General features: G+C 27.7%; 37 protein-coding genes and 1 riboswitch (1 of these 38 running past the window's edge). Of the genes, 29 read left to right on the top strand and 8 right to left on the bottom strand.

Going from position 1 to position 57,671, the window contains the following annotated elements:
* The 4 genes from BUA62_RS03835 to BUA62_RS03820 all read right to left on the bottom strand — a co-directional run.
* Nucleotides 1-1,245 carry the 5' end (the start) of a hypothetical protein gene (locus tag BUA62_RS03835; RefSeq protein ID WP_072863627.1) on the bottom strand. Its footprint begins 1,323 nt before the window's first position, so the window shows 1,245 of its 2,568 coding nt (coding positions 1-1,245); it begins with the start codon at nucleotides 1,243-1,245; the stop codon falls past the left edge of the window.
* 13 nt (nucleotides 1,246-1,258) lie between these two features.
* Nucleotides 1,259-7,966 carry a PKD-like domain-containing protein gene (locus tag BUA62_RS03830; RefSeq protein WP_072863625.1) on the bottom strand — a complete coding sequence of 2,236 codons (6,708 nt, stop codon included), beginning with the start codon at nucleotides 7,964-7,966 and terminating at the stop codon, nucleotides 1,259-1,261.
* A gap of 151 nt (nucleotides 7,967-8,117) precedes the next feature.
* Nucleotides 8,118-9,374, bottom strand: a complete 1,257-nt coding sequence (locus BUA62_RS03825; RefSeq protein ID WP_072863623.1) for a hypothetical protein — start codon at nucleotides 9,372-9,374, stop codon at nucleotides 8,118-8,120.
* A 1-nt stretch (nucleotide 9,375) separates the two neighbouring features.
* Nucleotides 9,376-12,516, bottom strand: a complete 3,141-nt coding sequence (locus BUA62_RS03820; RefSeq protein WP_072863621.1) for a hypothetical protein — start codon at nucleotides 12,514-12,516, stop codon at nucleotides 9,376-9,378.
* A 186-nt stretch (nucleotides 12,517-12,702) separates the two neighbouring features.
* Between BUA62_RS03820 and BUA62_RS03815 the strand changes: the two genes are divergently transcribed.
* Both BUA62_RS03815 and BUA62_RS03810 read left to right on the top strand, forming a co-directional pair.
* Complete coding sequence (locus tag BUA62_RS03815; RefSeq protein ID WP_072863620.1) at nucleotides 12,703-15,192, top strand: ATP-binding protein; 2,490 nt, start codon at nucleotides 12,703-12,705, stop codon at nucleotides 15,190-15,192.
* 4 nt (nucleotides 15,193-15,196) lie between these two features.
* Nucleotides 15,197-15,556, top strand: a complete 360-nt coding sequence (locus tag BUA62_RS03810; RefSeq protein ID WP_072863618.1) for a response regulator — start codon at nucleotides 15,197-15,199, stop codon at nucleotides 15,554-15,556.
* A gap of 18 nt (nucleotides 15,557-15,574) precedes the next feature.
* On the opposite strand, the gene glmM is transcribed toward BUA62_RS03810, so the two are convergent.
* Nucleotides 15,575-16,900: a phosphoglucosamine mutase gene (gene glmM, locus BUA62_RS03805; RefSeq protein ID WP_234970278.1), complete on the bottom strand. Its 1,326-nt coding sequence runs from the start codon at nucleotides 16,898-16,900 to the stop codon at nucleotides 15,575-15,577.
* Between the two features lie 113 nt (nucleotides 16,901-17,013).
* Here glmM and BUA62_RS03800 point away from each other — a divergent pair, with 113 nt between their 5' ends.
* From BUA62_RS03800 to codA, 4 genes are all read left to right on the top strand, one after another.
* The gene (locus BUA62_RS03800) at nucleotides 17,014-18,003 is read left to right on the top strand and encodes a LacI family DNA-binding transcriptional regulator (RefSeq protein ID WP_159429493.1); all 990 of its coding nucleotides are present in this window, start codon (nucleotides 17,014-17,016) and stop codon (nucleotides 18,001-18,003) included.
* Between the two features lie 41 nt (nucleotides 18,004-18,044).
* Nucleotides 18,045-19,526: a carboxypeptidase M32 gene (locus tag BUA62_RS03795; RefSeq protein ID WP_200782311.1), complete on the top strand. Its 1,482-nt coding sequence runs from the start codon at nucleotides 18,045-18,047 to the stop codon at nucleotides 19,524-19,526.
* A 267-nt stretch (nucleotides 19,527-19,793) separates the two neighbouring features.
* Nucleotides 19,794-21,113: a cytosine permease gene (codB, locus tag BUA62_RS03790; protein ID WP_072863611.1), complete on the top strand. Its 1,320-nt coding sequence runs from the start codon at nucleotides 19,794-19,796 to the stop codon at nucleotides 21,111-21,113.
* Nucleotides 21,114-21,118: 5 nt separating this feature from the next.
* Nucleotides 21,119-22,381 carry a cytosine deaminase gene (codA, locus tag BUA62_RS03785; protein ID WP_072863634.1) on the top strand — a complete coding sequence of 421 codons (1,263 nt, stop codon included), beginning with the start codon at nucleotides 21,119-21,121 and terminating at the stop codon, nucleotides 22,379-22,381.
* Nucleotides 22,382-22,401: 20 nt separating this feature from the next.
* Here codA and BUA62_RS03780 read toward each other — a convergent pair whose 3' ends face one another.
* Both BUA62_RS03780 and BUA62_RS03775 read right to left on the bottom strand, forming a co-directional pair.
* The gene (locus BUA62_RS03780) at nucleotides 22,402-22,659 is read right to left on the bottom strand and encodes a CPF_0552 family protein (RefSeq protein ID WP_072863609.1); all 258 of its coding nucleotides are present in this window, start codon (nucleotides 22,657-22,659) and stop codon (nucleotides 22,402-22,404) included.
* Entirely contained in the window at nucleotides 22,652-24,295 is a 1,644-nt protein-coding gene (locus BUA62_RS03775) for a radical SAM protein (RefSeq protein WP_072863607.1), read from the bottom strand. Before BUA62_RS03775 ends, BUA62_RS03780 begins: the two co-directional genes overlap by 8 nt.
* Nucleotides 24,296-24,414: 119 nt before the next feature.
* On the opposite strand from BUA62_RS03775, the gene BUA62_RS03770 reads away from it, so the two are divergent.
* Nucleotides 24,415-26,799, top strand: a complete 2,385-nt coding sequence (locus tag BUA62_RS03770; RefSeq protein WP_072863605.1) for a hypothetical protein — start codon at nucleotides 24,415-24,417, stop codon at nucleotides 26,797-26,799.
* A 68-nt stretch (nucleotides 26,800-26,867) separates the two neighbouring features.
* Here BUA62_RS03770 and BUA62_RS03765 read toward each other — a convergent pair whose 3' ends face one another.
* Nucleotides 26,868-28,253 (bottom strand): pyruvate carboxylase subunit B, encoded by a 1,386-nt coding sequence (locus BUA62_RS03765; RefSeq protein ID WP_072863603.1) that lies wholly within the window; start codon nucleotides 28,251-28,253, stop codon nucleotides 26,868-26,870.
* Between the two features lie 134 nt (nucleotides 28,254-28,387).
* Between BUA62_RS03765 and BUA62_RS03760 the strand changes: the two genes are divergently transcribed.
* From BUA62_RS03760 to BUA62_RS03655, 22 genes are all read left to right on the top strand, one after another.
* Entirely contained in the window at nucleotides 28,388-28,957 is a 570-nt protein-coding gene (locus BUA62_RS03760; protein ID WP_072863600.1) for a hypothetical protein, read from the top strand.
* 17 nt (nucleotides 28,958-28,974) lie between these two features.
* On the top strand, nucleotides 28,975-29,604 hold the full coding sequence (locus tag BUA62_RS03755; protein ID WP_072863597.1) for a Crp/Fnr family transcriptional regulator: 630 nt from the start codon (nucleotides 28,975-28,977) through the stop codon (nucleotides 29,602-29,604).
* Nucleotides 29,605-29,684: 80 nt separating this feature from the next.
* Nucleotides 29,685-30,161, top strand: coding sequence for a permease (locus tag BUA62_RS03750; RefSeq protein ID WP_072863594.1), 477 nt, complete (start codon nucleotides 29,685-29,687; stop codon nucleotides 30,159-30,161).
* Nucleotides 30,158-30,859, top strand: coding sequence for a permease (locus BUA62_RS03745; RefSeq protein WP_072863592.1), 702 nt, complete (start codon nucleotides 30,158-30,160; stop codon nucleotides 30,857-30,859). Before BUA62_RS03750 ends, BUA62_RS03745 begins: the two co-directional genes overlap by 4 nt.
* A 132-nt stretch (nucleotides 30,860-30,991) precedes the next feature.
* Nucleotides 30,992-31,837: a 50S ribosomal protein L11 methyltransferase gene (locus BUA62_RS03740; RefSeq protein WP_072863590.1), complete on the top strand. Its 846-nt coding sequence runs from the start codon at nucleotides 30,992-30,994 to the stop codon at nucleotides 31,835-31,837.
* Complete coding sequence (locus tag BUA62_RS03735; RefSeq protein WP_084670681.1) at nucleotides 31,804-32,319, top strand: DUF501 domain-containing protein; 516 nt, start codon at nucleotides 31,804-31,806, stop codon at nucleotides 32,317-32,319. The genes BUA62_RS03740 and BUA62_RS03735 overlap by 34 nt, the downstream gene beginning before the upstream one ends.
* Nucleotides 32,276-33,079 (top strand): GGDEF domain-containing protein, encoded by an 804-nt coding sequence (locus BUA62_RS03730; protein ID WP_072863588.1) that lies wholly within the window; start codon nucleotides 32,276-32,278, stop codon nucleotides 33,077-33,079. Before BUA62_RS03735 ends, BUA62_RS03730 begins: the two co-directional genes overlap by 44 nt.
* The gene (gene uvrC / locus BUA62_RS03725) at nucleotides 33,069-34,799 is read left to right on the top strand and encodes an excinuclease ABC subunit UvrC (RefSeq protein ID WP_072863629.1); all 1,731 of its coding nucleotides are present in this window, start codon (nucleotides 33,069-33,071) and stop codon (nucleotides 34,797-34,799) included. The genes BUA62_RS03730 and uvrC overlap by 11 nt, the downstream gene beginning before the upstream one ends.
* A 9-nt stretch (nucleotides 34,800-34,808) precedes the next feature.
* Nucleotides 34,809-36,275, top strand: a complete 1,467-nt coding sequence (locus BUA62_RS11465) for an ATP-binding cassette domain-containing protein (RefSeq protein ID WP_072863585.1) — start codon at nucleotides 34,809-34,811, stop codon at nucleotides 36,273-36,275.
* 83 nt (nucleotides 36,276-36,358) lie between these two features.
* Nucleotides 36,359-37,738, top strand: coding sequence for a Do family serine endopeptidase (locus BUA62_RS03715; protein ID WP_072863582.1), 1,380 nt, complete (start codon nucleotides 36,359-36,361; stop codon nucleotides 37,736-37,738).
* A gap of 143 nt (nucleotides 37,739-37,881) precedes the next feature.
* Nucleotides 37,882-39,102, top strand: coding sequence for a M20 family metallo-hydrolase (locus BUA62_RS03710; RefSeq protein WP_072863580.1), 1,221 nt, complete (start codon nucleotides 37,882-37,884; stop codon nucleotides 39,100-39,102).
* A 10-nt stretch (nucleotides 39,103-39,112) separates the two neighbouring features.
* Nucleotides 39,113-39,388, top strand: coding sequence for a hypothetical protein (locus tag BUA62_RS03705; protein WP_072863578.1), 276 nt, complete (start codon nucleotides 39,113-39,115; stop codon nucleotides 39,386-39,388).
* Nucleotides 39,382-41,040, top strand: a complete 1,659-nt coding sequence (locus tag BUA62_RS03700; protein WP_072863576.1) for a LytS/YhcK type 5TM receptor domain-containing protein — start codon at nucleotides 39,382-39,384, stop codon at nucleotides 41,038-41,040. The genes BUA62_RS03705 and BUA62_RS03700 overlap by 7 nt, the downstream gene beginning before the upstream one ends.
* Nucleotides 41,037-41,717, top strand: coding sequence for a LytR/AlgR family response regulator transcription factor (locus BUA62_RS03695; RefSeq protein ID WP_072863574.1), 681 nt, complete (start codon nucleotides 41,037-41,039; stop codon nucleotides 41,715-41,717). Before BUA62_RS03700 ends, BUA62_RS03695 begins: the two co-directional genes overlap by 4 nt.
* 366 nt (nucleotides 41,718-42,083) lie before the next feature.
* The gene (locus BUA62_RS03690) at nucleotides 42,084-43,769 is read left to right on the top strand and encodes a carbon starvation CstA family protein (protein ID WP_072863572.1); all 1,686 of its coding nucleotides are present in this window, start codon (nucleotides 42,084-42,086) and stop codon (nucleotides 43,767-43,769) included.
* Nucleotides 43,770-43,918: 149 nt separating this feature from the next.
* Entirely contained in the window at nucleotides 43,919-48,787 is a 4,869-nt protein-coding gene (locus BUA62_RS03685; RefSeq protein ID WP_072863570.1) for a cohesin domain-containing protein, read from the top strand.
* A gap of 290 nt (nucleotides 48,788-49,077) precedes the next feature.
* Nucleotides 49,078-52,635 carry an LVIVD repeat-containing protein gene (locus BUA62_RS03680; RefSeq protein WP_072863568.1) on the top strand — a complete coding sequence of 1,186 codons (3,558 nt, stop codon included), beginning with the start codon at nucleotides 49,078-49,080 and terminating at the stop codon, nucleotides 52,633-52,635.
* A 130-nt stretch (nucleotides 52,636-52,765) separates the two neighbouring features.
* A riboswitch (cobalamin riboswitch) is annotated at nucleotides 52,766-52,935 on the top strand.
* Between the two features lie 53 nt (nucleotides 52,936-52,988).
* On the top strand, nucleotides 52,989-53,873 hold the full coding sequence (locus tag BUA62_RS03675) for an ABC transporter substrate-binding protein (protein WP_072863566.1): 885 nt from the start codon (nucleotides 52,989-52,991) through the stop codon (nucleotides 53,871-53,873).
* A 56-nt stretch (nucleotides 53,874-53,929) separates the two neighbouring features.
* The gene (locus tag BUA62_RS03670; RefSeq protein WP_234970277.1) at nucleotides 53,930-54,883 is read left to right on the top strand and encodes a FecCD family ABC transporter permease; all 954 of its coding nucleotides are present in this window, start codon (nucleotides 53,930-53,932) and stop codon (nucleotides 54,881-54,883) included.
* The gene (locus BUA62_RS03665; RefSeq protein WP_072863562.1) at nucleotides 54,880-55,644 is read left to right on the top strand and encodes an ABC transporter ATP-binding protein; all 765 of its coding nucleotides are present in this window, start codon (nucleotides 54,880-54,882) and stop codon (nucleotides 55,642-55,644) included. The genes BUA62_RS03670 and BUA62_RS03665 overlap by 4 nt, the downstream gene beginning before the upstream one ends.
* 151 nt (nucleotides 55,645-55,795) lie before the next feature.
* Nucleotides 55,796-56,908 carry a KamA family radical SAM protein gene (locus BUA62_RS03660; RefSeq protein ID WP_072863561.1) on the top strand — a complete coding sequence of 371 codons (1,113 nt, stop codon included), beginning with the start codon at nucleotides 55,796-55,798 and terminating at the stop codon, nucleotides 56,906-56,908.
* 170 nt (nucleotides 56,909-57,078) lie between these two features.
* The coding region (locus BUA62_RS03655; protein ID WP_072863559.1) for an adenosylhomocysteinase at nucleotides 57,079-57,671 on the top strand (593 nt) is incomplete at its 3' end.

Here is a 57,671-nt window from a genome sequence, read left to right as displayed (position 1 = left end):
AGCTTTTAATAGTTCAAATAAATTTATCCCCGTTTTTAAACCTGCAAAATACCTGGGATAAGATGTTTCAAAAATGCCTACATCACTATTTCCTACAGCAATTTCAGCATTAGCAAGGTATAAATCTAATTTTGCATAATGACCTCTTACATTATAGTTATTTACAGTTAAAGGATTAAAATTAATTTGATTATCAAAAAATTTATATTTTAAAAAAGCTAGATCTAAATAGAAGTTTAAATTATTTGTTACATCAATATTTCTTGGCTTTTCATAAATTGTATAATCATCCATATTCATGGGGTTTAATAATCTAATGCTATCTTTTAAATCATAATTGAGTTGGTTAGTGAAATCTTTAAACAATTGTACAAAATCAGTACTTTCTTGAGACAAGAAAATTCTAAAACCAAAATTAAATATCCAAAATCTTAAATTGGAATCTAAGTCAGCATTTTGGGAGAAGTTCATATCTAATGAATCAATAACATTTTTTTCTATCAGTTCATTTGAAGTTGATATTTTGCTTTCAAATTTGAATTCAGAAGCTAATTCGTAATTTTTATTGAATGTGAATTCAACTAACGGAGGTCCTTTTTCTTTCATAATTACTTTTATTTTTTCTGGGTTAGAAATATTTCCTTTTTTATCAGAAACTTGAATAAAGATATAATATTCACCAAATGGAACATTTGTAAGTTTGTAAGTTAATAAATTTCCATCTAAATTATAATTTTCTATAACCTTGTCATTAATTTTAAATATAATACTTTTTGGATCTATACCAGTTTCTTTTTCATCTAATAAAATAGCAATAGGAATTAACTCATTATCAAAAAATTTTTGTCCATTTAAAGGAGAAATAAATTTAATTTTTGGGCTTAACGTATCAGGTAATACTTCAAACTGATAATAATTTCCAAAACCTTCTGGGAATCTTTGTACTAAGCCTTTTTCATCAATTAATTGAACGTAAAAACTATATTTTGTTGTATGAAGCAGAGCTGCCGGAATGACAGTCTCTGCAGAACTTTGGAATACTCTTAGTTTTAATATACTAAAATTCCTTTCATCATAAACTTTGAAAAATAATTTTGCTTCACTAAATGTTTGTCCAGGTTTGAAATTTACTGCTATTTTTACATTTTGCCCTTCATACACACTTTTTTCAAAGATTACTTCTTGTGATAGTGTAATTATGGAAAATATGAATATAAATGATATTATTAAGATTTTGTTTTTCATTTTCTATCCCCCCTCACTCATGAAATGTAATTTCTCGTTTGTTTTCAAATTTAACCCCTTCATTTGTATTTATTGTATATGTTTTTTGTGTACCATCTTTAAAAGCTAATTTTATTTCAGTATTATTATAAATTACTAAAATATCTTTATTATAAATAGGGGATAGAATTTTCAACACATTTACTTGATCTTTGTATTTTGTTTCAGCATTTCCTTTTAAACTAATAACAACTGCAACAACATTTCTTTTTTCCTGGTATTCAATTACTTTTATTTTTACAGATTTTGAAATATTACCAACACTAGCAGTTATTTTATGTATTCCAGGTGTTGAAAGAATAGCTTCTATTGCATCACCAGTACCTAATTCTCCATCAATATCAGAATTCCAAATTATGTCACCGTCAATACCAACTTTATATGCTTTCAGTTCAATAGGCTGATTTTGTATTACTAAAAGTCCATCTTCAATATCGATTACAAGATTTTGTTCAATTTTAGATTCTTTTAAAACCTGAATAGAAATCTTTTTCGTTACAGAACCATTGAATTTACTCATAACAGTCAAAGTTATTTCATGTTTTCCGGCGCTTAATTTTTTATTTATTTCTAAACCATTTCCTATTTGTCCATCAATATTTGAAATCCAAATAATATTTTCCGGAGTTATTTCAGAACCATCAGCATCTAAGGCAGAAGCTTTAAATGGTATTTCTACAGCTCCTGTGAAAATATCTCCATTCGATGGGCTTTCTATTGATAATTTTATGTTTCCTAAGCTCAAAATATTTATTGTATCTTTTGATATTTTTCCTTTTGAATTTTTTGCAATTGCTGTTATTAGATGTTTTCCAGGGATTAATTTAACTTTTAATTCTTTTCCTGTTCCTAGTATTCCCTGTAAATTAGAACTCCATTCAATATTTTCTATGTCACCATCAAGTGGATCTAAAGCAAAGGCTTTTAAAGTTATTTCTTCACCGCTTTTTACTGTATCATATGTTGATAATATTTTTATTTTTAGCTTTTCTCTTATAATAATGTTTACTGAATTAGAAATATCTTCATTTTTAGTCTTTACATTAACTTTTAATACATAATTTCCATTTTCTATATTATTTGTATTAATATTTATTACAGAACCATCTCCTACTTTTTTATCGTTAAGGAACCATGTGATTTTAGCATTTTTTCCTTCCGCATTAAATAATTTTGCAACAGCATTTATATTTTCCTGTCCTTTTACATATATATGGCCATTTTCAGGCTTTACAATGAGTACTTTTGTTTTTTCAAAAATTTTAATTTCTTTTGTTTTTGTGACTATATTTCCTAGTGCGTCTTTTATTTCGAGGAGAATTAATGCATTTCCAGGTTTTAAATCAAAAGCATTTAAATTTAAATTATTACCATTTAAAATTTTATCTTGCGTATTTGGCTGTTTTATAGTCCAATTTATCTGATAAGGTGCCAGCCCGCCTGAAATATTTGCTGTGAGATTAATAATAGCGGTTTGTGAAAAGACTCCTTGATTTTCTGGTGAGGATATATTTGCGATTAAAGGAGAAATAACTTTTATAGAAATAGATTTCTCACCGGTTAATCCATTATCATCAATAGCTTTGACTGTTATTCTATAATCTCCAGCACTTAATGTACCAGCATTTAATGAAACTCCTGAACCTTTTTCTTCACCATTAATAAACCATTTTATATTTTCTGGTTTTATATTGTTTTCAGCATCAATAATTGATGATTTAAAGATTATCAATTCTTTTGTGCTTAATATACTGCCATCTAATGGTTGACTTATATCAACAATAGGTTGTGTGTTTATAATTATTCTAACAGAATCAGAAACATTTTCTACTTGTGCAGTTATAGCATGTTCTCCGGAAGTTAATGAATTTGTATTTAATTCAATTCTTTTTCCAGTGCCAATTATTGTTCCGTCTAACTTCCAGTTAATCATATTATCTTCGAATGGAAGATTAGGTCCTTTAAATGCTTCTGCTTGAAGTATAAGAGGACTACCTATATTTATTATCGAATCATTAATAGGTTGAATTATTCTTATATTAGGTTTTTCAACAATAACAATATCAGTTGATAATTGTACATATTCTCCCATTTGATCTTCAACGTATAAGTCGATGAAATGCTCACCAGTTGATAAAACTTCCGTAAACTCGAATTTTAATCCATTCCCAACCTTTTCACCATCAACCATCCAGATGATTTTATCGTTTTCTATTGGATCATCATCTTGAACGATAGCTTCTAATATAAGTGACATTCCAGCAGTTATTTCCTGACCTTTTTGTGGCGATAATATTGTTGGATTAGGCTTTTGATTTATAATAATTTTTCTTGTTTCAGAAATTTCAACTCCCAGTTTATCTTTTGCAAAAATTTTTAAGCTATGAACTCCTGGATTTAACGTACCTGCAAATATAGAATTAATATTTTCACCAATTTTTACACCATCAATATATACAGAATATGTTAGCAATCCATCTTCTGCATCTTCAACCTTAACCTCTATAGGGATGTTTGCATTTGAAACAAATTTTTCTTCGTTTTCGGGGACTTCCCAACTTATAATAGGTTTTGTGTTAGGTAATAATGATATAGAATCTTCACTTTCTATGTCATTGAAGACAGCTTTTAACGTTAATTTTGACTGTGAAGTTATATTTTTTGTATCTAAAATTAAAATACTGCCTTTGCCGATTTCAACACCGTTTAAATACCATAACAGAACGCCATCACCTTCTCCTTTAATTTTTAGTTCTTCACCTGGGTTAAAGGGTATTTCTTCAGAATCTAATATTTTTGCTTTAATAGGGTCTAATATTTTTATATTTATTTCTGAAATTATATCTTTATATTCTGCTTGTATTATGTGCTCTCCCGGTTCTAAGTTTTCAAGGAACATAACACCACCATTACCTATTTCAGTTCCATCAAGATACCAAATAATATCATTAGTATCAAGATTTTGCTTTCCCTCTAATGCTGTTAAATAAACATTACCTACAACTTTTATTTCCTCACCAAATTTGAATGTTGAATTATTTTTTGGCATTAAGATTTCAAGAACAGGTTTATCAGATATGTTTATGCTTATTTCCTTTGTATATGTTTCGTCAAGTATATCTTGAACTTCAACTTTAACAATTATGTCACCTTCACCAACGTTTGAAACTAAGGCATCTTTTCCGTTAGCAACGAGAGTATTGTTAAAATACCAATTTATTTCTCTAATTTGATTCCAATTTCCTTTTAATAAATCCATTTTTAACCTAATTGAATCATTTAAATTAAAATGACTACCATCATCTGGAGAAATAATTTTTATTTCTAATCTTTCTATTATTTTAAAGCTTATTTTAATTTCAGCATAGTTGTTCATATTATCCATTATTTTAAACATTAAAATATGATTACCAGGTTTGAGGTTAGATATGGATATTTTATTATCATTTGAAATGGATTCGCCATCAAGCATCCATCCTTTTTCTTTAATACCAATAGCTTCATCAAATTCATATAATGCTTCAGCTTCAATAGTTTCATCATCAAATAAAATAGCATCATTATTTATTCCATCTATAACTAAATCGCTTATAGGTTTATATACATAAATTTTAACAAGTTTTTCTAAGTTATCAGCGACAGCTTTAATTTCAAAATTACCATAATTTTCAGGTATAAATTCTAATTCTTTACCTTCACCTAAATAAGTGTCATTAGCATACCATTCGATAGACGTTTCATATCTGGTGTTTGCTTTTAATTTTACAATTTTACCTAATTTATATATATTTCCATCATTTGGAGAAATAATTTGTAACGTTTGTGATTCCAATATTTTAATTTTAATAGTAGTTTCTTTTGTTGGACTTTTTGCTTTTATTTCATAATCTCCTGGAGCATTGAAAACATATGTAAATGTTTTGCCATTACCAATTAAAACATCATTAGCAAACCATTGTATATCTCCTCTTAAGTTTTCCCCAGAAGCTTCAAATTCAATTTCTTGACCAATAAAGAATTTAGAACCATCCTCAGGAGAAAGGATATTAAGCGTTTCAGGTGGAAGAATTTTTATAATTATTGAATGTTCTATACCTTCGCTTACGGCCTTAATTTCATAATCTCCTGGTTCGTTAAATGAATATTCTAAAGAATTGCCTTTTCCAATTTCATCTTCATTAGCATACCACATTATATCTTCTATTAAATTTTTAGAATCAGCTATAAATTTAATAGGTTGTCCTATTTCAAATAAAGCACCATCTTGTGGAGAAGTTATAATTAAGTATTTTTCTCCGACAACATTTACAGTAATCTCATCAAAAAAACCATTAGCTTCAGCTTTAATTATATATTTACCACCTTTTGTAAAAGTATATTCAAAGGAACTTCCGCTATCGATATTTTCATCGTTCACAAACCATTGAATATCTTCTTCAATATTTTGTTTTTCGGCCTTGAATAAATATGTTTGATTAATATCTAATACAAGCAACTTTTCTTTTGGAGAAATAATTTTAACAAATCTTTCAACATATATTTCAATAGATATTTCATGAGAAGCTATTCCTGATTTGACCATTAATGTGTGAGGGCCTTCAGCTTCTACATTGAATGTGTATTTTAACTCTTCGCCTTTTCCAATTTCATTTCCATCAATATACCAAATAATATCTTCATCTGCATATTTTGACTCAGCTTTAAGTGAAATTTCTTCTCCAGCTTTTATCTTTGCATTATTTAAAGGAGAAACAATACGTATTTCAGGAAAGTTTTTTACTAAAATATTGAAAGTAACAGATAATGTTTCATATTTTGCGATAATTGTATAATTTCCAGGTTCATTAAATGTATATTCTAAAGTATCTTCATTTCCAATAGTTCTACCATTAAGTATCCATTGTATATTTTGTGATTCCAGATTTTCATATTCAACTGTTAATGTTAATGAATCACCAACATATATTTCATATTCTGTGTTTTCAGCTGATAAAACAGGGACAGTTTCAATAAATATAGTAATAGAATCAGAAAGATCACCAGAAACTACATTTATTATATGCTCTCCTGATTCTTCAAATAAATATTCAATATGTTCTCCGCTGCCTATTTCATTTTCGCCATCATACCAAATAATATCTTCATCTAAATCCTGAGAAAATGCTTCAAATTCAACATTTTCGCCAACAATAAATTTGGAATTATCAGAAGGCTTTAAAATATATAATTTTGGTTGTTTAACAAAAACATTTACTTCTGTTTGAGCAGTATTGTTAAATTTATCTTTAGCAAAAAATAGGATCTTTAAAGGAGAATCAATGTAGCGTCTTTTTGGTGTGAACTCTATTGATAATCCAGAATACTTTTTTCCTTCAATTTCCCACCATGTTTCAGTTATTTCATCATCTGGATCGTTATCTACAGCGTTTCCTTCAAATGTATATGTTTCACCATATAAAAGATAATCTCCTTCAACAGGATTTATTATTTCTACTTCTGGAGGATTATTTTGTGGTGTAGAGAATTCCATCCATTCAATTTCAGAAGGTTCAAAAAAAGGAGTATTATCTTCATAATAAGGTATAACTTTCCATTTATAGAATTTGCCCCAGTCTAAAGAATTTTCTAATTGATAAGATTGAGAGCCATATACTTTTAAATTACCGAAACCATCAATTTGTAGTAAATAATATGCAACTTCGGAATCATAATCGAAATTCCATTCAAAAATAGGATTAATTTCTTCAATTTCTCCAGTTGGATAAATCATATCCGGATAAGATAAATCAAATGTGATATTTTCATCTAATGTTTTAGCGATCACATTTCCTCCAGAATCCTTCATAATAACTCTAAAAGTGTAGGTCTTTCCACGTTTAAAAATAGGATCATTTTCTTCACCGGTGATGTTATATGTAAAAATACCATCTTCAATATTATTTCCGGTAGGATAGCCTTTTATATCTAAGTCAAGGTTATTTTTATCAGGTTCGTTATGATTAAAGATCCTTGAAAATACTATTTGACCGTTTTCTTCAATTTCCAACTCACTTGTTGTTTTTGAATACCATGGAACTCTACTTAAGCTCCATTTAATGGTTGGGTATAAAGTATCTCCTTCAGGAAGTTTTATAAATTCAATGGGGTCTGGATTTATTATAGCGAGGCTTGAACTTTTAACTCCTTTGGAGACTTCATTTCCATTATTGTCGTCTTCGAATATTTCTATTTTTAATTCATATTTTCCTTCAGCCAATTCTAAATTTAAAAAATCTGTTGTATCTTCTAAATTGGAAATATGTGTCATATTATTTTCCTTTAAAGTTACCATATCTAAGTAATCTAAAATCTCTGTATTTTTCAAAATAAAAGTTTCATTAGAATTGAGTTCAATAGGACCAAATCTAATGATTAAATAATCCCCTTCCCATTTACCACTTAAAACTGATAAAGTAATATCTGCAAAGATAGTAGCGGGGTTAGTGTCATTTCTTACAATTGCAGTAAATAAATTGCCATTTAATATAATTCCAGGTGTTATTACTGCAAAATCTGTAGAGACATTAAAATCCCAAGAATCAAAGTTTACAGTACGTATAGAAACACTTTTAACGGCGGAAAAAGATACAATAAAAATCATTAAAATCATAAATAAAGAAAAAATCTTTTTAAACCTTCCCATAAAAACACCCCCTGTAATTTTTTAAACATATATACCTTTGGACTTTTTGAAAGTTTTTTTGTTCAAGTATTATTAATAAATTAAGAACATATTTAATTATACCATAAAAAACACCTTTCAGTAAAAACTGAAAGGTGTTTTTTATATATTCTTATATTCCTATACCGATATTTAATTTGAAGGCTAAATTTTTAAAATTTAAAATGTTGCCAAATTCTTGTGAAGCACTTTCAACAGAAGCATTTATATCAATAATATGTATATTAATTCCAAAACCTGTATTTAAAGTCCAATAATCAATTTTGTTGCTTATATCTAACCAAAATGGGATAAATAATAAGTTACCATCAAAATTAATTCCCCAATCTAAGCCTTTACCAAAATAATATTGCAAATGTGGAGTTATATCAAAAAGGAAATTAAAGGTATAAAAAGCAGAAATATTCATAGGTAAATCTAAAGGAACTTCAGGAAAAACTCTTGATGATGATTCATCCAACATTTCTAATGTTGGAGTTCCTTGGTCAGTTTCAATGTTCATATTGTCAACTAATATATTACCAGTGGCACTTAAAGTATATGTATATTTCATTTCTGCATTTTTTATAACGATATCATTTATAGATATTCCCCATCTATTAGATTTATTTATATAACCAAAACTCATCTTTAATCCTGCGTTTTCTCCGAGGGAATTTAAGATATCTTCATCAATTTCTGAATCATGGTTATCATAGTCATCATAATCATTTAAAATCAATGTATTTAAAGATTTTAATGAACTGTAAACATCACCATTTAAATTATAATTTATCTTTAAAGTCGCATTTTCAATATTAGAAGTTTGATTAAAATCAACATTGCTCCTTATAATAGCAATAGGCAAAAAATTGGAAAATGATAAACCAAAAATAGAATTTTTGCTAACAAAGGATAAATAATTTGTATCAGTAAATATAATGTTTGAGTTTAAAAAACCCTCTCCATTTAAATCAACAATTACTCCATTTTCAACATTACCATATGATAATAATTTCATTAAATCATTTGGCAAAGCAACTTTAGTATTTGTTTTCAAATCAACGATTTTTGCATAAGATAAAAACCATAAATGAATCTTCCCAAAAGCTGAAACATCCGCATTTAAATTTATTGGTAATGGTTCTTCACCCAAATTATCATAAATATCATTAAAATCAATAATAATTTCATCCTTGAACAAATCCCCAAAATTAATAAATGGCTGAATAAAATTAACGTCACCAGATACCCCAATATCTATAAGGTTTCTCGTACCATAATCAACTAATGCTGGATTAAAAGAATAATTCCATGGTTTATTAATATTGGGATTTGAGAAGGATAATACACTGAAAATAATAATTGTAAAAATAAGTAATTTTTTCATATTACTCACCACCTTTTAATAAATCAGCATTTACATCTGTTTGAACTTCTACCCAGGCATTTATATCTAAAGTTCCACTATTCATAAATTGCTGTGATTTGTTTGCGGGAATATAACCTATAAAATCAATATAATAAGGATTATTATTTAAAATTTTATCAATATCTGTTTTTGTAAATTCAATGGATATGCTATTTTCTCCTGATTTTAATTGTATGATTTTTTCATATAATTCTTGATTGTTTTCATTTTTACCAATTAGTTTTAATCCTGGTGTTAATCCTGTTGTATTATTATAATTGAGATGCAAAATCAATTTTCCATTGTCTCCTATTAAAGGGTCTATAGGTATTTCAGAGTTATTTTCTCCCGGTTTTCTTCCTAAAATGTCTTTTTCTCCGTTTATTGTTACTAAATTAATATCTTTTGTGGATGTAAATGCAAGAGGTATTGTAAGCTCTATATTGAAATCAAATACAAAATTGCTTAAATCATCTAAAGATAATGATATATCATTTGATTTTATTGACATATAAACATTTGATCCTTTAAGAACGGTTTTTAAGAAATCTGTAATATCTTTGTTTATGGAGGTATTATTAAATATTATATCTGTTGTTGTGGATTCTACAGTATTATTAACAGTATAGGTTGCAATTAAAGTAATATAATTGTTTACATTCACTAAACTATCAGGTATAGTACCTGTAACTTTTGCATTAAAACCTTCGATATCAATATCATTTAAGGTTAATGTTGTATCTTCAGAAATAGGTATTTCAAAGTTCAAAGGATCAGATTCAGGTATAATATCCTTACTTATAGGTTTTATAGATGCATCAAGTTCATAATCAAGATTAATAGTTGCTGATAATGTATAAGTACTACCCAAAGTTAAATAGTTAGCTTGATCAGATATGTTTATAGTGACAATATTATTAGTATCATCGTAATTTGCAGGTGATGCTTCAAAATCAAAGTTTAACGGTGAATCTAAATCGATTGTTTTATTTGTTAATGAAATTGTATGAGAATTGTTATCTTTCATTGTAAAAGTATCAGCAATACTAAATTCTGGAATTTTTACAGAGACGTTTATACCAACAGGCAATTCATTATTCCATTCAACATTAATATTTGAAGTACCTACAAAGGTTATAGAATTTAATAAGTCTTTTGCTTCAGAAGGGAATTCAATTGTTTGAGTATTGTTAATATTTAAATTTTCATCTGTTTGAATTTTAGCATAGCGTATTTTTGGATTTTTTAATTCAATATTTGCTGTTAATGTTGTTCCTAATGCTATGCCACCACTTGATGATATTCCTATTTTGTCAATAGATATTGTTGCAGAAGGTTCTCCTAATTCTAAGTTTGCTAAATCAATTAAAGCAGTGCCTTCTGATGAAACATTCATAGAAGTATTAGTTGTATCATAGGTTAGAGTTCCACTAATGCTTGTGAATTTTGCATTATCAAGAGTAATTTCAATATCCCCATCACCAAATATTACTTTTTTAATATTTGAAGGAAGATTTATATCTTGTGTAATATTTGATGTAATAGTTGCTTCTGATAATGTTAAATTTGACAGATTAACATTTGCAGTTAATGACGTTGTACTTAAACCATTATTGCCGAAGTCAAGCGATATTGAATTTATAGAAACAGTAGCATCTGTTGTATTACCACCTGTTAAAACTATTCCGTTCATATTAAGTTCAGCAGAACTATTATTTAAGTCAAAGGTTTTAGTAATATTTGTAATTCCATCAAAATAGGTTAAATTAGCAACAATAGAACTTACAATAGTATCGCTTATGTTTAATACAAATTTTCCTGAGTTTAATTTTACAGCTTCTATATTATCAGGAATATTAATACTTTGAGTGTTATTAATTTCGACACCTTTTATGTTTTTTACATTAATTTCTGGAATTATTGTAATAGTTGGAGATTTTGTAAAGTCTATTGTTGTTTGATTATCACTTGTAAAAGTAGAATCAATTGTGAATTCAAAAATTCCATTTGCATCATATGGTAATTCTATGTTTGTGAATGAAAGCTCCTTTGAACTATTAAATGAATCAGAAATTAAAACAATATTTTTTGTATTATTGTTATATAAGTATAGTATAGTTGCGTCAAATTCTTTATTAACATTTTCCCATTCGATAGGGAATTCAATGTTAATATTAAATGTCCCATCAATCGTTACTGAAGAAAAAGATGTTGTCCCCATGTTAGCATTAATAGTTTGAGAAATATTTTTTGTAATTGAATAAGAAATTCCTTCTGCAGCTTTGATTTTTGTTCCTGAAGCAAAGTCTAAACTACCAATATCAAGATTACCTCCGGCACCAGTTCCACCGGTTATAGTTGCTCTTAAAGTTATAGTTGCTCCATCTGAAATATTATTATTGATTAATTCAAAATTCAATGTTCCAGCATTTCCAGAGCTTAATGAAATTGGGCTAGCATAAATTTTTGTATTATCATTGTTTTCTATAATTCCGTCAACTTCAACAGTTGCAGAATTATCGTTATTAGTGACATTTAACGTTAAACTCCCAGAAGAAAAAGATAATTTTGTGAACGTTCCATTTGAGTCTAAAGTAGTTGATGTGGATGCAGAAGTACCAACTCCCCCAACAACAGGAATGAACAGAGAACTTATATCTGGTAGATTTATACCTGCATCAGTTACGTTAATTTCGCTAATTCCAATATCAGGAGACACAGGGTTCGTACTTAAATCAGGAACAGTAAATGGAATAGAATCAATACCAGGTATAGTTGGAACGTTGATTTCAACAGGAGAAATATCCCCTATTTCCGGTACAGAAATTTTCTGTGTTATTGATGTACTAAAGGCATCAATTTTTTCAAATGATTGACTCATATCAACATTTAATCCTGTAGCATATTTTATAGTTTTTACTCCAGCATTATTAGGACCAACTGTAGCACCTGATAATATTTTTGTTATATCCTCATCTTTGATAAAGTCATTTAATGTAATGCTTGTAGCTGCTACAGGAACTCCTATTTTCGGTTTTGCTTTAACCTTTATACTTTTAACACATGAAGATAATGATAAAAGCAGAATAACTACCAAACCAATAATAATAATTTTCTTCATAATCCCACCTCAACTTTTTATAATAATTTTTTTCAATATATTTTCATTAAAATATTTAGACGAATATAATAGCATTTTTGTTCTAAAGTTAATAACAATTAAACTTTTATATTCATTACAATTATACCATAAAAAGTAAAAAAAATTACATCTATATGTTATAATTATATTTGAGGTGATGCTACTATGAGAAATAAAATGCTTATATTATTTTTTATAATATTATATATATCAGCTTTTTCATATGTAAAATTATATAATGGATGGGAGTATAGATGGGAAGATGAAACAGCATGGCATAAATATGAAACTCCCGGTATTCCAATAGAAAATAAAAATGAAATGCTATATTTAAGATATAAATTGCCTGATGTAAAATTAGATAATCCAGCAATATATTTTACGGGAATATTTGACAATTCCAGAATGGTTGTTGGTGACAAATTAATATATGATTCTTTTGCAAGAAGTTTTTTTAGCCCTAAAAGTATATTTAAAATACCGAAAGATTTTCAAAATAAATATTTAGTAATAAAAGTATCTTCAAAACGACGAGATGTCGGATTTTTTGGAGAATTTTTGTTAGGAGATGAGTTAGAACTATTAACACATCAAATTTTTGTTGAATTGGATAAAATATTATTATCAATATTTAGTTTTTTCATATTAGTGCTGTCTCTTATTATATATATATATTTTATAATTTTCCGAAGAAATTCTGAATTAAGAAGATCATTAATTTTTTTGGGAATTTTTTCATTAGGTATAGGTCTGTTTATATCAGGGCAAACACAAACATTTAAGTATTTTTATTCGAATAATATTTTTTGGGCATATATGATGGATATAGGAAAATATCTTGCACCAATAGGGATAATGGGATTTTTTTATAATATTTTTGATTATTCAACAAAGGCGATAATAAAATGGTTGGTTTTTTTTCATATAATATATTTTATTTTTATATCTGCCATACAAATAACGAAAGGTTTTGAGTATAATTATTATGTAGCATATGTTCTTCCGTTATATTTTGGGATGCTGATCGATATTATCATTATGCTATATAACCTATATTTAGGCTTCAAATTGAAAGACATCAAAGCTCATATTTTTTCTATTTCAATTATTATAGTTTCTGTATTTGCAATATATGAAATAATGGGAGACTTAAGAATTATAAAGTGGGAAAGAGCATGGATTCAATGGTCAATTTTTATATTAATTAATTCCATGATACTCTTAATATTGAAAAACATTAAAGAATTGAATCTTGAATTATCTGTGAAAAGTAAAATATTGGAAAATTGGAATAAAGATTTAGAAAAAGAAATAAATAAAAAAACTAAGGATATAAAATTGTTGTTGGATAATGCTGGAGAAGGTTTTTTGACATTTAACAAAGATTATATTATAGGTAAGGAATACAGCAATGAGTGTATCGGAATTTTTGGTAAAAATATAGAGGGATTAAATTTTGTAGATTTGGTTTTTAATGATGACGAAAAAGATTTTATTAAGAGAGTTTTAAAGGATTTCTTCGAAGAGAGTGATGAGTTTAAAAAGGAAGTTTATTTATCCTTTTTACCTTCAGAAATAAAAATAAATTATGGATATTATAAAATAGAATTTAAATATGTAAAATATGAAAATTTGATTATGGTGAAATTAACGGATATTACAACAGAAAAAAATTTAAAACTAAAAATAGAAGAAGAAAGAGAAAATTTGATGAGAATAGTTTCAATAATAAGAAATTATGATGCTTTTATGTATAATATAAAAGAGTTTAAAAAAATGATAAAATTTATTCAAAACAAAGGAAATATTAAAAATTATTATAACGAAATTCACAATTTTAAGGGAATTTTCTCGCAATTTCATTTGAATAAACTAACAAAGAAATTACATGAAGTGGAAAATGATATATTAAAAAATAAAGAAATAAATATCGAGGAAGTAAAGGATGTATTTGATATAGAAATTAAAGATATACGCGATGAATTAGGCCATGAGATAGAAGAAAATGTGTTAAATATTCCAAAAGATAAAATATTAGAGTTGGAAACAAAATTAAAAAAATATTTCAAAGAAGATGATGAGATTATAAAAGAGATAAGAAAGTTAAGGTATAAGGATTTATCCAATTTGATTAAACCGTATATTTTCTATATTAAAGAATTGGCTGTGAGATCGGGAAAAATCATAAAAGCTCCAGAGTTAATAATTAAAGATGAAATATTAATAGAACCTGAAAAGTATTTCTATTTAATAAAATCATTGATAAATATCTATAGAAATGCAATTGATCATGGAATAGAACCTCCCGAAATAAGGATAGAGAAGAATAAAGAGGAAAAGGGTAATATAAAAACAATATTGTACAAAGAAAATAATAATATTCATATTATAATTGAAGATGATGGTGAAGGTATTAATATGGAAAAATTGAAAAGTATAGCAAATAGGAAAAATATAAAATATAATAGTGAAGTTGAACTATTAAATCTTATTTTTATGGAATTAATTTCTACGAAAAATGAAGCTACTGAAATATCAGGGCGTGGTCTTGGATTAAGTATTGTAAAAAAAGAAGTGGAAAGAGTAGGGGGAACAATTAATGTTGAAAGTAAATACAACAAAGGTACAAAATTCCATATAATTATTCCGGAGTGATGTTATGGCAAAGATATTAATAGTAGACGATGCACCCTTTATAAGGAATCAATTAAAGTTAATATTAGAACCGTTAAAATTTGATATAATAGAAGCGTCAGATGGAAAAGAGGCTATTGAGGTTTATAAAAGACATAATCCTGATATTGTAACTATGGATATATCAATGCCAATAATGGATGGAGTAAAAGCATTGTCTGAAATAATTAAATATGATCCAAAAGCTAAAATAATAATGGTTTCAGCATTAGGGCATAAAATGAGAGTATTAGAAGCAATTGAAAAAGGAGCATCCTATTATATTGTTAAACCATTTGTTTCAGAGAAGGTAATAAAAACAATAATGATGGTATTAAACAAATAGGCCTTAAGGCCTATTTGTTTAATATTTATCTATTTCTTCGACAATTTCGTATAGCTCATTCACAACTTTGTCGACTAAATCTTTGTTTTCTCCTTCAGCCATAATTCTAATTTTGTGTTCTGTTCCAGAGGCTCTAACAACAAGTCTGAAATTCGGAAGAGCAGAATATTCTTTTATCTTCTTTTTAAGTTTTTTATTTTCCATAATATCGTTTTTATTTTTTACGGAAATATTTTTTAATAATTGTGGATATTCCGGAATTTTCTGTATTAAAGTGTTTATATCTTTTTCAAAATAAATTAATGTTTCTAATGTTTCTAATGCTGTTATAATTCCATCTCCAGTGGTGGCTTTATCTAAGAATATAATGTGACCGGACTGTTCTCCGCCCAATTTTGAATTTGATTCAATCATTTTTTCCAGTACATACTTATCTCCGACGGCGGTTCTGTAAAGTTTTATATTATGTTTTTCTAAAAATTTTTCTAATCCAAGATTACTCATAATAGTAGCTATTACAAGATCATTACTTAATCGATTTTTTTCTTTCAATTTTAAGGCGTTTATAGCCATTAATTTATCTCCATCAATAAGATTTCCATTTTTATCAATGAACAAACATCTGTCCCCATCACCATCAAATAGTATGCCGAGATCATATCCATCATTTTTGATAATATTAGCTAAAACTTGTGGATGTGTTGAACCACATTTTTCATTTATATTTAAACCATCAGGTTGATTAAAATAAATATCATATTTCAAATCAAAAGCACCAAATATTTTATCAATTAAAGCACCAGTAGCTCCATTACCCACGTCTATAGCTATTTTATAAGGTACATTGTTTATATCATATGATGAAATTATATACCCTATATATTTATCCTTTAGCTGAGAAGAATACATTTTACCAATTTCGCCATATGGTACATATTCAGGTTGTTTTTCTAAAATTAAATTTTCAATATCAACTTCATCGTCATCGGAAATTTTAAAACCTTCGGCTAAAACTTTTATACCATTATAATTTGCCGGGTTATGTGATGCAGAAATCATTACACCTAAGGTTTTTTCACTTTTTGTTAGATACGCTAATGCAGGCGTAGTAATTATTCCACAAAATTCCACATCAAGTCCTGCAGATAAAGCACCTGAAGCTAAAGCTGCTTCAATCATTTCACCTGAATTTCTTGTGTCTCGTGCAATTAATAATTTTTTATATTTTCCGGCATACATTCTTCCTAAAGCATTTCCGATTTTATATACTAAATCAACAGTTAGTTCTTCATTCACTAATCCTCTAATTCCATCTGTCCCGAAAAGTCTTTTCAACCTGTCCACCTCCTAATATCTCTATATTTTAATTAAACACTATTATTATAACTTAAATTGACAAAAAATAAAAGTTATAGTATGATTATATTATATACGCAATCGTTTGCGAGGTGATGTGTGTGGTTACTATTAAAGATATTGCAAAAATAGCTGGTGTTAGTCCATCAACAGTATCCAGGAGTTTAAATGATTATCCAAATATTTCTCAAAAAACAAAAGAAAAAATAAAAAAAATAGCTGAAGAATTAGGATTTGAATTTAATGAAGCAGCAAGAAGTTTAAATAAAAAAAAGACAAATACAATAGGTGTAATAATTCCTCAATTTTTTGATGATATGAGAGGAGAAATATTCTTTGCTAATTTTCTTGGAAAATTAATAAAAGAAGCACAGGTAAGGGGTTATCATGTGAGGATTGAATACGAGATTGAAAAAAAATATATAAAAAAGATGATTCAAAGTAGAAGCGTCGATGGTTTGTTACTAATGAATCCGGAAATTTCCAAAGAAGATATAGAATTTATTCTGGAGAAGAAATTTCCATATATATTTTTGCATTACCTTTCGGAGAATTATATAGATACAAATGTAAATTATGTAAGAACAGATCAGGAAAAAGGTGGATATATTGCAACAAAATATTTAATCGAAAAAGGGTCAAGGAAAATTTTAACTTTATCAGGGTTAAGCATTAATTATGAATTTATAGAAAGAACAAATGGTTATAAAAAGGCTATAGAAGAGTATAAAATAGATAAAGAATATATATTGGATATAGATGTAACCTTTGAATCAGCTAAAAAAGCTATACATAAAAATAAAAAATTATTAAAAGAAATTGATGCGATTTTTGCTCAAACTGATTTAATGGCTTTAGGAGTTATTGAAGCTCTTAATGAATTAAACATTAAAATTCCTGAAGATATATCTATCATAGGGTTTGATAATATTCAAATAGGAACATATTTTAAACCTAGATTAACAACAATAGAACAACCAATAGGTAAATTAGCAAGAATCGGTATAAAAAAATTAATAGAATTAATGGAAAAGAACACTAATGTGAAAAAATTTATTGATCCAAAACTAATTATAAGGGAATCAGCTTAATATGATATAATTAGAATAACAACTTAAATGGAGGGAATTTTATGTCAATAAAAAAGTTAAAAGAGAAGTATTTATTAATATCAAAGTATAACACAGCTGCAACATTGTTAGAATGGGATTTTGAAACGCATATGCCCAAAAAAGCAGCAGAAAAAAGAGCTGAAGTAATTGGTGAAATCTCTTCAAAAGCTTTTGAAATATCTATTTCCGATGAAATGGGTGAGTTACTTGAAAATGCAGATAAAGAAGAATTAAATGAAGTAGAAAAAGCTATAATAAAAGTTGGAAAAAAAGAATATGAAAAGTTTAAAAAAATACCTAAAGAGTTGTTTAAGGAAATGAATATATCTTCTTCTAAAGCGCAATCTGCCTGGGAAGAAGCAAAATTGAAAAATAATTTTAATATTTTTAAGCCCTATTTAGAAAAAGTTGTAGCCTTAACAAAAAAAATGGCAGATTATTTAGGTTATGAAGAAAATCGTTATGATGCGTTACTTGACTTATATGAACCGGGATTAAAAACATCAGAATTAAGAAAAGTAATAGAACCATTAAGAAGTTTTCTTGTGGAATATTTAAATAAATTAGACAAAGGGAAAAAAACAAATAACTCTATATTAAAAGAATATTTTCCAATAGAAAAACAAAAAGAATTATCTTTAAGAGCATTAAAACTAATGAAATATGATTTTGATGCAGGAAGAATGGATATATCTATGCATCCGTTTACAACAACAATAGGTCCAAATGATGTTAGAATAACAACAAGATACAATGAAAAAGATTTAAATGATTCGTTATATAGTACCATCCATGAAGGTGGTCATGCTTTATATGAGCAGGGAATACCAGAAGGATTTTCCGGATTGCCTATCGGAGATGGAGCATCAATGGCAATTCATGAAAGTCAATCAAGATTTTGGGAAAATATCATAGGAAGAAGTTTGGAATTCTGGAAATATTTTTATAATGATCTTGTTGATATTTTTCCTGAATTTAAAAATCATACACCAGAAGAAATATTTAAAGCAGTGAATTATGTAGAAAGATCATTTATCAGGACAGAAGCGGATGAGGTTACATATAATTTGCATATAATGTTGAGATTTGAAATAGAAGAAGCATTGATAAATGATAAAATAAAAGTGGAGGATTTACCAAAAATCTGGAATGAAAAAATGAAAGAATATTTAGGAGTTGTTCCAGAAAATGATAGTGAAGGAGTATTGCAAGACGTTCATTGGGCTCACGGATCTTTTGGGTATTTTCCATCATATATGTTAGGAAATCTTTATTCAGCACAGTTTTATAATAAAATGAAAAAAGATATTCCTGATTTAAATGAACAAATATCAAATGGGAACTTTGAAATTGTATTAAATTGGTTAAGAGAAAAAATACATTCAAAAGGAAAAATGTACGAACCTGGTGAATTAGTAGAAATAGTTACAGGAGAACCTTTAAGTTCAAAATATTTTATAGAATACATTGAAAATAAATTTAATAAGGTTTATGAATTGTAAAAAATAATGCAGTCTATATATTCAGACTGCATTATTTTTTATGATAAGAATAATTTTATAATATAGGTATGATAGTCCATATAGGTATGATAGTCCATGACGAAGATATTTTGTATTTTTATGTAATATAAATGCAAAATATTAGAAACAAAAAAAGAAAAACTAGTTTTATATACTAACTTTAATATAATATGAAAATAATGATAAGAAAATATAAACTGCAAAACAAATACAATTTATAAGAAATATTAAAAAAGGGGGGGTATTATGGAAAATGAAGAAATTTTGAAAAAAGAACCAGAAGAAAATTTAACAGAAGGCACAGAAGATTTTCCATTAATTGAAGTTCCAATGAGTGAAAGAAAGGGTTTTTGGTCCATTTCTGTAGTATTATTAGGGTTTACCTTTTTTACTGCAACTATGTGGGCTGGTGGAAATTTAGGTGTGTCCTTTAAATTTTGGCCAGATTTAATTCTATTAATAACATTAGGGAATTTTTTATTAGGTGCATATGTTGCAATTTTAGGATATATTGCATATAAAACAGGATTAAGTACAGTTCTTCTTGGAAGATATAGTTTTGGAGATTTTGGTAGTAAATGGCCGGATTTTATATTAGGATTTACCCAAATAGGATGGTATGCCTGGGGGACAGCTACAATTGCCATACTCTTATCAAAATTTCTTAACTTGCCGGAGGTTTGGAATATACCTTTAATGATAGTTTTTGGGTTTGCATTTTCGTGGACAGCGTATGTAGGTTATAGGGGGTTAGAATGGTTATCAAGATTTTCAGTCCCATTAATGACAATATTAATAATTTGGAGTATGACAATAGCTACTAAAGATGCTGGTGGTTTAGCTGGAATATTGGGTATTGAGCCAACAAAAAACATGACAATTGCAGGAGCTATAACAATAATCTTTGGAACATTTGTTAGTGGAGGCACGCAATCAACTAATTGGGCTAGATTTTCAAAAACTGCAGTTTCTGCTGTTTTCGGCTCTTTAATAGCGTTTTTTATTGGAAATGGATTAATGATATTTGCTGGGGCGTATGGAGGTTTGGTCTATCAGGAGTCAGATATAGTAAATGTTTTAGTTAAACAAGGATTAATTTTTTGGGGAATAGTAATGTTATTTTTAAATATTTGGACAACTCAAGATAATACAATATATAATTTTTCTGTAGCTGGATGTAACTTTTTTAGAACAGAAAAACGAAGGTATTTCACTATTGGAGGGGCTGCAATAGGAACAATCTTAGCGATTCTTGGTATGTATAATTGGTTAATTCCATGGCTTGTACTTTTAGGGACATTTATACCTCCTATAGGTGGAGTAATAATGGCAGATTTTTTCTATAAACATAGAATGAAATATCCAAAAATTACTAATATAGAATTTCAAAAATTTAATTGGTCAGGTATTTTGGGTTATGTTGCAGGAGCCTTAATTGCAAAATATAGTCCTGGAGTTCCTCCGTTAAATGGTATAATTGGGGCATTTGCATTTTATATTATTTTTGATTTCTTATTAAAAATTTTTGGCATTGATAATGAGCACGTAGTAAAGGGTGAAGAGTGATGGATATTATAATAAGAAATGCTAAAATTATTGGAAGGACAAATTTAAATGATATTGGGATAGATAATGGTAAAATAGTGAAAATAGGCGAAATTAGCGAATTTGCAAATAATGAAATTGATGCAAAAGGGAAATTGGTCTCTCCGCCATTTGTCGATCCACATGTTCATTTAGATGCGATTCTTACAGTAGGAAATCCATCTTATAATATGTCGGGAACTTTATGGGAAGGTATTAGAATTTGGAGTGAAAGGAAAAAAAAGTTAACATATGAAGATGTAAAAAATCGTGCTAAAGAAGCTATAAAATGGGCAGTAGCCAAAGGAACATTAAAAATACGTACTCATGTTGATGTGTGCGATCCGGAGTTGGTAGCTTTAAAAGCAATGATTGATGTAAAAAAGGAAGTGAAAGACCTAATTGATCTTCAAATTGTATCTTTTCCACAGGAGGGAATAGTTAGTTTTCCAAATGGAGAAAAATTAATGGAAAAATCATTAGAACTAGGTGCAGATATAGTTGGTGGAATTCCACATTATGAATTTTCCAGAAATGATGGAATTGAAAGTATAGATATTATAATGAAATTAGCAAAAAAATATGATAAGGATATAGATGTCCATATAGATGAAATAGATGATGAACAATCAAGATTTGTTGAATATTTAGCATCAAAAACAATAAAAGAAAACTATCAAGGAAGAGTTACAGCAAGTCATATAACAGCAATGCATTCATATAATAATGCATATGCAAATAAGCTAATGGGTGTTTTTAAAAAAGCTCAGCTAAATGTTATAGCTAATCCGTTGGATAATATAGCCCTTGGAGGTAGATTTGATAATTATCCTATTAGGAGAGGTATGACTAGGGTAAAAGAATTATTAAATTATGGAATTAATGTTGGTTTGGGGCATGACTCAGTAATGGATCCATGGTACCCTTTGGGTAAGTATAGTATGCTTCAAGTTGCTTTTATGGGATTGAATATAGGGCATATGACAGGTTATGAAGAGATTAAACAAATATATAATGCAATAACATATAATTCTGCTAAGTTAATGAATATAAAAGATTATGGAATAGAAGAGGGAAATGCAGCAGATCTGATAATATTAAATTCTCCAAGTGAAATAGAGGCAATTAGATTGGAAAGTGAAGTATTATATGTTATTAAAAATGGCAAAATTGTATCAAAAACGTATCCATCGAAATCGTATGTCTATAATGAAGAAATAAGTTTTAGGGTATCTGGTATTTACGAATAAAGGGGCTTTTAGCCCCTTTTTTAAAACTCGAAATCCATTTTTTTCACATTAATACCTTCAATTTTTGATAATTTTTCTTCTAAATCTTTCCATAAGTTTTGGTCTCCTGCCAATTCTAAAAGAATTAAACCTCTGTCGCTGCAGTCATCATCAAAAGCATCGTGTAAACCGAGTCTCGTTTTAATAATGCAACCAAATCCTGTTAGTAACTTTTGAACTTCACCAGCTTCTTTTTTTCTGTCATGAATGTAAATTCCTAATACTCTAATCTTACCCATAAAAACACCCCCTTGAAATAGTTGATAATAAATCCAAAGTTTTACCGTTTAAATTTAATTTATTTAAATCATCAATAGGCCGTTTTAATATAATGTTTTCCGCTGTTTTCTTTCCTATACCATTAATAGAGGTTAGTTCTTCCAAAGTTGCCTTATTAATATCAAAAGGTAACTTTAATGCAGTAATAGAACGGGAGCCGTGATCGATAACGACACCATTTATTTTATCAAGAATATTAAATTCACCAATTACACCAACTTTTATAGGATATGTTCCTAGTTGCCTACCAAAAGAAATTTTTCCTTGATTTTTTTCTATGATTAAATTTTCCAAAATACTTCCAATTGGAAAAACCTTTTTTAACATCTCATGATTGTATTTTTCCATGTATTCTTTAAATTTTATAAAATCTTTTTTATGTTGTTTAGGTTTTGTATTATATAATAATGTTCCAGGAAAGGCCATAACTTGACGAACATTAATTCTTCTAACGAGTAAATTTTCATCCATTATTTTTTCTAGGTATTTTTTATTAATTTCAAATGTTTCTTTTGTTTCATCGATTAAACCAAACAATAAATTAATTCCTGGCAAAAGTTTTGGTATACCATTTTTGTCTCTTTTATTTCCAATTTCATTAACTATTCTTATTGCCTCTATAGCTTCATCAGGCATTATATCAATTCTATTTTTTTCTATAACATTTTTATCAAAGGATTCGATTCCAAAAGATAATATATCACCAGCAGTATTATATTTAACAATTATTTCCAATATTTTTTTGATTTTATCCTGGTGTTTGATAATATATGCAGGATTTGCATTATCAGTATGAATAATATTAGCTATTTTAGACATTTCCTGATATAATTCGTTAAATAATGGAATGTTTGGCTCTCCATTGTTTAATAGCGAACCGTATGCGAGGAAATCAGCAGCTCTTCCAAACCTGAAGTTTTTGACGCCAATATCTGATATAGCCTTTGCTTCTTCGAGTAAATCTTTAATAGGACGTTCTCTATATTTTCCGTTTATTAAGGGTTCTGTGCAGAAAGAGCAAAATCCATTAGTTCTTTCACAACCGCGAGAAACATCCATCTCAACAATAATATCTGGAAATCTCGGATGTTTTTTTAAAATCTCAGCTCCAAGCGGAGTAATTTTTGATATTAACTCATAGTTAGAACGATCTTTTAAATTAAAATTGTCAGAAATAGGATATGTGAATAAAAACCTTTCTACATCACCTTCAACCATGTAATCTATATATTCTGATTCTATTTTAATAGCAGATCTTCCACCAGTTAATGTATATCCTTTTACTATAGGCCCTCCCAAAACTCGTAAAGGTTCCTTATTTAATGAAAATAATTTATTTATTTCAGTTAAAGAAATAGGAGTTCCTCCAAGATAATGTCCTGGAACTGTAACCCCAGCAATTATTATTAAGTACTCATAATGATTAAATGATTGCCACATTTGATTTTCTCTGATCTGGTCAATAGTGAAATAATCCACATCTATTCCATGATAGTATAAAGCACCTGCAGCATATCTGATATATGGAGAAACATAAGGTGGAACACCTAAAATAGCTGGTTCGTCAACATACCCATCAATAATAACAGCTTTCATAGAAAAACTCCTTTTTTTATATTCAATAATATTATATCATAAACTCTTTTGATGTTTTAATAGTAATTTTATGAAAATTTGATATAATAAACTATAAATTATTTTAGGTGGTGGTAATATTGAAGAGACCGATTTTTGTAGTATTTCTATCTTTAATATATATAATACTTTTTTCTGAACAAGCTATATATAATATATCAGAAAAAGCATATGTTGAAAATACAAAACATTTTAAATTTATTTTTGAAAAAGATCTTTATGCAGATTATAAAAAATTGAAAGGTATATCAGAAAAATTATATGAAGATTATAGGGATTTTTATGAAACAGATCCAGGGAGCATAACGGTATTTATTTTTGATGATGTTGACTTTGTAAATGCATTTGCAGTACCTCCATTAAATATAATAAGATTATATATTAATGCACCATTTGCAAAATACGGATTGACAATGAATGTTGAAAATTGGATAGAATTTGTATTTTCTCATGAATTAAATCATATATTTTATGGAAATATGCTTAGTAAATATGTTTCATGGATACCAAATAAAGAAATAAAAAAAGCTGCAATGTTAAATTGGCAACCTAGTTATTTACACGAAGGTTTGTCTATTTATATGGAAAGCAAATATTTTAAAGGACGATTTCAAAGTGACTTATTTAATATGTATTTACGTGCTGAAATATTAGGAAAAGATTATCCAAGGTACAAATTAGGAAGTTCTCCTCAAAGTGAAGTTTGGTCTCCCGCAGGGTTTAACTATATGTATGGAGCTATTTTCACAAAAGAAATAGCAGAAAAATATGGTGAGGAAACATTGAAAAAAATTATTATAGAAATAAATTCACATTTATTTTTTATTACTATTAGTACAGCATTTGAAAAGATTACAGGAGAAAAATGGGAAGACTTTTTGTTGTATATAAGAGTAAAATATAAAAATCAATATATAGATTTATTAAATAAAGAGTATATAGATAGTTATGATAGATTAGATGATTCATATCATTTTACTTCAAATATAAAAACAGATGGAAAAAACATTTATTATTATAAACAATCACCAAATAACAGAAGTGGTATATATAGAAATAATAAATTAATAATTCCTGATATAAGAAGTTTTGATATATCACAAGACGGAAAAATAATATATTTAGTTTCAAATCAAAATGAAAAAAATATAAATTCATTATACTTAAAATGCCATTGCCCTATTTCGGACACATTAATTGATAAAAGAGTTATAACCTTTAGTTTTGCCGATAAGGATAATATTGTATATACGAAAATAAATAAAGGATTAACAGCAATATTTATGAAAAACATTATTACAGGAAAAAAGGAAAAAATATTAGATTATGGTAAATATACAATAAATGATTTTTATTATTCAAAAGGAAAAATATTCTTTTCTGGAATAATGAATAATCAAAACGATATATTTTATATAGACTTAAAAACAAAAAAAATAAAACAATTGACAGAAGATAAATATATAGAAATGAATATATTCGTAAAAGATGATTTGTTATATTATTCTGCTAATTATGAAGATAATATATTTAATATTTATTCAATGAATTTAGAAAATAACGAAGTAAACAAATTAACAAATCATATATATGGAGCATTTTATCCTGTAGTATTAAATAATGATTTGTATTTTTTATTTTATGATTCAGAAGGGTATCATTTATCTAAAAAGAATGTGGAGAAAACAAAAATAAAGAATATAAAAACAGTAAATAAAACAATAAATATTAAAAATGAAATTATGATACCTGAACATTTAGAAATTTATAATGAACCATTGAAATATAGCTTTATATTTCCTTATATTGAAAATGAAAAATATGGTATAGGATATATATCCTTAAGTGAAGGATTGAATTATGGAATAGGTGGTGCAATATTAACAGATTTTAATACAATAACTCCAATAATTGGTTTTTATCTCAATAAATATACAGAAAATTTTGTAAGGCTTGACTATACAAATAGTAAGTTATATACTAATATAAATGTCTCTAAAAGGTTTGAGTTTTTTATGAAAAGAAAAAACTATTTACTCATTAATACTAATTTGGAAATAGAAAATTTAGATATAATAAACAAAAGTATAGCAATGATTTTAGTGAAAAATCCGTATAAAATAAATACTCAAAATTATTATGAATCAAGTACACTAATGGGTTATAAAAATGATAATTATTTCATTCAACAATCAACAACATTTGATCTGTTATCTTTAAAAACAGAACCGTATTTATATTATGATACTTCAGGAAATTTAATTCCAGGAGTAAAGATATCTAAAAAAATATGGTATCCATATTTTTATGTTTTAGATGGAAAATATGGTTTTGATGGTATTAGTGGAAATATTGATTATAACTATAATTTAAAAACAAAAAGCTATAAATTTTCATTATCACTAAAAATTGAACTTACAACCTTTTATTGGCTTAAAATTCCATTACCAATACCTATATATTGAAAAATAAGCTCAAGCTTTTGCTTGAGCTTATTTTAAATTAGTAAAAATATTATTTATATAAGCTATTTTTATACTGGATAAACGCTTTCATCATCGGAAAATGCTTCATTTTCTTCAACCAATTCAAAATCAACTTGAATTTCTTTCTCGTATTTTTTCTTTAAATAGTTCTTTCCAACTTCACCAAATAATATATAAGTTAACAAGTCTTCATCATTTTCAGCTAATGCACATATTTCTTCTCTTGCTTTATTAACTTCAGGTTCTAACAAATCAGCGGGTCTGCATGTAATTGGTTTTTCATTTCCTAATGCTTTTTTTAATAAGTCTTCATCAACTGGAGCAGGAGGATGGCCATACATACCCTTTAAATAATTTTTAACTTCATTTGTAATAGCTTTATAGCGTTCTTTATACATTACATTTAAAACAGCTTGAACCCCGACAATTTGGCTAGTAGGTGTAACCAAAGGTGGATATCCTAAATCTTTTCGCACTCTTGGAACTTCCTTTAAGACATCATCCAGCAAATGAATCATTTTTTGAGATTTTAATTGTGAAACCAAATTTGAAAACATTCCTCCAGGTATCTGAGCCTTTAGTATCCTTGAATCAATAGAAACCATTCTCATATCATTTTCCTTATGATTATCTCTAATTTTCCAGAAATAATTAGCCAAATCGTATAAAGAATCAGAGTTTAACGGTTCTCCCAGTGCAAAATTAAAAGGTTCAACTGCTGGTTGAGAACTTGCATTTGCAAAAGGGCTTAATGCTGTATCTATATAATCTACTCCGGCGTCTATTGCAGCCTGATAAGCTATTGATGCCATTCCTGCGGTATTGTGGGAATGTAATTCTATAGGAATATTAAACTTTTTCTTTAATTCTGAAACTAATTGGTAAGCCATTTTTGGAGTTAATAATCCAGCCATATCTTTTATAACAATAGAATCTACACCTTTTTCTATTAAACTTTTAGCAAAATCTAAATAAAATTCAAGGTTATGAACAGGGCTTATTGTGTATGAAATAGCGCCTTGAACGTGAATATTTCTTCTTTTAGAAACTTCAATGCTTTTTTCTAAATTTCTAATATCATTTAAAGCGTCAAAAACTCTGATAATATCCATTCCATAATCTGCAACTTTATTTATAAATAATTCAACGACATCATCAGCATAATTTCTATATCCAACAATATTTTGCCCTCTTAGCAACATTTGTATTTGTGTGTTTTTTAACTTTTTTCTAATGATTTTCAATCTTTCCCAAGGATCTTCATCTAAATATCTTATGCATGAATCATAAGTAGCTCCGCCCCATACTTCCATTGAATGAAATCCTATTTCATCAAATTTATTTAACATAGGTTCAAATTCGCTCGTCTTCATTCTAGTGGCAATTATTGATTGTTGCCCATCTCTTAAAGTGGTATCTACAAATTTTGTCATTATTCCACCTCCACAAATAATTAAAACATTATTTTTTTAAAAAATGATTAAGGATATATTTTAAATATTAATTAGGAAATTAAACTTGAAAATAGAAAAATAAAATAGTAAAATGAAATTAGAAGGTGAAAATAGTGAGAATAGGAAATTATGTACCTTCAAATGATTCAAAAACTGTTTATTTAGAATCTAAATTAAGAAGAATATTATTGAAAGCTATTAATAGCAAGGATAATACTTTGCTATTGAAAATAGGTAGTATTAATAATTTAATAAAAACGGGAAATATTGAAGAAGCAGAAAGAGAATTGAAAAATGCTGAAAGAAAAATTTCAACAACAGATATAAATAAAAAAAGTACAATAAGTATTATATCAAGGCAAGAATATAAAAAAAACACTTCTAAAATGAAGAATCCAAAAACAGAAGATTTTTCATCAAAAAACGATAAAATATATTTGCAGGACAATTCTCCAGATGAAGCTGTTTCATTTCAGTATCCTACTGCAGTTCCGGAAAGTGCATCATTTCTTTTTATAAATGCACATGAAGGTGAACATGCAAGAGAAATTATAAAAGAAGCTATGTTTAAAGGGAAGATGGCTCAAGTATATGTTAGATATTTTACATCATACGATTCTGACGGAAGGTTAGTATATACTGGAGGTATTACCTGGGGAAAGGTATTAGATACTAAAGGTTAATTTTTGGAAGTGAAATAATGAATAGTTTAATAATAAAAGAAATAATGTCTCTAAAGAAACAGTTGAAAAATTATAGTAAAATTTCTATTGCTAAAAAAAATGAAATTTTGCATTCCCCACATGAAAAATTAGAACAGATGAGTATAGTAATTGAAGGAAAATTAAAAGTTGTGAAATTTACATCTGAGGGAAATGAACAGGTGTTAAAGTATGTAAATGAAAATGAAAGTTTTGGTGAAGGTTTGATATTTGCTGATGAGTGTTATCCATCGTTTATAATAGCAGAAAAAAAATCAAAAGTATTGGAAATTTCAAAAGAAGGAATTTTGTATTTATTTAAAAAAAATGAAGATTTTCTTGTTATGTATTTAAATGAAATATCTAAGAAAATGATAAATCTTTCAAATGTTATAGATATTCTCATAATTAAATCAATAAAAGAAAGAATTATCAAATATTTTATTTTATTATCCAAGCAACAAAAATCGAAAATAGTTTATTTTAAATCAAAACAAAAAATAGCTAATGATATTGGTAGTGTAAGAGAAGTTGTGTCAAAGAAAATAAAGGAATTAGAAAAAGAGGGTATATTAAAAATAATTGATAAACATCATGTTAAAATATTGAAAGAAAAACTTCTCGAATAAAACCGTGAATGAAATCACGGTTTTATTTTTTTATATACAATATAATAAGATAAAGAAAAATAATCATAGGAGGTTGATTTATGAATACGGTAGTTTTAATTGTTATAGCAGTGGTATTTTTAGTATGGTCAATTTTCAAAAGTAAGGAAAAAACAAAAGAAAGCCTTATTTTATCAAAGAATTTACTTGTAAAAACATTTATAGAAATTATAGGAGTCATGGCTTTAGTTGGATTGGTTTTAGCGATATTACCCCCTGAATTAATTAAACAATTATTAGGTAATTCAAATGAATTTTTGAGTACTATTTATGGCGCTATTATAGGAGCTCTTACCATAATTCCAGCGTTTATAGCATTTCCATTATCAAAGTCTCTTTATCAAAGTGGTGCTAATTTAACAGCAATAGCGGCATTTATTACAACATTAACAATGGTGGGTTTTGCAACAATGCCAATAGAAATAAAATATTTTGGTAAAAAATTTACATTACATAGATTGTGGATAAGTTTTGTAGCAGCAATATTAATTGCTTCCGGAATGGCGGTGATATTATGACAAAAATAAAAGATTTAATAAAAAACAATAAATTGATATTTATCAGTATAATTCTTTATTCTATAGCATTTTTTGTAAAACCAGAAATATTTTTTAGAGGTTTAGAAATGACAAAAGGGTTTCTTATAGAAATGATTGAAGTTATGCCGCCTATCCTTATTATATCCTCGTTAATAACAGTTTGGGTACCTTCAGAAGTTATTATGAAACATTTTGGTAAGGACTCAGGTATAAAAGGTAAATTTTTATCGATATTTACAGGAGCAATATCAGCAGGACCAATTTATGCAGCTTTTCCAGTTGCTCAGGCATTATTTTTAAAAGGAGCAAGTATAGCAAATCTTGTGATTATAATCAGTTCTTGGGCAGTAGTTAAAGTTGTAATGTTTATGGTAGAATCAAGCTTTCTTGGATTATCCTTTGCATTGACTAGATATGCATTAACAATACCAGCAATACTTATAATGGGATATATTATGGAAAAATTAGTTAGCAGAGAAGATATTTTGAATGAGATTGAAAATAAAGATAATAAGATTATATATAAAAATTCAAAAGAAGTATTGAATGATTTGCCAAATATGAATTGTGGAGCATGTGGATATGCTAATTGTAAATTGTTTGCTGAAGGCGTTATAAAAGGGGAAGTAACAATAGATGACTGTGTTATCAGACAAAAAACAAAAAAGATAGCATAAAACAACTCCTCCCGTTTTTTGGGAGGAGTTGTTTTTTATACACAGTGAAAAATCTTTAATGTTTTGCTTTTTTCATACAACGTTTTAGAAAACTTTAAAAGATAATGATATACTTATTATTGAGGTGATAATATGGAATTTATAGAATATATTTTTGTTTTACCAAATAGATTAGAAGATGAAATAGAAACGTTTTTTTCAATAAATGAATTTAAGACCTATTATTTTGATAAGCCAACAAAGGGACAATCGGTTGTTAAAGTATATATAAACTTAAAAAATCCAGAAAATCAAATTATTGAATATTTAGAAGGTAAATTAGAATTATTATCAAAACAAAATATTACAGAAGATGAGTGGTTAAAGCCATGGAGAGAATCGCTAAAACCCTTTGAATTTATTGAAGACATATGGATATTGCCAGATCCAGAAAAAAGATATGAAATTCCAGAAAATGTGAAAGTTATAAAGATAATACCAGGAACAGCATTTGGAACAGGATTACATCCTACAACCAAATTAGCAGCCGAAAATTTAGTTAAAGTAATAAACGAAGGGGCAGATGTTTTGGATGTCGGGACTGGAACTGGAATATTATCAATAATTTCAAAATTATATGGAGCTGATAAAATTTTATCTCTTGATTACGATATATTAGCTGTAGAAAAAGCTAATGAAACCTTTAGATTAAACAATTTAAATATAGAGGTGAAACAATCGGACTTGCTACAAAATGTAAATGAAAATGAAAGATACGATATAATAATAGCAAATATAGTAGTTCCTATATTATTGAGATTATTAGATGATGAAAAATTGGATAAAATATTAAATGAAAATGGTTATTTAATCTTATCAGGAATAAATAAAGAAAGAGAAACAGAAATAGCTAATAAAATATTTGAAAAAGAATATAATATAATTTCTAGAGAGGAAGATTCTGGGTGGATATCTCTACTCCTACAAAAAAGGATATAGAAATAGTTGAAAAACAAATTAATAGAAAGCCAAATAAAATAATCTCAATACCTAAAAGATGTTCTTTTGGCATTCCTCAAGTAATTGAAAGTTATCCAATAAAACGGGACAAACCGTTTCCGACTCTTTATTGGTTGACATGCCCTCATCTTATAAAAGAGGTAGGGAAATTGGAATCTCGGGGCAAAATAAAAGAATGGGAAAATGAATTAAAAAATAATGAAAATTTAAAAAAAGAATATAAAAATGCACATTTGGAAGAAAGGAAAAAAAGAAATAAATTGTTAAATAATGAGCCATTATGGGTAAAAAAACGATTGGAAAATATAGGTATTGGGGGAATAAGTAATTTTGAAAGTATTAAATGCTTTCACTTACAATTAGCATCATATTTAGGGGGGACAAAAAACCCTATAGGTGAAAGGGTGTGGAATATCCTTGAAAAGAAAGAATGTGAGAACTGCATCTGTTGTTTATTATAGGGATATAAGAACGCATATTGTTATATTTATTTTAATCTTTTTTGGAATATTGTCTATAATAAAAAATATACTTTTAGGTGATTATGCTTCCGCTATAAATAGCGGGATGAAATTTTTGGCTATTTTAACGATTAGATTTGGTTTATATATAACAGCTCCAATAACAGATATATCAATTTATTCTTTTAGTATAATCCAACTTTTTAATCTTAATTTATATTATATCGATAATATAATATTTGGCATAACCTTGATTTTATCCTTTAGAGACATGCTCAGAGCCCGGAAATATTTGTTTACAGATTCGTTAACGGGGTTATTGAATCGAAGATATTTTGTTGAAATTATTCCAAAGGTTATAAAATTAAAGGAATATGTTGGTAAAGAATTTGGATTAATAGTTTTAGATCTTGATAACTTTAAACCTGTTAACGATAATTTTGGTCATAAATCTGGAGATTACGTGTTGAGGAAAACAGGTGAAATTATCAATAATTCCATTAGGAAATCAGATTTGGCTATAAGATATGGTGGAGATGAATTTGTTGTCCTTGTAAATGCTAAAGATGAAAAAGTATTGGATGGAATAATAAAGAGAATAGATGAAAAAATTAGGAAAGACTTATATATATATAATGTATCTATTTCAGCAGGGAAAAGCATAAAATATAAAGATGATAACATTTCATTAGATGAAATGTTTGAAAAAGCTGATAAAAATATGTATGAAAATAAAAAAAGGAGAAAGAATGCTAGATAAAAAGGTATTAAAAGACATTCCTAATGAACCCGGAGTATATATATTTAAAGATAAAAATTCAAAGCCAATATATATTGGCAAGGCGAAAAAGTTAAAAAATAGAGTATCTTCATATTTTAGCAAATCTAATCAAGAAAAAAATGAAAAAGTAAAAAAAATTGTAGAAGAATCAGAGTTTTTAGATTATATAGTAGTAAGAAATGAAGATGAATCACTTATTTTAGAATCTAATTTGATATTTAACCATAAGCCTAAATATAATATATTATTAAAGGATACAAGAGTGTATCCTTATATTGCTATTACAAAAGAAGAATATCCACAAATAAAATTAGTTAGAACAAAAAAAGGCGAAAAAGCAGATTTTTACGGACCGTATTCAAATGTTGGGATGGTAAGAGGTATTATTGAAATAATACAATGGGTATACAAAGTCAGAACATGTGAAAGAAATTTAGATAGAAAATCAAAACCATGTTTTTTATACCATCTTGGAAAATGTTACGCTCCATGTTATGTAGATGTTGATAAAAAGGAATATAGGAAATCTGTAAACAAGGTAAAACGATTTTTAAAGGGGAATATTAAGTCAATTAGAAAATATATCGAGGAAAACATGCATCAATATGCGAAAATATTAAACTTTGAAAAAGCAGCTCAATTAAGAGATTTGTTATTTAAATTAGATAGATTATTTATACCTATTGGTGTTGAGATGGTTCAAAATAAAAATATAGATATTATTGCAAAGGATGAAGAATATCCAATAGTTGTTTTGCTCATTATAAGACAAGGATATATGATTTCAAAACTAACATTCACTATAGATGGAGATATAAATGAATTTATACATCAATATTATTTAATTCGAAACAATATAGTCCCTGAAGAAATATGGGTAAGCGATTTAAATAATGAAATAGAAAATGAAATTATATATCATCTAAAACAAAAAGGATTAAAAGATTTAAAAAAATTGAAAACTGAAAATGAAGAATTATATACAATAGCATATAGAAATTTAAAAGAAGAAGTAAAAAAACAAACGGATTTAGGAAACACGTTAAAACAAGCAAAAGAAATATTATCGCTGAAAAAGATTCCTCGGATAATTGAAGGTATAGACATCTCTCACTTGCAAGGTATGTATACAGTAGCCTCTTTAATAACATTTGAAAATGGGAAACCTAAAAAAGAAAATTATAGAAAATATAGATTAGATGAATTCAAAGAACCTAATGATTTTGAATCGATAAAAGCTGTTATTAAAAAAAGATATACAAAACATCCTTTACCAGACTTATTATTTATTGATGGAGGAAAAGGGCAAGTAAATTCTGCAGTAAACGCACTTGGAGAAATTGGATATACATTAAATGATATAGATATTGTAGGTATAGCTAAAGAGGATGAAAGAATAGTTTTTCCAGGTGAAATTGATGATTTGCATCTTCCACTTGATCATCCAGTATTAAGAATGTTAATTTTTATAAGAGATGAAACACATAGATTTGCCATAACTTTTAATAGAAAATTAAGAGCAAAAAGATTTGAAAAATCTAAACTTGATGATATTCCTGGGGTGGGAGCAAAAAGAAAAAAAATACTTATAGAACATTTTGGTTCTTTGAAAAACATTAAAGATGCAACATGGGAAGAAATCAATAAAGTAATAAAAAATGAAAAAATATCAAAAAAAATAAAGGAATTTTTTGATTAAGGTGGTTTAATGAAGAAAAATACGATTCTTGGTCTTTTATTAATTATATTTACATGGTGGATTATAGCATTTTTTACGAATAATCAACTTTTAATCCCATTTCCTCAAAATGTTTTTAAAGAAATGGGAAAGCTTTTTTTAGACTACTCATTTTATACCGACTTATTAAATACAGTATCAAAAATAATTATAGGCTTTTTTATCTCTCTATTAATAGGAATACCTATAGGGTTTATTTCAGGTTTAAGCCAACGTTTTTTTGAAATCTTTAGGCCGTTTTTAATGATTATTCAAAGTTCTCCAGTAGTATCTTATATTGCTATATCAATGTTATGGTTTGGTATAGGATTTTACACGCCAATTTTTGTCGCTTTTATGGTTATTTTTCCAGTAATAGTTTTAAATATATCTGAGGGAATAAAATCTACAGATAAAAAATTATTAGAAATGGCTAAAGTTTATAACATTAGAAAAAAAGATATTTTTTTAAAAATATACTTTCCATCAATAATCCCTTTCTTGAAATCCACATTAAATATGATATCTGGTAGTTTATGGAAGTCTATTGTAGTCGGAGAATTTTTAGCAGGTGACAAAGGTCTTGGTGTGAGTCTTTCCTTTTCTAAAATAGCATTGAATACAGATAGAGTTTTTGCATATACAATATTATTAGCTATTTTCGGAATGTTATCAGAAAAATTTTTGAAAAAACTTTCTAAAAATAAAAAAAAGAAAAAAGAAATAAAAAATATTAAAGTTGTTCACATTAATAAAAATAACAATAAAAATTTACATGATATTATCATTAAAGGATTGAACAAAAAGTTTGGAAATGATGTCATATTATCAGGCTTTGATATTATTTTTAAAAAGTCAAAAATAAATGTATTACTTGGTGAATCTGGAATAGGGAAAACAACAATATTGAATATATTATCAGGAATATTAAAAAAAGAAAGTGGAGAAATAATTGTTGAAGGCAAAATAGGGTATGTTTTTCAAGACGATAGATTAATTCCATGGCTTAATGTATATGAAAATATTGTATTTGTTAATGACGAGATAAATTTGGAAATTATAGAAAAGTATCTTAAATCATTTAATTTAGAAAAAGAGATCTTATCAAAATATCCCGATGAATTGTCTGGTGGAATGAAAAAAAGAATAAATCTTTTGAGGGCAATTGCGTATAATCCAGATATTATTTTAATGGATGAGGCTTTTTCTTCAATAGATGTTTCAAATAAATACAAAATAATAAAAGAATTAATAAATATACAAAAAGAAGAAAAATTCACAGTTATAATGGTAACACATGATCCTTTTGAAGTAGCAAATTTTGGAGAAAATGTGTTTATTTTAGAAGGAAAACCTTTAAAAATAAAGAAAATAATGAATTTTAAAAGAGTATTTGAAAGAAATTTAGAAGACAACCACGAAATTCTTTATAAAATTAACAAGATTTTGTTAGGATAAGTTTATCAAATTCTAAGGAAATTTTAAGGAAGCAGCGCAAAAATATATATTGATAAAAGGTTATGAAAACGGAGGTGGTATAGGTGAAGAAAATAGTTATTGCAATGACATTGTTATTAGCAGTAGTTTCAACGTTTGCTTTTGTAAATCCAGATTATGTTTCACCAGTTGTTAATGTAGTAAATGAGGCAGCACCAGCAGTTGTTAATATTGAAGCGGTTGGTCATAGGCAAGCTTCTATAGATCCGTTTTTTGAAGACTTTTATAAAAGATTTTTCGGCGAATCTCCATGGACTCAAGATAGGGAATTTAAAGCTTTAGGGACAGGATTTATCTTTGATAAAAGAGGATATATATTAACTAATTATCATGTTGTGGAAAATGCTGATGAAATAACAATAACGACATTAAAAGGTAAGAAATATAAAGCAAAGTATGTTGGTGGGGATAAAGATTTAGATATAGCAGTTTTGCAGGTTAAAACAAAGGATGAATTGCCTGTAATAGAATTAGGAAATTCTGATGATATTCAAATTGGTGAATGGGCAATTGCTATTGGTAACCCATTAGGATTTAAACATACAGTTACATTAGGTGTTGTAAGTGCAGTACATAGAAAAATACCAAAACCTGATGGGAACGGATATTATGCAGATTTAATACAAACAGATGCAGCAATTAATCCTGGAAATAGTGGAGGTCCGTTATTAAATATACATGCACAGGTTATAGGTATAAACACTGCAATTATCAATCCATCAGAAGGTCAGAATTTAGGTTTTGCAATACCTATTAATTTTGCAAAAAGATTTGCAGAATCATTAATAAATACTGGAAAGGTTTCTAAAGCATATTTAGGTGTATATATACAAAATGTAACAGAAACTTTGGCTAAAACATTTGGCTTAAAAGTAACAAAAGGAGCTTTTGTTAGTGATATAGAAAAAGGTTCTCCTGCAGAGAAAGCAGGTATAAAGCCAGGTGATGTAATTATAAAAATAGATAATAAGGAAATTAACAGTGCAGATGAACTAGTGTACATAGTTAAAACATATCCAGCTGGAGAAAAAATTAAAGTAGTTGTTAATAGAAAGGGAAAAGAAATTACATATGAAATTGTTTTAGCAGAAAGAGAAGAATTTGCAAAAGCAACAAATGAATATTATCTTGGATTAAAAGTTAGAGATTTAACCCCAGAGGATTTAAACGAATTAAGATTACCAAAAGGTATGTATGGTGTAATGGTAGAAGATGTTAAAGATGGATCTGATGCACAGTATGTAAATATTAAAAAAGGCGATATAATAATGGAAATGTATGTAAATGGAAAAGGTGCAAAATTAGAAACTATAAAAGATTTCCAAAAATTATCATCAAAAATAAAAAAAGGTGATTATATAGGATTTATAGTCTTTAGAAATGGTTATAGAATGTCAGTATACTTTACCTATAGTGGGAATTAAGTAATTAGAGAGTAACCCCCTCTTTAAAAAAAGAGGGGGTTTTTATATAAAGAATAAAAAGTTAGCTTTAGAAATTTTATGGTATAATTTTAAATGAAAGTTTATTAATTTTTATAAAAATAATTAAAATAGGGAGTGAGAAAATGGAAATTATAAATCATGTTGAAAAAATTAGCGATGAGATTGTCAATGCATTAAAAAAATTTATTTCTATCAATTCAGTAAATCCAAGAGCAGGTGGTTCTGGAGAAAAAGAAGTAGCTGAATGGTTAGAATCATATTTGAAAACATTAAAATTCGATGAAGTAAAAAGATATGACGCACCAGATGATGTTGTAGAATATGGTTTTAGACCAAACGTAGTAGCATTATATAAAGGAACATCACCTGAAAGAACAATATGGTTTATTACCCATATGGATAAAGTACCAGAAGGAGACTTGTCATTATGGGATCATGACCCCTTTGATCCTGTTGTAAAAGATGGTAAAATATACGGAAGAGGTGCTGAAGATAATGGAAGTTCATTAATAGCAACGCTGTTTGGGGTTAAAACGTTAATGGACTTAAATATAAAACCCAAAAACAATATAGGGTTGGTATTTGTTTCTGATGAAGAAACAGGTAGTGATTATGGGATCAAATATTTATTAAAACAAAAAATTTTTGATAAAAATGATTGGTTTTATGTTCCGGATTCTGGTAATAAAGATGGTTCTTTTATAGAAATAGCGGAAAAGTCAATTTTATGGTTAAAAATAGTTACAGAGGGGAAACAAGCTCATGCATCAACACCAAACGTTGCTAAAAACGCTCATAGAGCAGCAATATATTTTGCTAAAGAATTAGATGAATTTTTACATGAAAAATATAATGCAATAGATGAAATGTTTGGTAGAACACCGATATCAACCTTTGAACCGACTAAAAAAGAGCATAATGTTGATAATATAAACACGATACCTGGAACGGACATTATGTATTTTGATTGTAGGGTTTTACCTCAATATGATTTAAATGAAATATTAAATGATGTAAACAAGATAAAAGAAAAGTACGAATTAAAATTTGATGTAAAAATAGCGATTGAAGTACATCAAATGGAGGTAGCGCCAAAACCAACTCCAGCAGAGCATCCTATGGTATTGAAATTGAAAGAAAGTGTAGAGAGTTTAAGGAATGTAAAGACATTTGTTGGAGGAATAGGTGGTGGCACATGTGCGGCAATTTTAAGACATGAAAGTTTACCGGCAGTTGTTTGGGGAACTATGGATCATACAGCACATCAACCAAATGAATATATAAGAATAGAACACTTGATTGAAGATACAAAAGTATATGCACATTTAATGAATAATTTATAGGAGTGATTTGATGAAAATATTAATTTTGTATGGTTTTGGAATAGGGGTTGTTGATATTCGAAGTATAAAAAAGGTTATTGATCGATATGAAAAGGTTATAGTCTTTACTTCAAAAGCACCGCAAGGTAAGGCTAAAGAGATGTTAAAAGAATTGCATGGTGTGGAAATAAATGAAACGTTGAATTTCTACAAAGAAGCAAAAAAGAAAGCAAAAGAAATAAAAGATTCAGAATTAAAAGATTTAGGAGATTTTGGAGATAGGGCGATGATGAGAGATCCATGTTAGAAAACATTAGTTTGATTTTACTCGAAAGAGTATCTTTAATTTTAGTTATAACTTATATAATTTTTCAAACATATTTTATAAAAGAAATTTTTGGCAAAACATTGGTTGCCAAAAATAAGATTATTCTTGGTATAATTGGTGGTTTATTAGGTATATTAGGAACGATTTTTGGTGTAGAATATAATGGAGCTATAGTAAATTATAGGGATATTGGTGTAATTTTAGCAGGTATGTTGGGAGGAATACCTTCAGGAATTATAGCTGCTTTAATATCTTCAATACATAGATTGTTTATAGGAGGTATTACAGCAGTTCCTTGTTTTTTTGGAACGTTAACTGCTGGAATAATAAGTGGATTAATTTCTCAATATTATGGAAGGAAACATTTTACTTTCTTCAAAACGCTTATTTATACTATAATTATTGAAATAATTCATTTAACATATGTTTTAGTTATGGTAAAACCGTTTGATTTAGCATATGATATAACCTTCAATATATTATTTCCTATGGTTATTACAAATGCATTAGGAATCTCTTTTTTGAATTTTATGATTTTAAATATGGAGGAAAAACTTGAATTTACTACGGAAAATACAATTAATTCTATTTTTATTATAATGGAAATGAGTTTGAATACTATAGAGAAAGGATTTAATGAACAAAGTGCTAAAGATATAGCCAATGTTATATTAAATAATACAGATTTTGAAGCGGTATCTTTAACCGATAAAGAAAAAATACTTGCACATGTTGGAATAGGTGAGGATCATCACTATTCAGGGTTACCTATAAGAACTGAAGCGACAAAAAAGGTTATAAAAAATAGTCAGGGATTAAAGATTATAGGTAAAAAAGGTATAAAATGTGAAAAGAATGACTGCCCACTATATTCAGCTATAATAGTACCAATAAAAGATATAAATGAAGAGTTAATAGGTACACTGAAATTATATTATTCTAAAAAAAATGACATAAAAAATACAGATATAATATTTGGAAAAAAACTGGCACAAATATTGTCTTTGATAATTTCAACTTCTCAAATTAATGAAGCTCTCAAATTAGCAACAGAGGAAAAATTAAGAGAATTAATGGCAAATTTAAGTCCACATTTTTTGTTTAATACATTAAATGCAATAAAATATATTTCAAAATCTGAACCTGAAAAAGTTAATAAATTTATTGATAATTTGTCTGATTTATTAAGATATACATTATATGAGAATTCAAGATTAGTATCGATAAAAAAAGAGATAGAATTTACAATTAATTATTTAGAATTAATGAAATTACGATTCAAAGATAAATTAGATTATATAATAAAAATTGATGATAATTTAAAAGATAAATTAATTCCACCTTTTATATTGCAACCAATAGTAGAAAATTCAATAAAACATGGAATGAAAGAAGGTAAATTAATAATTGAAATTATAATTTCAGAAAAAGAAGATAATATAAATATTGTTATTAAAGATAATGGAAAAGGTTTTTTAGGAAACAAGTCTAAGGGAAAAGGATTAAAATTAATAAGAAATAGATTAGAATCTTTATATGGATATAATTATAGTTTGTCAATAAAAAATGCGATATTTGGCGGAACTGAAATTGAAATAAATTTGAAAAGTAAAGTCGGTGAAGTAGTATGATAAAAGTAGCTATTATAGATGATGAATATTATGCAAGAGAAGGCTTGAAAGATTTAATTGAAGAAATGAGTTCATTTGAAATTGTAGGGTGTTTTGATAGCGTTGGAAAATTCTTGAAAAGTAAAGAGAAAAATAATGTAGATGTTATATTTTTGGATATAGAATTGCCGAAAATGAATGGTATAAAGGCTTCAAAATACCTTGAAAAATATAAAATAGTTTTTGTTACAGCTTATTCGGAATATGCTGTAGATGCCTTTGAAGTAAATGCATTGGACTATCTAACAAAACCTATTTCGGAAATTCGATTTATAGAAACAATTAATAGAATTGAAAACACTTTTAAAGAGAGTAATTTGAGTAAAATTGCAGTGGATAATGGTAGTGAAATAATATTTTTAGATTTTGATGAGGTATGCTTTTTTGAATATTTTGAAAAAAAAATACAGGTAATAACTAATGAAAATGAATACACTCTTAAACATTTTAAAAATTTAAATAAGTTAGAAAACGAATTACCGTACAATTTTTTAAGGGTGCATAAGTCGTATATAGTTAATTTAAATTGTATTGAAAAATTTATAAAAGAGCTTAATTCATTACAGATGAAAACAGGCAAAATTATTCCTATTGGAAAAACACATATGAGGGAAATAAAAAAGGTATTAAAAATATAGTCAAGTCAAAAATGAAACATTCAACACAAAAAAATGACCGTTCAGGTCAAAACAGCAAAGTTACACTTTGCAAAAATAAAAATAAAAAGTAAGAATAGGAAAAATAAGAAAAGAAAAGTCAAGTCAAAAATAAAACATTCAACACAAAAAAATGACCGTTCAGGTCAAAACAGCAAAGTTACACTTTGCAAAAATAAAAATAAAAAGTAAGAATAGGAAAAATGAGAAAAGAAAAGTCAAGTCAAAAATAAAACATTCAACACAAAAAAATGACCGTTCAGGTCATTTTTTTGTATGTTTAATCATTAATTAATATATCAAGTGATATACTAATTACCGCATAAAATTTTGAAAGGGGGAATTTTAGTGAATTCGTTACTTTTGGCGGTATTGGCTATGGTTGGTTATTGGTTAGCTTATAACACGTATGGTAAATGGATAGCAAAGAAGATATTTGGATTGAATGATAAGAATCCTGTTCCATCAAAAGAGTTTGAAGATGGTGTTGATTATGTTCCAACTAAAAAACATATTTTATTTGGACATCATTTTACAACAATTGCAGGAACAGGTCCAATTGTTGGTCCAGCAATTGGTGTAATTTGGGGCTGGGTTCCAGCTTTTATATGGGTATTTTTAGGTTCAATATTTATGGGAGCAGTTCATGATTTTACTTCCCTTATAGTTTCAGCAAGAAATCAGGGTAAAACTATTGGTGAATTGACCGGAAATCTAATCAATGAAAGAACAGCTAAAGTATTTCTAATTTTAATACAATTTTTGTTATGGATAGTATTAGCTGTTTTTGGTTTAATTGTCGCTTTGTTATTCAATATGTATCCACAATCTGTATTTCCGGTATGGATGGAGATACCAATTGCAATGTGGTTAAGTTACATGGTATATAATAAAGGTAAAAATGATACACTTTATTCCATTATAGCTGTTATTTTAATGTATGTTACAATTGCTATTGGGGTTATATTCCCTATTAGTGGAATATCAGTTGTAACATGGATATATATACTAATGGCATATGTATTTCTTGCATCAACATTGCCAGTTCACAAGTTATTGCAACCAAGAGATTATATAAATTCACATGAACTATTAATAGCAATATCATTATTAGTATTAGGTATTATAGTTGGGCATCCAAAAATAGTGGCTCCTGCATTTCAAACAGTTCCAGATGCACCTCCTTTGTTCCCTATACTTTTCATAACAATAGCTTGTGGTGCAATTTCAGGATTTCATAGTTTGGCAGCATCAGGAACCACAGTAAAACAACTTGAAAAAGAAACAGATGCACATTTGATAGGTTATGGTGGTATGATTATGGAAGGAGTTTTAGCAACAATAGTTATTATAGCTGTAACTGCAGGTATTGGTATGAATGGTGGAGGAGCTGAAGCATTTACTTCGCATTATGCATCATGGGCCACAGCTAGTGGATTAGGAGCAAAATTATCAGCTGTAATTAATGGATCAGCCAATTTAATGAATTCTTATGGAATACCGTTAGATTTAGCAAAGACTATTATGGCTGTGTTTATTGTATCATTTGCTGGAACAACAATGGATTCATCAGCAAGAATACAAAGATTTGCCCTTCAAGAATTGTTCTCCAATAAAGATGGTGAAGTTGTTGTAAAACCATTGAAAAATAGATATGTATCAACAGCAGTTGTTATTCTTGCTGCAATGGCTTTAGCCTTATCTGCAGATGGAGGTAAAGGTGCTTTAATATTATGGCCAGTGTTTGGTGCGTTAAATCAACTATTAGCAGGATTGGCATTATTAATTGGAACTGTTTATCTGGCTAAGAAAAAGAAACCAATATGGATTACAGGATTACCTATGTTATTTATGATGGTTATTACACTATACGCGACTATAATGAACTTGAAAAAATTTATCGCTTCAAATAATGGATTGCTAATTTTTGTTACAGTTGTTACTCTTATAATCGCATTATGGATCTTAATGGAAGGGATTATAGCAATATCAAAGAATTTAAAAGAATCAGAAGCGATAGAAGAAGAAATTTAATATTTGTATAATTTTAAACGTCTCGCAAAAGCGAGACGTTTTTTGTTAGGTAAATAATAAGAAAATATAGAAAAATAATACGAAGTGTATATAAATATCTAAGGAACAAATTTAATAATATATTAGTCAAAATGTTAGGAGGGGTTTTTATGAAGAAAATAATGATAATATTTTTTATATTGATCATACTTGTATTACAAAGTTGTATATTTAAGGATCAACCTCCTATTATAGAAAGTATGAATCCATCGAATGGTGAAAAAATTAATCCAGGTGGAGTTGCTTTCAGTTGGTCAGCTAAAGATCCTGAAAAAAAGATGTTGATATATAATTTTTATTTATATTCTAATGGCCAATTAAAATATAAAGCAGAAGGTCTTGCCTCTAATAATTTGAAAGTAAATTTAGAAGAAAATACAAAATATGATTGGGTTTTAGAGGTAATAGATATAAGTGGTAATAGAACTAAAGGAGAAGTTTCTTTTGAAACTAATTATTTAAATTCAGAGCCTATTAAATCTATACTCAGATATCCGGAAAATAATAACAAAGTGGTTAGCCCTTATGATTTAAAATTTGAATGGTATAAAAGTATAGATTTTGATGGAGATCAGGTTTTTTATAACCTTTATTTATCAGAATCAACACCTTTAAACACACCAATTGCATCAGCTTTAACAAATACTGAATATACAATTAAAAAGTTAAAATTAGACACAACATATTTTTGGAAAATTGAATCTTACGATTCTTTTGGTGCATCAGAAGTATCAGAAACATGGACATTTAAAACATTAGATAATACTCCACCAATGATAGATTTTCCAAAAGAAGACTTCATTGTTAGTGAAGGAGAAGAATTTAGCCTTGATTTAAAAAATTATGTATCTGATATGGAGGATAATTATTTCGAATATCAGATAAATACAAATAATGGTGCAATTATTCAGGGAAGTAAGTATATATTTAAACCTGATTATAATTTTGTAAGTCATCCGGTTTCTCAAAAGAAAATAGGTGAAATAATAATAGTTTCAGATACAAAAGAAAATGTTAGTGGGACATTGAATATTATTGTTAAAGATGTTAATAGAAATCCTGAAAAACCACAAATAGTATATCCAAAAAATAATTCTATTGTGCCAAAAAATTTTCAAATAGAATGGAATTGTATAGATTTAGATAATGATCAATTAAAGTTTGATATATATTTAGGGACACGGTCAAAAAATTATACAAAAATTGCAACCTTAATTGAAAATAACAAATATGATATATCTCTTAATGATGATACAGAATATTTCTTAAAAATAGTAGCAAAAGATAATTATGGTGGTATTAAATCAAGCGATGAAATAGAGTTTAGAACAAAAAAAGAAGTGAATACTGTTCAATGGGTAAAAGATATTAGCAATATCAAAGATATTTTTGTGTATAATGATAAATTAATAGTTATAACAAATGAGAGTGTTTATAGATTAAATACAAATGGGACAATTGACAAAGTTATTAATTTGGATAACATAATAGGCAATAGCATAATTTACCAAGATAAGTTATATGTTGCAGAAATTAATGGAGATATTAGTATTATAGATTTAAATATTTTTGAATTAAAAAACACAATCAATATTGGTGGAAATGTTGTGGGGCTCACAGCAAATGAAGATTATAAAGGTGTAAAACAATTATACATAATAACTTCAGAAGGTATATTATATGTATATGATATAGATGATTTTATTTTAAAATGGCAAAAGAACTATGAAATAATACCATCGTCATCTATTCTTATAATTGAAAATGGGTATATAGTTATTTTTGGGGAATATGGGAATTCTGGGAAGGTTATAATTGCGAAACCTAAAGGGGAAATTTATAAAGAAATTAATTTGATTCAACCACTTTCATCATTTGTAATAAATGATGAAGAAAGCTATATATATTTTGCTATAGGGAACTTTATTTATAGTTATGATAAAAATGGAGTTAAACGTTGGGAATTAAATGTATCAGAAGAAATAAATAGTGAAATATTATATGATGGTGAATACTTTTATGTATCTGGAAACAATGCTATTTTTAAGATAAACAAAGATGGAAATTTGATAGATACTTATTCTTCAAATAATATATTTTCTAAAACAATGTTAATATCAAAAGATAAGAATATAATTGCTGTTAATAATATAGGATTAATAAAGGACAATAATGAGATAAACATAGCCGATTTTGAAAATATAAAAACATATGCTTTATTAAATGATGGATTGTTATATTTTGCATCAGAAGCTAAATTGTACGCATTATCGATAGCTGATGAGGAAACATTCAACAACAATTGGTATGTTTTTGGAAAAAATATAAATAAAAATAGAACATCTTATGTAAAAAATAATACACCACCCAAAAAACCAGAATTAATATATCCTCAAAATCAAAGTGTTGAAATACCAACGAAAATAAAATTAATGTGGCAGTGTGAAGATATGGAAGATGATGAATTAACCTATGGTATATATTTAGGTGAAGGAGATAATTTAGAATTAGTTGCAACTACACAATCAACTTCGTATGAAGTCAATTTAGAAAACGATAAAAAATATTATTGGAAAGTAATAGTTGGAGATGGTGAATTTTCAACAGAAAGTGATTTGTTTAGTTTCACAACAATTCCACCACCAGCAGAAGAAAAATTTAAAGTGAAGGTGGAAGGAGCAACTATATATTCTCCGGCAATCTCAGAAGATAATATAATTTATTTTTCAACAAGTTCCGGGAAAATTTATGCTTATACTTCTGATGGTAAAGAATTATGGTCTTTTGATACTAACGGGTTTATAAAAGCATCAGTAGTTTTAAACCCATTAAATCAAGTGATTGTAGGAAATGAAAATGGAGAATTATATATAATAAATTCAAATGGAATGTTATCTAATAAAATTATTTTAGATGGTTCGATAAGTATTCCTGTTTCATTAGGAAAAAATGGTGAAATATTTGTAATTACAGATATTGGGAATATATATAAACTATCTTTTTTTGGAGAGCAAATGTGGAAAAAAGAATTAAGTGGCAATCCAACCACAAATATTGTAGTTGATAAGGATAATAACATATATTTCGGTATGGATAATCATCTATATAGTTTAGACGATTTAGGAAATATTAGATTTAAAAAATCGTTTAATAATATTATTTCAACAGATTTATCTATTGATGAATATGGAAATGTATATTTTGCTATAGAAAATAAAGTGTATTCAATTAATGGATTTGGAGATGTTGAATTTGAAAAAGATATAGGTGAAAAAGTGATAGGAACAATATTTATAGATAATAACAATGCTATAATTTTTGAAACTTTAGAAGGAAATTTGTATAGATATTATTATTTAGGAAAATCTCTTGAAAAAATACAATTGAATGAGAAACCATATACCTTAATATTAATGGATGGGATAAAATATATAACAACAAAAGATAAGTTTATAGTATATAATGGAGAATTAAGATGGTATGATGAATATAGAAAAGTAAGATATTCTCCTAATATTGATAATAATGGAGTAATAATTTTTGGAACTACAGAGGGCTTTTTGTATGGGATATATGGTGATACAAATAAATTAAGAAATTCAGCATGGCCAATTTATTTAGGTGATAAAAGACATACAGGGAATATAAACGGGGAAAACATAATTGTTCCAACAAATAGACCTCCGTTAAAACCATATAATCCATATCCAGCAGATAATAGTGATATTTCTGTATCAACTATAACATTAACTTGGGAATCATCTGATCCAGATGGAGACAATGTTTATTATAACCTATATCTGGGAGATAATATAAATCAACAAAAAGTAGCAAGTGATATTTCACAAAATTCGTATAAAATTACAAATTTAATTCCAGGTACATATTATTGGTATGTTGAAGCATATGATAACTATGGAAATATTTCCAAAAGCGAATTGTGGAGTTTTACAGTAACAGAATCAGCTGCAGAAAACAATCCTCCGTTAAAACCTGTGTTGTTAGAACCAGTGAATAATGCTAATAATGTATCAAATAATGCTGTTTTAAAATGGCAGTGTTCCGATCCGGATGGTGATTCTCTAACTTATGATATTTATATAAATTCAGAGCCAATGTTATCTACCCCAGTGGAAACTAATTATAATGGAACAACATATTCTATCGTTTTAGATGCGAACAAAACATATTATTGGAAAATAGTTGCAAAAGATGGTAAAGGTGGTGAGACGTCAAGTGATATATATTCGTTTACAACATCAGAGAAAGTAAATAATCCTCCGAATAAACCTATATTAATAGAGCCGTTAAATAATTCGACCAATATAGAACCAGATGTTACCTTAAGTTGGAGCGCAACAGATCCAGATGGAGATAGTTTAATCTACGATTTATACTTATCAAAAACACAGGATTTAATTGTGCCATATAAAACAAACTTAACCGCATCTTCGTTTTTAGTATCGAATTTAGAATTAGGAACAACATATTATTGGAAAGTAGTAGCGAAAGATGGTAAAGGCGGTGAGAATTCAAGTGATGTCTATAAATTCACAGTAACAGAATCAATAGGTCCATTGACTCCAAAATTATATTTTAAAGATACAATCATTCCATCTGGAAGTCAGGGTGAATTAATAATTCATGGTCAAAAATTAGAAAATGTATTAGCTTTTGATATTGAAGTAAGTTATGATAATACAAAATTAAACGTTTCAGAAAGTGATATTCAATTTATTGGAGAGTTAACAGGAAGAAGTTTGATCATAAATATAAATAATGGAAAAATTAAAATCACAACATTATCATTTTCTCCATTTAATATTAATGATAGTGACATAATAAAAATAAACTTTACAGCTATAGGTAATTCTGGTAGTACAGAGTTACAATTCACAAATAATACTAAAATAGTAGATTCTTCTGGGAATGAATTAGAGGTTGATATTAGTGATATTGGAATAATCACAATTCAATAGAAATATATAAAATATATGAATACTTTATAGAAAGGGGTGATTAGATACTTTTAGGTATAAATTTGATGAATGTGTGGAGGTGAATAATATGATAAGTATGAATTAAAGGGACGATTTTTTAGGTAATTTTTCAGAATATGCCACTATAAAACTCAAAAAAGCTTTATAGAGATTATTGAAATGATTGTGTTAATATAGTGTTTTTTGTTAAATAAAATATAAAAAAAATTAAAGCTCATAAAATTTTAGTCGATAGCATAATTGAAATAAAAATTTTGGGGGTGAAAAAGATGAAAAAGTATAGTATGTTATTTGTTATATCGATGGCATTGATAGTAATTTTATCAAGCTGTTTTAAAGCGGTACCAGTTGGTAAGTTAAACACAGATGATATTAGAGTAGATCTTTCAACGAATTATGATATCTACTCACAAGTAAATGCATCAGCCATAGAATTGAGGTTTGATACAAATATCCCGAGAGATGCATTTATCTATGATAAGAACAACTCACTTTTGTTAGTGAAAAATTATGGTAATGAGACTTTGGTAATGGTTTCAAAAGCACAAAGAGATATAGTAAAAGGAGAAAAGTTATTTTCTATTAAGAGAAATTATTTAAATCCTGAACAAAGTAAAATAATAACAAAAGCAGCAATTTTCGATGAAGAAAGCAACAAAATAATAACAAAAGCAACAGCACCATATCAAGATGGATTAAGTGTATCAGATGCAACAAATGTTTTAACTAACGATTCAACATGGACTATAATACATGCAGAAAATATTTCTGGAGTAGAAGCTTTTAGTATAGAATTTTATTACGATGAAAACTTTATGGAAATAGAAAACAAAGGTGTAGATGGTGATGGTGTGGATGTTTTATTAAGTAATGTCAATAAAGCGACAGTAGAAAAAACCGGAGGAAAACTTTTAATTGAATTTTCTACGATAAATGGTGAAGAGTTAACAATGGCATCAAGCGATCTTGTAAAGATATATTGGAGAGCAAAAAATGTAGATCCAAAACAAACAATAACATTATCAGTTGATGCAACACTTTTAAATAATGCATTGCAGAAAGTTACAGTAGATAAACACACAGGAGAGGTTACGATATATAATCCAAAACTTTTAGGGGATTTTGATGATATAAGTAGAGGATTGTCAAAGGATAAAGTTGTTAACATCAATGATTTTATAGCATTTTTGGATCATTATGGTTCAAAAATTGGAGATGTTAATTATGATTCAGATTTTGATATTTATCCTTCAGAAATCACACCCGTAGGCGAATGGAAAAGTAATAATATTTATAGTATAGCATTTCCAGATGGAAAAATTGATTTATATGATTTTATTATATTTTCAAGAAATTATAATAAAACAAAGCCTGAACTCAACACACCTCCAGGAGCCTTTGATTTAACAGGACCAGGTGATGGTTCGTCGGTTTCAGCAGGAAGTGTAGTTAGTTTTACTTGGAGTGCTCCAGTAGACCCAGATGGTGATGCTATAACATATGATTTATATCTTGATACAAATCCAAATCCTACAACAATATATGTAAAGGATCTTACAACGAATAGTTATAGTGATACTTTTAATCAAACAGGAGTAACATATTATTGGAAAGTGGTTGCAAAAGATCCAAAAGGTGGAACGAGAGAATCAGACTCAACTAGAAGCTTCTCTATTAATCCAGTAGATAGGATTTATGCTGCAGGTGGATACGAAGGAATATTTATTTTCGATGCAGCTTATACTAACAAAATGGTTCAATTACAATCTCAAGATACAGATGGTTATGCTTATGATATAGTAAAAATTGATACATCAACACCAGAAAAATATCTTTTAGTTGCAGATGGTAGTGAAGGTATTATTTCTTATCACCTAAATGCAGGAGTTCCTGAAGTTGATAATACAGATATAGACGGTGGTAAGATATCACTTGGTGGAATAACAAGAAAATTAGCTAAAAAAGAAGATAGTGGAAATTATTATATTTTTGCAGCTGTAGAAGATGCTGGTATAAAGATATTAAAGGCAACATTTGAAGGTGATGGTGCAAGAGATACAGATTTCCAATTATTGGGAAGTTATAGTGTAACAGGTAAAACTTATGACATAACATATGATGGAACAATTGCATATGTTGCAGCAGGAACAGAAGGTCTATTGTTATTAGATATATCTGATTATTCAAATCCAATATTGATAACAAGTATAAATACTGATAATAACTCTAATTCGGTTGATATAAATAGCGTTATTTTTGAAACAGAAGGGTCTAATAAATATATTTATGCTACTGCAAAAGACAAAGGAGTAATAAAATATGATGTTACAGATGAAAATAATGTTATAGCATTATATAGTTTTGACACACCAGGATATGCAGAAGATGCAGTTTATTCAACAATTGAAGATGCCTTATTTGTTGCAGATGGGACGATGGGTATTGTTAAATTGAAAAAATCTGATCTTTCTTATGTTGGAGTAAAAGGTACAAATGGATATGCAAAATCATTAGATATAGATGGTTCAACAATTTATATTTTTGATAGTTTTAATGGATTAGTAAAAATGGATTCTAATTTAAGTATAATGGATGATTTAGTATCAGCACCATATGATGCAGATACAGTTGGCGCAAATAGTTTAGTAGGAATGAATGCAAGAAAAAGTATTGTAATTGAAACAGATTATAATGAAAGTGGAATTTTAGATGCAAATGAAGTTGCTATAATTGTAGCAGATAAATCTGGAGGAGTTAGAATATTGAAGAATGATGGAAGCATAATAGCGGTAGTAAAAACAAGAGGTTCAGCAGAAGATGTTTGGTTTGATGGAACTAGATATTTATATGTAGCAGATGGAGCTGCAGGAGTTTCTGTAATAGACTTAGATAGTGATGGAGATGGAAATGTTTTAGATGATGGTAGTGTAAGTGGGACAGCAGATAATCCACCATATTTAACTAATAATTATGTAGATACAGATGGGTATGCATATTCATTATTGCCTTCAGAAACAGCCAATACATATTTATATGTAGCCGATAGTGCAGCTGGAATTGCAATTATTAATATAGCTTCTGCAGGAGCGCCAGTTTATGATAAAAATGTTAGTGTTGATGGAAAAGTAGTAGTTGATTTAGCTAAAGATGTAACAAATAATATAATATTTGCAGCTCTTGGTGATGATGGGATAGGTTCATTAACATATGCAGCAGAAAATGCTTTAACTTTTGTTGAAAGATATGATACAGATGGTTATGCGTTTTCAATTGAAGTATCAAATATAGCCGATTTTGTTGTTGTAGCAGATGGTAGTGCAGGTTTTGTATTAAAAGAATATAACACTGCAAATGGAAAATTTAGTGAAGATGGACCAACAGATGGTAACACCACTTCTGATAAGTATGCTGTAAGATTTGAAGATGCTATGATAACAGATGTAGTATATTCAAGTTCTAACGGTGGATTTGATTATTACTTATTATCAGCAGGTAATAAAGGTATTATATCATTCCAAGTAGATCCGGCAGATTTAATAGGATTAGATAATTCAGATGGAAGATATCCTGATGGAGATTCGGATAATAATAAAATAGTTGATATGTATGATACACAAGGTTCTGCAATGGATGTTACGATTTATAATGATGCAACAGCTTGGGTAGATAAAGCCGTATTGTCAGATTCTTTAAATGGAATATTAATATTCAGTTATGATTATAATACTACACCTGATTTTGAATTTGGGCCAAGTCCATTTAGTAATACACCAGATAAAGATTTAAATTGGTATAATTTAATTGGTGGAATAGCAGCAAATCAATAAGTTTAATATGCCCCGGGATTTTCCCGGGGATTTTTTATGTTTCAGAAAAAGGATATTTTAATATTTACTTTTAATTTTTACTTTTAATATTTACATTGCGTATTTTTCATGTTATAATATCACTGACAATTAAATAAAATTCCTTTAAAGTTAAGGGAAAACGGTGAAAATCCGTTGCGGTCGCGCCACCGTGAGTGGGGACGAAACCAGCACTTATGCCACTGGAAACATTTCTCTGGGAAGGCGCTGGGAGTAGAATGATCCATAAGCCGGGAGACCTGCTTTAAAGGGATTTGTTCCATCTTCTCGCGAAAAGAAGATGGAAAATAGATTTTTTATAGGAGGGATTATATATGAAAAAGGTATTTTTGACGTTGTTATTGGTGTTATCATTATCTTTGTTTGCATTTCAACCTGTAACTCTGGTGGATGATTTAGGAAGAGTAGTGAAATTTGACAAAGAGGTGGAAAAAATAGTTGTTGCAGCACCTGCAATTTCAGATTTTATTGTAAAATTGGGTGAGAAAGATAAAGTAGTTGGAGTTACGGATTTTGATTCATACATTACTGATGTAGAAAAAATAGGTAATATGTTTCCTTTAAATGTTGAAAAAATAATTTCTCTAAATCCAGATGTTGTATTATTAACCGGTGGTTTTCAAGAAGGAGAAGTATTAAAATTAGAAAAATATGGTATAAAAGTATTTGTGATTAATCCAACTACATTAAATGAAATGTTTAGAGATTTATCTCTTGTGGGAGTTATTCTGGGAAAAGAAAAAACTGCTCATGATTATGCGCAAAAATTAAGAACGAGAATGCTAAATATTGCAAAAAACACATTTACATGGAAAGAAAAACCAAGGGTTATATATCTTTCTGCATATGGCAGTGTGTCCCAAATGTGGACATGTGGCACAGGATCATATTTAAATGAATTAATATCATATGCTGGAGGTATAAACATCACTGCACCATATACTGGGAATAATGGTTGGTTTGCTGTTGGACCTGAATTTGTTGTAAAAGAAAATCCGGATATAATTTTGGTTCCTTCTTATTATCCTGGAGATAAAGGTGCTTATGATTTGATAATGAATGCTGATCAATTTAATGATATTAATGCTGTAAAAAATAATAAGGTGTTTATTATTGACGGGAATAAAGCATCTTTACCAAACACAGGCTTAATAGATTTATTGGGAGAGCTTAATAACCTCTTCAGTGAAAATAAATGAAATTAAAATCGGGGGAATTTTCCCCGATTTTTCACCTTATTATGGGAATTTCTTTTGTGTTATTATCGATAATTTTATTCATATCGTTAGGGGCAGTAAAAATACCCTTTAGAGATATAATACTTGCTTTTTTTGATAAATCACAGAATTCATTATATAATAGAATAATATTCAATTTAAGATTACCAAGAATACTTGGTACATTGTTGATTGGGGCTATATTGGCAATAGCTGGGAATGATTTTCAAATGATTATAAAAAATCCTCTTGCAGATCCTTTTATTATAGGAATTTCTTCTGGGGCGAGTTTTGGTGCTGTGATATATACAGCGTTAAAAAGTGTATATGGAATAAATTTACCTTTTGGAATAGAATTTTTCGCTTTTGTTTTTGCCTTAATCGCAACATTGATAACCTTTACATTAGCTAAAGAGGGTAAAAAGATACCTGTAGTGTCGTTAATATTAAGTGGAGTTATTGTAGGTTTTGTATTCAATTCAATTTCAACATTATTTACTGTGTTATTCTGGCAAAATTTATTACATGTCAATTTTTGGTTAATGGGAAGTACTGGTAATATTGTCTGGTCAGATTTAATTATATTAAGTATATTTCTTGTACTTCAAGTTTTAGTGAATTTTATTTTTAAAAAACATATTGAAGTAGTGGCTATGGGAGATGATATATCTATTTTTTCAGGTATAAACCCAGAAAAAATAAAATTAATAGTATTAGTTATAAATGTTCTTTCAGTATCTGTAGTTGTTTCTAAAGCTGGAATAATAGGTTTTGTAGGACTGATAATTCCTCATCTTGTAAGAAAATTAACAGGGCCTGACATATATTTTTCAACAATTGGTTCTTTGATATATGGGGGTATTTTTCTTGGGTATGCTGATTTGTTTTCCAGATATTTATTCAGACCTACAGAATTACCTATAGGAGTTACAACATCTATAGTAGGAGCTCCGATTTTTATTTTAATAATGAAAAGAGGAAGAAAAATATGAAAATTTTAGAGATAAAAAATTTGAAGTTTTCATATAATGAACATTTTAAATTAAATATAGATTATATGTATATAGAAAAAGGGGAATTTGTTTCTATAATAGGACCGAATGGTTCTGGAAAAACTACGGTTTTAAAATTATTAACAAATTTAGAAAAGAAAGATAATGGCGAAATTATAATAAACAAGAAGAATATTGAGAATTATTCGAAAAAAGAATTGTTTAAAAAAATTTCAGTAGTTCCACAGGAATTTTTTACATCCTTTGATTTTACAGTAGAAAATATCATTTCTTCTGGTAGGATTCCATATGAGACATTATTTTCAAAAGATGAAGAAATAATAGAAGAAGTTATGCAAAGGACAAATACATGGACTTTTAAGGATAGAATATATAATTATCTTAGTGGTGGTGAAAAACAGAGAGTAATGTTAACAAGAGCATTGGTTCAAGATGCTGATATATTATTATTAGATGAATTTGTATCTCAAATAGATCCTGGATATACACAACAATTGATTAGAATGGTAAAAGAAGAATCTATAGAAAAAAACAAAAGCGTTTTATCAATATTTCATGATGTGAATTTAGCTTCTTTGTATTCAGATAGAATATATATTTTTAAAGATGGAAGAATAAAGTATTCAGGCAAACCTGAAAAAATTATAACTGAGAAAATAATGAAAGAAATTTTTAATATAGAATGTATAATAGTTAAACATCCAATAAAAAACAAACCACAAGTTATTTTTGAATATTAAAAAAATATGCTATAATATTATTGTACTCTTTTAGATTTCATTATCTTCTTTTGTTTCTACAATTAATCTTCAATGAACATAATTTTTAAAATTTTAAGACTCTGATATGAGTCAATTTTTTTCTTTCTAAAATTGAAAGGAGGAGGATGAATTGAAAGTAAAGTATATTATTGATATTGATAAGGTTGAGCAATTATCCAAAGAAGAAAGGGAAGAGTTAAAAGCTGTTACAAAAAAATATAAATTCAGAGCAAATGATTATTATTTAGGGTTAATAAATTGGGATGATCCAGACGACCCTATTAGAAGATTAATAGTTCCACGGACGGAGGAATTGGAAGAATGGGGGAGGTTAGATGCTTCAAATGAAAAGTCATATACCATAAGCAAAGGATTGCAACATAAATATAGAGATACAGCATTACTTCTTGTAAATGATGTATGTGGGGGATTTTGTAGATTTTGTTTTAGAAAAAGATTATTTATAAATATAGGTGAAGAAGTTGTAAGGGATGTTAGTAATGACTTAGAATATATAAAACAACACAAAGAAATAACCAATGTTCTTTTAACAGGTGGAGATCCGTTATTATTATCTACAGAAAAGCTTGAAAATATTGTTAAACAGATCAGAGAAATAGAACATGTTCAAATTATTAGAATCGGATCAAAAATGTTAGCGTTTAATCCATATAGGATAATAGATGATCCTGAATTAGTTGAAATGATAAAAAGATATTCTACAGATGAAAAGAAAATATATATTATGACACAGTTTAATCATCCTAATGAAATTACAGAGGTTTCAATAAAAGCGGCAAATATGCTTTTAAAAGCAGGAGCAATATTAGCTAACCAAACACCATTAATAAAAGGTGTTAATTCAGATTGGGAAATTTTAATGGAATTGTTTAAAAAATTGTCTTTTATAGGTATTCCGCCATACTATGTGTTTCAGGGTAGACCTGTTGCTGGTAATAAACCTTATGCAGTACCTATTGAAGAAGGATATCAAGCATTTTTAAAAGCAATAATGAATGTTTCTGGTTTAGCAAAAAGAGCAAGATTTGCCATGTCTCATGAAACAGGAAAAATTGAGGTTGCGGGATTAACAAAAGAACATATAATTTTTAGATATCAAAGAGCCCATTATTTAAATAATGCTGGAAAATTTATGGTTTATAAAAGAAATCCAAATGCATATTGGCTTGATGATTACAAAGAATTAGTTGAAGAATATATAATAGAAAATCCTTTAAAATAAAAAAGTTGCTTTGAGAATTTTTCATATCGAAGACATACCCTTCCAGAGAATCAAACTGGAAGGGTATTTTTAATACTTTTAAATGGTTAAAGTAATTAGAATTTGAAAAAATCATAAAAGTTTTCATTTTATGATATAATACATATATACAAATAAAAGGGGGGAACTTTATGGGTTTAGTAGAAACCGGGAGAAAAAAGATAGAATGGGTAAAGGAACATATGAAAGTATTAAACACATTAAAAGAAATGTATATGGAAGAACAACCATTTAAAGATATAAATATATCAATGAGTATACATTTAGAAGCAAAAACAGCATATACTGCGGTAGTTTTACACGAATTAGGAGCAAAAGTAGCAATAACGAGTAGTAATCCGTTGTCTACACAAGATGATGTAGCTGAGGCGCTAAAAACATATGGCGTTAATGTTTATGCTAAGCGCTCTATTGATGAAGAACTATATTGGAAAAACATAGATGAAGTACTTTCTATTGAACCCAATATTGTTATCGATGATGGTGCAGATTTAGGGGTTAGGATTGTAGAAAAATATCCAGAATTATTAAAAAACATATGGGGAATAAATGAAGAGACGACAACAGGTATAAAAAGATATAAAGCATTATTAAAAGATGGAAAATTAAAAGTACCAGTAATAGATGTAAATGATTCATATATGAAATATTTATTTGACAACAGATACGGCACAGGGCAATCAACATGGGATGGAATAATTAGATCAACAAATCTAACAGTAGC

It is taken from the genome of Marinitoga hydrogenitolerans DSM 16785 (assembly GCF_900129175.1).
GTDB lineage: Bacteria > Thermotogota > Thermotogae > Petrotogales > Petrotogaceae > Marinitoga > Marinitoga hydrogenitolerans.
Note: the sequence above shows the minus strand (reverse complement) of the source record. Positions and strands in the feature narration are given on the sequence as shown.

Excerpts from the sequence above, each read along its gene's own strand:
- BUA62_RS03755 (WP_072863597.1), top strand. The coding sequence starts at position 28,975 with ATGAATAGTTTAATAATAAAAGAAATAATGTCTCTAAAGAAACAGTTG.
- BUA62_RS11465 (WP_072863585.1), top strand. The coding sequence starts at position 34,809 with ATGAAGAAAAATACGATTCTTGGTCTTTTATTAATTATATTTACATGG.
- BUA62_RS03775 (WP_072863607.1), bottom strand. The coding sequence starts at position 24,295 with ATGAAAGCTGTTATTATTGATGGGTATGTTGACGAACCAGCTATTTTA.
- BUA62_RS03740 (WP_072863590.1), top strand. The coding sequence starts at position 30,992 with ATGGAATTTATAGAATATATTTTTGTTTTACCAAATAGATTAGAAGAT.
- BUA62_RS03685 (WP_072863570.1), top strand. The coding sequence starts at position 43,919 with ATGAAGAAAATAATGATAATATTTTTTATATTGATCATACTTGTATTA.
- BUA62_RS03680 (WP_072863568.1), top strand. The coding sequence starts at position 49,078 with ATGAAAAAGTATAGTATGTTATTTGTTATATCGATGGCATTGATAGTA.
- BUA62_RS03815 (WP_072863620.1), top strand. The coding sequence starts at position 12,703 with ATGAGAAATAAAATGCTTATATTATTTTTTATAATATTATATATATCA.
- BUA62_RS03695 (WP_072863574.1), top strand. The coding sequence starts at position 41,037 with ATGATAAAAGTAGCTATTATAGATGATGAATATTATGCAAGAGAAGGC.
- BUA62_RS03825 (WP_072863623.1), bottom strand. The coding sequence starts at position 9,374 with ATGAAAAAATTACTTATTTTTACAATTATTATTTTCAGTGTATTATCC.
- BUA62_RS03750 (WP_072863594.1), top strand. The coding sequence starts at position 29,685 with ATGAATACGGTAGTTTTAATTGTTATAGCAGTGGTATTTTTAGTATGG.
- BUA62_RS03830 (WP_072863625.1), bottom strand. The coding sequence starts at position 7,966 with ATGGGAAGGTTTAAAAAGATTTTTTCTTTATTTATGATTTTAATGATT.
- BUA62_RS03795 (WP_200782311.1), top strand. The coding sequence starts at position 18,045 with ATGTCAATAAAAAAGTTAAAAGAGAAGTATTTATTAATATCAAAGTAT.
- BUA62_RS03700 (WP_072863576.1), top strand. The coding sequence starts at position 39,382 with ATGTTAGAAAACATTAGTTTGATTTTACTCGAAAGAGTATCTTTAATT.
- BUA62_RS03710 (WP_072863580.1), top strand. The coding sequence starts at position 37,882 with ATGGAAATTATAAATCATGTTGAAAAAATTAGCGATGAGATTGTCAAT.
- uvrC (WP_072863629.1), top strand. The coding sequence starts at position 33,069 with ATGCTAGATAAAAAGGTATTAAAAGACATTCCTAATGAACCCGGAGTA.
- BUA62_RS03780 (WP_072863609.1), bottom strand. The coding sequence starts at position 22,659 with ATGGGTAAGATTAGAGTATTAGGAATTTACATTCATGACAGAAAAAAA.
- BUA62_RS03810 (WP_072863618.1), top strand. The coding sequence starts at position 15,197 with ATGGCAAAGATATTAATAGTAGACGATGCACCCTTTATAAGGAATCAA.
- BUA62_RS03675 (WP_072863566.1), top strand. The coding sequence starts at position 52,989 with ATGAAAAAGGTATTTTTGACGTTGTTATTGGTGTTATCATTATCTTTG.
- BUA62_RS03765 (WP_072863603.1), bottom strand. The coding sequence starts at position 28,253 with ATGACAAAATTTGTAGATACCACTTTAAGAGATGGGCAACAATCAATA.
- BUA62_RS03705 (WP_072863578.1), top strand. The coding sequence starts at position 39,113 with ATGAAAATATTAATTTTGTATGGTTTTGGAATAGGGGTTGTTGATATT.
- BUA62_RS03745 (WP_072863592.1), top strand. The coding sequence starts at position 30,158 with ATGACAAAAATAAAAGATTTAATAAAAAACAATAAATTGATATTTATC.
- codB (WP_072863611.1), top strand. The coding sequence starts at position 19,794 with ATGGAAAATGAAGAAATTTTGAAAAAAGAACCAGAAGAAAATTTAACA.
- BUA62_RS03665 (WP_072863562.1), top strand. The coding sequence starts at position 54,880 with ATGAAAATTTTAGAGATAAAAAATTTGAAGTTTTCATATAATGAACAT.
- BUA62_RS03820 (WP_072863621.1), bottom strand. The coding sequence starts at position 12,516 with ATGAAGAAAATTATTATTATTGGTTTGGTAGTTATTCTGCTTTTATCA.